This window comes from Corynebacterium lactis RW2-5 (assembly GCF_001274895.1).
Classification (GTDB): domain Bacteria; phylum Actinomycetota; class Actinomycetes; order Mycobacteriales; family Mycobacteriaceae; genus Corynebacterium; species Corynebacterium lactis.
Genome location: NZ_CP006841.1, coordinates 1,210,083 through 1,267,753 on the forward strand (window position 1 = coordinate 1,210,083; position 57,671 = coordinate 1,267,753).

The following is a 57,671-nucleotide window of genomic DNA, read 5'->3' on the forward strand; positions in this document are numbered from 1 at the left end:
GGGTGGCATCCGTACCTGTGCGCGTTGGGCGAGGAGGTCAATGGCTGTAGCCTGACTCTCCCCGTGGACAAGAACCTTCCCCTGGAGCCCATTCGAAATCTTCCGGCCGGCCCGGCTATCGACGCCGACCGTGTTCTGGAGGGCGTCGGGACAGCGGCACCTCTAGCTGGCGTATGGCTCGATCATTGTTTCTTTGATTCCGCAGACGGCGGAGTCCAGGGAGGTGGCCGTCGTGAAGCGAAGCTGACCGGTCCGGATGGCCGAGGGGTAAGGCTTTGGGCGGACGAAAACTTTGCCTGGTTCCAGGTTTATACGGCCGACCCCGCTAGGCGTGAGGGCTTCCCCGGCCACGGGAAGGCAATTGCGGTGGAACCGATGACTTGTCCTCCGGACGCATTGCGTTCAGGTAGGGGGGTAATAACGTTGAATTTCGGAGAGGTAAAACAACTGGTCATGGGGTTGCAAGTACTAAATCGAAAGTAGGGCTCCACCCATTTGGGTTAGGAAACAGTGATGGTCGTTCAGTGTCGGTTAGGTGGAATTTAAACTCGTAAACAGATGTAAAGGTTCTGCGGAACTTTTTTGCAACTGGTTCTGAATCCATTAACTCCAACGCTAGGAGGGCCATTGTGATTTTGGCACAATCGGCACTGAGACTAGACGCGACATGGGTTGACTACTCCCTCGTCGCCCTCTACTTCGTTTTTGTTCTCGGCATTGGCTGGGCCGCGCGCTCCAAGGTGTCGAGCTCTATCGACTTCTTCCTTTCCGGCAGGTCACTTCCTGCATGGGTGACAGGCCTGGCCTTTATCTCGGCTAACCTGGGCGCCGTCGAAATCGTCGGACACTCCGCAAACGGTGTCCAGTACGGCTTCCAGACCATGCACTACTTCTGGATCGGCGCCATCCCGGCGATGGTGTTCCTCGGCATCGTGATGATGCCCTTCTACTACGGCTCGAAGGTGCGTTCTGTCCCGGAGTTCATGCTCCGGCGCTTCGGACCGGGAGCTCACCTGGTCAACGCCCTGTCCTTCGCCATCGCACAGCTGCTCATCGCCGGCGTTAACCTCCTCCTCCTGGCAAAGGTTGTCAACTCTCTGCTGGGCTGGCCTCTGTGGGTGACGCTGATTGTCGCAGCCGTGATTGTGCTTTCCTACATCACTCTCGGCGGATTGTCCGCAGCCATCTACAACGAGGTGCTGCAGTTCTTCGTTATTATCGCGGCACTGCTTCCTCTGACCATGATTGGCCTGCATCAGGTCGGTGGCTGGTCCGGTCTGCAGGAAAAGGTCGCAGCTTCCTCGCACTTCCACACTTGGCCGGGAACGGAAATCTCCGGCTTTGACAACCCCGTGGTATCCGTCATCGGCCTGGTATTCGGCCTCGGCTTCGTGCTCTCCTTCGGTTACTGGACCACCAATTTCGTCGAGGTCCAGCGCTCCATGGCCGCAGACTCGCTTTCCTCGGCGCGCAAGACTCCGATTATTGGTGCCTTCCCGAAGATGTTCATCCCCTTCATCGTGGTGATTCCGGGCATGGTGGCAGGCGCTACGGTAACGCCAATTATGGACAAGTCCGCCCAGCCGAACGACGCAATCCTGTACCTCATGCGCGACCTTCTGCCCAACGGCCTTCTCGGCATCGCCATCGCTGGTCTGCTTGCGGCATTCATGGCGGGCATGGCCGCAAATATCTCCGCGTTCAACACGGTGTTTAGCTACGACATCTGGCAGACCTACGTCGTCAAGGACCGCAAGGATGACTACTACCTGACCGTCGGGCGCGTGGCGACGATCGCCGCGACCGCCATCGCGGTATTCACGGCTTTGATTGCCAATAACTTCGGCAACGTTATGGACTACCTGCAGACGCTGTTCGGATTCTTCAACGCACCTCTGTTCGCAACATTCCTCATCGGCATGTTCTGGAAGCGCATGACCCCGACCGCAGGTTGGGCATCCCTCGTCTCAGGTACCGGCGCAGCGATCATCTACTGGTACGTGGCGGAATTTACGTCGGCAAGCAGCACTCTGTTCAACCTGCCGGGGCAGGGCACCGCGTTTGTGGCGGCATCGATTGCCTTCGTCGTCGACGTAATCGTGGCGGTTGCCGTGTCGCTGGTAACCCAGCCGAAGCCGGACGAGGAGCTGGTGGGCTTCGTCAAGTCCGTCACCCCGAAGGCGCACCTGACCGATGCCGCGGAAGCCTCGCTGCCGTGGTACCAGCGCACCGTTCCGCTGGGAATCTTGTGCCTTGTCCTCGTCATCGTTTTGAACGTCGTATTCGCATAGGAGGCAAACGACAATGTCGAGTATCACGAACTCTTCTAAGAAATCCGCCGGTGCCTTCGACGTTCGAAACGTCATTGGTGCGCTAATGGGTATCTACGGCCTCGTACTGTTGGTCGCGTACCTGGCGCTGGACCCGGGCATTAACCCTGACACGGGTGCTGCGAAGGAGCCAATGTACAACCTCTACACAGGCATCGCACTGGTCGTCGTTGCAGCAGTGTTCTTCGTCTGGGCAAAGATTCGCCCGACCGTAGTGGAGGAGGCTGACCCGGAGTAATGGCTGCAAAAGGTAACGGGACCCACGAATTTCGGATTACCCGGACCACGCTTTCCGACGGGCGCGAGCTGCTCTACTTCGACGATGAGCCGGACTACGTCGCGGGTAAAAAGACCCGCAAACTAGACGATGAGCGCGACCTTCCGCTGGCAATTACCGACTCGGAGCTGCGGCAGGATCCTCTCACCGGCGAGTGGAACTGCTATGCGGCGCACCGCATGAACCGCACTTTTATGCCGCCGGCCAACGAGAATCCTCTCGCGCCGACCGTCGCCGGGCAACCGCCGACCGAGGTCCCCGCAGACGACTACGACGTAGTCGTCTTCGAAAACCGTTTCCCATCGCTGTCGATGCACATGGAAGTGCCGGAGGATTTCGCCCGGACTGTCGACGGAAACGAGCTCTACCCGCGCCGTCCGGCGCTGGCGCGCTGCGAAGTCGTCTGCTTTACCCCGCACGTGAAGGATTCGTTCCGAGACTTGAGCTTCTCGAGGGCCCGCACTGTTGTGGAAGCTTGGGCGAACCGAACTGCGGAGCTAAGCGCCATCGATGGTGTCAGGCTGGTGTTTCCGTTCGAAAACCGCGGCGAGGAAATCGGCGTGACGCTACAGCACCCGCACGGCCAGATTTACTCCTACCCGTACCTGCCCAGCCGCGCGGCCTCTATCGCAGCCCGGGCCAAGGCACACCGAGAGGCCACCGGGAGGGACCTCTTTGACGATGTCCTCGCCGCGGAGCAAGCCTCCGGAAAGCGGATCATCAGCGAGGGCGAGCACTTCACCGCTTTTGTCCCGGCCGCTGCAAAGTGGCCTGTCGAGGTGATGCTGATGGCCAACCGCGCAATCGGCGACTTCAGCGAGCTCAATGACGCGGAGAAGGACGAGCTCACCGCGATGTACCTCGACCTGCTGCGTCGGATCGACCGATTCTTCCCGGGCATTGACAAGACCCCGTACATTGCGGCGTGGAATCAGGCGCCGGTAGGCAAGGATCACGAATACGGCCGATTCCACTTGCAGCTCTACTCGATGATGCGCTCTGCAGGGCGGATAAAGTTCCTTGCGGGGTCGGAATCCGGCCAGGGCGCGTGGATCTCCGACACCACGCCGGAGGCAATTGCCCGACGTTTCCGGGAGGTAGGCGTAGCCCAATGGGCGCCGACGCGTAACGCGGAGCAGGGCGCTGCCGACGTCGTAAAGCTCTTCGAGAACTCCTACGGCTACGCACCCGCGGGCACGTTCGCGGCGCCTGGCCGCGTCAATCTAATTGGCGAGCACGTCGACTACGCCGATGGCATCTGTCTTCCGTTTGCTCTGTCGCAGAACACCTTCGCGGCTGTCAGCTCGCGTGACGACGATACATTGCGGGTCATCTCGGACCTGAGCCCGACCGGCGAGCCCTTCTCCATCCGGTTCGGCGAAATCGGGCCGCTGAGCCCGGCCAACTGGGCCGGCTACGCAGTGGGCACTATCTGGGCGATGCGGGAATCGGGGCTACTGCCAAAGGATGCTCCCGGATTCGATATTGCCTTGACCTCGGACGTCCCGATTGGCGGTGGCCTATCCAGCTCCGCCGCGCTCGAGTGCTCGGTCGGTATCGCGGCGTTCGAGCTCTCCCACGGCCGGGGGCCGACCGATAAGGAGGTGGCGGGAATCATCGCCGCCGCGATTCGCGCGGAAAACGAGGTTGTCGGCGCTTCCACGGGCGGCCTGGATCAGCGCATCGCCATGAAGGGCAGGGGAGACCACGCCCTCGCAATTGATTTTCTCGACAACACGGACCGCCAGGTTTCGGCATCCTTCTCGGCGGTGGGCCTGCAGGTTCTCGTAATCAACACCAATGTTCGGCATGCCCTGGTCGACGGCAAATACGCTTCCCGGCGCGGAGTCATCGACGAGGTTACTGCTGGGCTGGGTGTGGAGAACCTGCGCGAGCTCGATGACGCGATTGGGGCCGCGAAGCAGTGGGCAGCTGAGAACGTGGCCGAGGGATACGCCACGGACGAATGGGTGGATATCGTCGCCCGGCGCGTGCGCCATGTCGTAACCGAGATCGATCGGACCGCGCAGGCTATCGAGCGCCTGGAGGCGGGGGATTTCGATGCCTTTGGCACGCTCATGATTGCCAGCCATCTATCGCTTCGCGACGACTATGAGGTCTCCTGCCCGGAGCTGGATCTGGCCGTCGATGTGGCTTTGGAAAATGGCGCAGTGGGAGCGCGGATGACCGGCGGCGGCTTCGGCGGAAGCGCGATTGCGCTGCTGCCGGAGGACCGCATCGCGATTGCGGCGAAGGAGATTGCGGCGCGTGCGCGCAAGCTGGGAATGCCTGAGCCCGAATTTCTTATCGCGAATCCCTCGGTGGGGGCGCGGTGCCTGCCGGATTAGCGTAGCTGGACTTTCTCCCGGCTGCGCTTGATGCGGAAAGTCAGCGCGACAACGCCAAGCCCAATCGCCGCTGCGACGAACATTGCGGCACTGTAGCCCCGGACAACCTCCGGGGCTGCAGCGGTTTCTGCGCCGGACGGAGCCATGATGGCCGTAGCCACCGAGGACAGTGCGACGAACAGCGCAGTCCCCACCGCGCCAAAGACTTGCTGCAACGTGTTGGTGATTGCAGAACCATCGGGGTAAAGGTTGCGGGGCAAGTCCCCGAGACCGAATGTGAACAGGGGCGTGAATAGAAAGCCCAGGCCGATCTCGAAGACGATATGGCACGCCACAATCCACCACAGAGGCGTGGACATGGTGATGAATCCGAGCCCAAAGACTCCGAGCGTCAGAGCGATGGCGCCTGGTACCGCGAGCGGACGAGCGCCGTACTTGTCGAAGAGGCGTCCGACCGCAGGCCCCATTAGCCCCATAATCAGTGGCCCCGGCATCAGCATGAGGCCAATCGTCTTAATTTCTACTCCGCGAAGACTCAGGTAGAGCGGCAAAATTATGATGACGCCGAACATCATCATGAAGCTGACGGACAAAATAATCGAGGAAACTCGGAAGCTGGGCGTTTTAAACGTCCGAAGATCCAGCAATGCACGGTCAGTTTTCGCTAGCTCCACCTGGCGCAGGGTAAACCACACCAGCAGAACCGTGCCGACGACAGCCATAGTTGCCGCCATCGCGCCGAAGTTGGCGCCGATGCGGCTAAGCGCGTAGACCAGCGGTCCGAAACTGCCCGCACTCAACAAGACGGAGAGGATGTCCACATGCTTGTGGGATTTCTCGCCGGATCTTGGAAGCAGGAACATGCCGCCGATTAATACTGCCAGCCCGAGGGGCAGCATAGTTTCGAACAGTGCGTGCCAGTCTCTGTTTGATAGCTCCAGGATGAGGCCGGAGATAGTGGGGCCGATGGCCGGCGCTACGGCGATTACCACGGTGAGCCTGCCCATCATTCGGCCGCGCTCGTTTTCCGGAACTAGATTGAGCACCGTCGTCATCAGCAGCGGCAGCAGCACGGCGGTGCCGGACGCCTGCACGATGCGGGCGGCGATTACGACTGGGAAGTTCGTCGCGAAGATACCAATTGCCGTACCTACCACGAACAGTCCCTGGCACACGGCAAAAAGAGTGCGGAGCCGGAACGCCCCGACGAGGTAACCTGTCGTGGGGATGATGACGGCCATTGTCAGCAGGAATGAAGTGGTCAACCAGCCGGCGGTGGCGGCGCTGATGCCCAGGTCCGCCTTGACGACGGGGATAGCCACGCTCATGACAGTCTCGTTCAGGATCGCCATGAACGCCGCCGCGAGGAGGACGTAGATTGCCATGTAAGGGGTGCGGGATCGGGGATTGCCGGAATCTTTTTGCACCGTTTCCTGGGGTTCGCCAGTCAAATGAGGACCACTTTCCGTCAGTTACTAAATAAGAATTATTGGGCCGATACCGGGGCTGGTGACACAAAAATGTCCGCTTTCGACCTATGGTTAGGAATTAAAGATTAAACCCTAACGGAAGGATTTGCTGCAGTGAGCAACATCAAGGTTGGCGTTCTCGGTGCCAAAGGCAAGGTAGGAAGCACCATTTGCGAGGCTGTTAGCGCCGCCGACGATCTCGAGCTGGCTGCAGGCCTAGACCACGAAGATGAGTTGCAGGCGCTGGTCGATGCCGGCGTCGAAACTGTTGTCGACTTCACTCAGCCCGATGCAGTGATGGCAAACCTGGAGTTCTGCATCGCCAACGGCATCAACGCCGTCATCGGCACCACCGGCTTTACCAAGGAGCGACTGGAGCAGGTAGGCAAGTGGCTTGCCGACGCCGATAACGGCGCCAACGTGCTCATCGCACCGAACTTCGCCATTTCCGCGGTGCTCACCATGAAGATGGCGGAGCTTGCGGCACCGTACTTCGACTCCGCCGAAGTCATTGAGATGCATCATCCGTTTAAGAAGGATGCGCCGTCCGGTACCGCCATTCACACTGCGGAGGCGATTGCGCGTGCGCGTCGTGAAGCGGGGATGGGGGGCCAGCCCGATGCCACAGAGCAAACACTTCAGGGGGCACGCGGCGCGGAGGTTGAGGGTGTTCCGGTGCACGCGGTGCGCATGACCGGCTCGGTCGCACACGAGACCGTGATTTTCGGCGCCGAGGGACAGTCTCTGACGATTAAGCAGGATTCCTACTCCCGGACGAGTTTCGTGCCGGGCGTGCTTCTCGGCGTGCGCAAGATCGGCGAATTCCCGGGCCTGACTGTCGGCCTCGAGCCTTTCCTGGGGCTGTAGATTTACCGGTTTGCAAGAAAATGTCTGAAAACGTACACCTCAAGGCGCAGCTGATTGCTGCCACGAGCTTTTTCCCGCCGGAAGGCATCGAGTTCGAGACCGATGCTTCGGGTGGCGAATCCCTCATCGAGTTTTCCGGTCGCGCCTGCTACGAGACCTGGGATAAGCCGAATCCTCGCACCGCAACTAACGAGGGCTATCTCCGGCATGTGCTCGAGGTAGGGCATACCTCGCTATTTGAGCACGCCAACGCGAGTATCTACGTCACGGGCCTGTCCCGGTCGTGCTCCCACGAGCTAACGCGGCATCGGCACTTCTCTTTTTCCCAACTGTCCCAGCGGTTCGTGCCGGCGAGCTCCAATAACGTTGTGGTTCCCGCCGCGATTGCTGCGGACGAGGAGTTGCTTCGGCTTTTCGAGAAGTCGGTGGATGAGGCGCGCTTCGCCTACGGGGAGCTTCTCGACGCGCTGGAGGAGAAGTGGGCAGACGAGCCAAACGCCCTGCTGCGACGAAAGCAGGCTCGCCAGGCGGCTAGGGCGGTGTTGCCGAACGCAACGGAGACGCGCATCGTTGTGACCGGAAACTATCGCTCGTGGAGGCACTTCATCTCCATGCGAGCCACTGAGCACGCGGACGCAGAGATTCGGGCACTTGCTGTCGCTTGCTTGAAAGAGCTGCGCCGGGTTGCTCCGATTGCTTTCGGGGATTTTGAGATTACGCAGTTGCGGGACGGATCCGTGGTTGCGTCGAGTCCTTACGCGTTTGAAGGGTAATGCCACGTAGAGTGGTGGAGAAAAGATCGAACGTAAAGAAGATCACACGTAATAGATCTAGGAATAGGTAGCCAAAAATGAGCACTGGATACGCTTCTACACGCGGCGCTGATGTTTTCGGCACCGTGGCCGTAGCTATGGTCACTCCGTTTGACAAGGACGGAAATCTCGACGTAGATGCTGGAGTGAAGCTCGCCGGCCACCTGGTCGATGGTGGCTGCGACGGCCTGATTCTGGCCGGCACCACGGGCGAGTCGCCCACGACTACGACCGAGGAAAAGTTGCAGTTGCTGCGTGCAGTCCGCGCTGAGCTGGGCGAGAAGGTCAAGCTGATGGCCGGTGCGGGCACTAATAATACTGCGGGGTCGGTCGAATTGGCCAAGGCCTCTGTTGAGGCGGGCGCGGATTCGCTGCTCGTGGTCACGCCGTACTACTCGAAGCCGAATCAGGAGGGCCTGTTCCGGCACTTCACTGCGGTGGCGGACGCTACCGATGCCCCCGTATGCTTGTACGATATTCCGCCTCGGTCGGTAATTCCGATTGAAGCTGATACCATTTACCGTCTGTCGGAGCACCCGAACATCCTGGCCGTTAAGGACGCCAAGGGTGATTTGGGTACTGCCGCTGGAATTATCGCTAATACTGATTTGGCGTGGTACTCCGGTGATGATGTTCTGAACCTTCCCTGGCTGTCGATTGGCGCCACTGGTTTCATCTCCGTCATCGGACATGCCGCCCCTAAGCTCCTGGCCGAGGTTCGCTCTTGCTTTGACAAGGGCGATTTGGCGGGCGCGCAGGCGGCCCACGCGAAGATGACTCCGCTTTTCGCTGCTCAGGCAGCTCTCGGTGGAGTGAGTTTTGCAAAATCTGCCCTGCGCCTGCAGGGCATTGAGATAGGAGATCCGCGCTTGCCGCAAATCGCACCGAACGACCAGCAACTTGAGTTGCTCGCAACTGCTATGCGAGAGGCAGGTGTTCTCTAGTGGCTGAAGGACGCTCTCGCGCCCGAAAGGTAACGCGCAAGGCAGGGCCGCCTGCCGACGGCGACAATGCAGTTGAGCAGCAGAAGAAGGAATCGAGGCCACGTAAGAGCTCATCGCAGTCCGCTTCGGCTCGCTCCGAGAAGTCGGATTCCAAGTCGGAGGTGCGGAAGGCCTCGTCCAATTCGTCCAACTCGTCGTCGCGTGGTTCCCGCGGTGGCCGGGGCGGGCGTGGCGGCAACAACAAGAATGGTTCCCGTGGCGGCCGTGGTGGCCGCGGCAATCGTCGTAACGTCGTCCAGTCGATGCAGGGCGCTGACCTGACTCAGCGCCTGCCCTCCCCGCCGAAGGCCCCGAAGGACGGCCTGCGTGTGGTTGCCCTCGGCGGTATTTCCGAGATTGGCCGCAATATGACGGTTCTGGAATACAAGAACCGCCTGATCATCGTCGACTGTGGCGTTCTGTTTCCGAGCTCGGACGAGCCCGGTGTTGACCTGATTCTGCCGGACTTCTCCTACATGGAGGACAAGTGGGACCGTGTCGAGGCCCTGGTCGTCACCCACGGCCATGAGGACCACATTGGTGCTATTCCGTGGCTTCTGAAGCAGCGGGCTGACATCCCGATTATCGCTTCGCGGTTTACGCTGGCTCTGATTCAGGCGAAGACCCAGGAGCACCGCCAGCGCCCGAAGGTCATCGAGGTCAATGACACCAGCCACATTCAGCGTGGCCCGTTCGACCTGCGTTTCTTCAACGTCAACCACTCCATTCCGGAGTGTCTTGGCATCGTCATTAAGACGGGTGCCGGCATGGTCGTGCACACGGGTGACGTCAAGATGGACCAGACTCCGCCGGACGGAAAGCCGACGGATCTGCCGGCGCTGAGCCGCTACGGCGACGAGGGCATCGACCTGTTCCTCTGCGAGTCCACCAACGCCACCATTCCGGGTTTCTCCGGATCGGAGGCGGACCTGGCTCCGACCCTGCGCCGACTGATTATGGACGCCAAGCAGCGCGTCATTGTCGCTGCGTTTGCGTCTAACGTCTACCGTGTCCAGGCCGTTATTGACGCCGCAGTAAAGGCCGGGCGTAAGGTCGCCTTCAACGGCCGTTCCATGATTCGTAACATGCGAATCGCCCAGGAGCTCGGCCTTCTCAACGCACCAGAGGGCACCATCGTCGAGATGAACGATGCCGCCCGCATGGCTCCACACAAGGTTGTCCTGGTTACTACCGGTACTCAGGGCGAGCCGATGGCTGCGCTGTCCCGCATGGCCCGTCGTGAGCACCGTCAGATTACCGTCCGTGACGGTGACCTGATTATCCTGAGCTCTTCGCTCGTCCCTGGCAACGAGGAGGCCGTGTTCGGCGTTATCAATATGCTCTCGCAGATTGGCGCGACCGTGATTACCGGAAAGGACGCGAAGGTTCACACTTCCGGTCACGGTTTCGCTGGCGAGCTACTGTTCCTCTACAACGCCGCACGCCCGTCGAACGTTATGCCGATTCACGGCGAGTGGCGCCACATTCGCGCTAACAAGGAGCTCGCTGTCTCCACTGGCGTCAAGCCGGAGAACGTTGTACTGGCTCAGAATGGCGTCGTTGTCGATCTCGTCGATGGTCGCGCCCGCGTTGTCGGACAGGTTCCGGTCGGTAACCTCTACGTCGATGGCGTCACCATGGGTGATGTTGACGCGGACGTTCTCGGCGAGCGCGCAGAGATGCGTGAAGGCGGCCTGATTACTGTGACCGCAGTCATCGATAACCGCACTGGTCGCCCGTTGGAGAAGCCGAAGGCGCAGGCCCGCGGTTACTCCGACGATGTCAAGGAAGTTCTAGAGGCCGTCGAGCAGATTGTCGACGACACTCTATTCGACCTTGCAGGCAGCGGAGAGGGTAATCCTTACCGTATGGCTCAGGAAGTTCGTCGCCGTACTGAAAGGATGATTAACCAGAAGTGGCGTCGTAGCCCGATGGTTGTTCCGACCATTGTGCCGATGTCCTCTGAATCCGCAGCCGAGGTCACTGACGACGAGGTCCAGGAGTCTCGCGAAAGTCTCTAAACCTAAGTTTCGGCTTTTGCCCGCGTCCGAGCAAGACATTGCCCGGATGCGGGCTTTGCCGTAAGTCGTCTAGGCTGAGGGCATGACTTTTGCAGAGAGAGAACGCGCAGAATTGATGGCTCTATTGCTCAACGTCGGTCCGGATGCTCCAACGCTCTGCGAGGGATGGAAAACCCGCGACCTCGCGACCCACCTCTATATCCGAGAGCACCGTCCGGATGCGGTAGGTGGCGTGTTCGTATCGGCACTCAAGGGAAGACTGGACTCCGTGACCGATGAAGTCAATGAAATTCCCTACGCGAACGTTGTCCAGAAATGGGGCAGTGGTGCTCCGAAGTGGAGTCCGATGAAGTGGGCCGATCGCTATATCAACACCGCCGAAAACTTCATCCACCACGAGGATGTCCGCCGCGCGCGTGAAGGTTGGACTATTCGTCAGCTGCCGCCCTCCGCGACACGGGAGCTGTGGAAGGTTGTCACGACTCTCGGCAAAGTTATGCTGCGCAAGTCTGCGGCGACAATCGTCGTGACGCGTCCCGATGGTGTGGCGGCGACGCTTGTCGACCGGTCCGATAGGGGAGGGGACGTGGTAACCGTCCGTGGCGAAGCCGGGGAACTTTTGCTCTGGCTCTACGGGCGCGATCAGGTAGACGTCGCTATAGAGGGAAATTCAGCGGCAATTGTGCGTGGATCTCTGTAGCCGAGCTGTAGCGATATATTCTTGCCGTTCGGGGCGATCTTGAATGACACGCGTGTTACTGATGTGAAAATAGTGGCGAACTGGCTGTAAGGTGGTGGTCATGCCAGCGACCAGCCGAACGAAAACCGACCACCGTCGTAGTGCGCCGCGCCATACAAGCGATGCCGCTTTTAGTCGATACCCACAGCCTGCTCCCACTGAGGAGTTCAAGCGCACTCCCAGCGCCTTTTCCGCTGTAGGCCGTGGTCTGGCGTCTGCATGGTCTGAAACCGCGCGTGGGGTCGCAGGCCTTGCGCGCTCGGTTGGTTCGCGCAAGAAGAGTTCTGAAGTAGAGGAGAACATGTCCCCGCGCAGCGAAAGCGCAGACAATTCTGGTACCAAAAAAAGGCGGCGCAGGAGCGCTGCCAGCGGTTACGACGATGTGATGCCGGAGCAGGCCTCCTCGTATGAAACAGACGTGGAAATCGCGGAGGGACCCGAGCTGGAAGAGGGGATCCACGCCAACAAAGACGGTGCGGCGCTACTAGTCTTGGCTCTCGCAATCGTCCTCGCGGGCTCGACCTGGTTTCACCTCGCTGGTCCGGTAGGAGACTTCATCGAAACCGGTGTACGCATGCTAATCGGCGTCGGAGCTTTCGTGCTTCCGGTGCTGCTGGGCTTTGTTGCAGTCATGATGATGCTGGGGCAGTCCCCTCATTGGAATCGCGTGCCCGCGGTCGCTACTGGCTCGGCGCTTATCGGTGGTGGCCTCCTCGCAATCGTGCACATCTCTGCTGGTCGGCCCGCTGACTGGGCAGGGCGACGCGCAGCTGGTGGCGCTATCGGCGGTTACATCGGGTCTCCGCTCGCAATCGGATTTACCCCGTGGGTCGCGGTAATCCTGCTGTTGGGCATCGTGTTTTACGGAGCACTGGTGCTCTCCGGTGCGACGGTTCGTCAGCTTATCGACGCGGTTAAGGAATACCTCAACCTCTCCGAGTGGCAGGGACGTGGTAATCAGCGCAATGCAGTCGAAAACGATGATCCCTACGCAGGCGTCGACAGTCTTTTGGACCGAAAGGCTGACGGCTACGGCGAAAACGATAGTTACGACGACTCTGATTTCGATCACCCAACAGAGCTAGTCGAACGGGCACAGCCCAAGCCGCGTGCGCGCACTGCGCGCAGCAGCCGTTCCGCCACGCCACGATCTTCGCGACCGACCTCTGGTTCTGATCGACCATCCAGCCGTGCGTTCGGGAGGACCTCCCGTGGGGCAGGACTGGACGAGCCCGACCACGATTCCTTCGAGGGTGCGCCGTCGCGGTTCGCGCAGGGCGATGACAGCGGAAACCTCTATGACCTGCTCGACGAACCCTCCGTAGCGTCCCGCAATACCGAACTGATCAACCGCAACCCGGAGCCGGCGGCCGTTGATATGGACTATGACTCCGCTCGAACCACTCGATTTGAGGCGGCAGCTGCGGAGGACTACGACCGGTCCGAGTACTCGGAAGAATACGACGGAACGGAAGATTTGCCCTATCCGTCTGCTGAGTATGTGGAAGACAACCACAGCGATGTCGTCCATCGTGACACCGAGGTAACTGACGCGACGATTCCCGCCGTCGGTGCATCTTCCCGTGACGCCATTTCGGAGTCGACCAGACGGACAATGGACGCAATTGCGGCTCGATCCGGCATCGACGCCTCGAAGATTCCCGCTACCACGCCGAAGTCCGAGCTCGAGGCCGCGCAGCCCAGACTCGCCCCGGCGAGGGCGGCGTCGGCAAGCGAGACTGAGATGGACTACCACCTGCCTTCGACAGATTTGTTGATTGCGGGCGAGCGTCCGAAGACCCGTACCGCAACAAACGACCGCATGATCGAAGCGATCACCGATGTGTTCGCGGAGTTCAAGGTCGACGCACAGGTGACCGGCTTCTCGCGTGGGCCGACGGTGACTCGTTACGAGGTTGAGCTTGGCCCCGGCGTGAAGGTTTCGAAAATTACGAACCTGCAGTCCAACATCGCCTACGCGGTAGCCACGGACAACGTTCGCCTGCTCACCCCGATTCCGGGCAAATCCGCCGTAGGTATCGAGGTGCCGAACAACGACCGCGAAATGGTCAGGCTTGCCGACGTCCTCACCGCGCCGAGGACGGTCGCCAGCGACGATCCGATGCTGATCGGCCTAGGTAAGGACATCGAGGGTGAGTTTGTTTCGCACTCCATCCAGAAGATGCCGCACCTGCTGGTGGCGGGTTCGACGGGCTCCGGTAAGTCGGCGTTCGTCAACTCGATGCTGGTGTCGCTTTTGACTCGTGCCAACCCGGAAGAGGTGCGTCTAATCCTGGTCGACCCGAAGATGGTCGAGCTGACGCCCTACGAGGGTATTCCGCACCTGATTACCCCGATTATCACGCAGCCGAAAAAGGCTGCGGCGGCCTTGCAGTGGCTGGTCGAGGAGATGGAGCAGCGCTACATGGACATGAAGTCCGCACGCGTGCGTCACATCAAGGACTTTAACCGCAAGGTCAAGTCCGGCGAGATTACGGCACCGCTGGGTTCCGAGCGTGAATACCGCCCGTACCCGTACATCGTCTGTGTTGTCGACGAGTTGGCCGACCTGATGATGACCGCCCCGCGCGACATCGAGGACGCCATCGTCCGCATCACCCAGAAGGCCCGCGCGGCCGGCATCCACCTGGTGTTGGCGACTCAGCGCCCTTCGGTCGACGTTGTCACCGGCCTGATTAAGACCAACGTGCCTTCTCGCCTGGCGTTCGCGACCTCGTCTCTGACCGACTCCCGCGTCATCCTGGACCAGGGCGGCGCAGAAAAGCTCATCGGTATGGGCGATGGTTTGTTCATCCCGCAGGGCGCTGGCAAGCCCCGACGAATCCAAGGTGCCTTCGTCACCGATGAGGAGATCCAGGCTGTTGTCGATGCCGCTAAGGCGCAGGCAGAGCCGGACTACACTGAGGGAGTTACCGAAGACAAGTCCGCCGAGGCAGAGAAGAACATCGACCCGGATATTGGCGACGATTTAGACGACCTGCTTCAGGCAGTGGAGCTGGTCGTGACCGCACAGCACGGTTCCACCTCGATGCTTCAGCGCAAGATGCGCGTGGGCTTCGCGAAGGCTGGTCGACTCATGGACCTGATGGAAACCCGTGGCGTGGTGGGCCCCTCCGAGGGCTCGAAAGCTCGCGAGGTGCTGGTCAAGCCCGAGGAGCTCGAGACGATCCTGTGGATGATCAAGGGGGCCAACCCCGAGGATGCGCCGAAGGAAGATGTCAACTTTGTCGACGCGGATCCCAACCAGTCCTTGGCATGAGGTTATCTTAAGTCCAGCCCTGACGTGGACTAACTTTGGTTCTACTTATCTTGTCGAGTACGCACCGTGTATAGTCGAGCGTCGTGGAGGGGAGTATCCCCGGGTTGGCGATAATCACAAGTGCCTTGCACTGGTGGCTTCTCGGTAACCCGTGACGGTTATCGTCAACACGGATTGCACACACGTCCTGCCTGCTGGGCATGGCGCGTGGTGCAAATCCCGGTTCCGTCACTTGTCCCCGCGGGCTGAGGCGTTTAATGCGCGACAGCCCAGCGGCAAAAGGCAAGCAGGAGAGACCTCCGGTTCTTATTAGAAACGACCGGAGGTTCAACTATGCATGTGCCCCTATACGTGTGGGCTATCACCGTAGTAATTGTGATTGGCTTCATCGCCTTTGACTTCTTTGCCCACGTTCGCACGCCCCACAATCCGACCCTGAAGGAAGCCGGCATCTGGACGGGTTTCTACGTGGCGCTTGCTCTGCTTTTCGGAGCCTTTACTTGGATATTCTGGGATCACCACCGTGGCGTCGAATTCCTATCCGGCTACATCACCGAAAAGGCACTGAGCGTTGACAACCTGTTCGTCTTCGCCCTGATTATCGGTGCCTTCAAAATTCCGCGGCAATATCAGCAGAAGGTCCTTCTGTTTGGTATCGCAATGGCGCTGTTCTTCCGCGGCATCTTCATCTGGGCTGGCGCCGCTGTAATTAGCGCATGGTCCGATGTTTTCTACCTGTTCGCAATCTTCTTACTCTACACGGCTATCAAGACCGTGTGGGATGAAGCCGTCGATAAGCCCGAGACGGATCCTTCCGACATGAGGCTGATTAAGTGGCTGCGTACAGTCGTCCCGATTTCGGATCACTACAACCGCGATCGCCTTTCGATTAAAGAAAACGGCAAACGGTTCTTAACCCCGCTGGCAATCGCCCTGGTTGCCATCGGTTTCATCGATGTGATGTTCGCCTTTGACTCTATCCCCGCGATCTACGGACTGACAAACGAGGCCTACATCGTGTTTACGGCTAACGCGCTGGCCCTGATGGGTCTGCGACAGATGTACTTCCTCCTCGATGGTCTGCTCGACCGCCTGGTCTACCTCGCGTATGGCCTGGGTATCATCCTCGCCTTCATCGGCGTGAAGCTGCTCCTGCACGCCCTGCACGAGAACAACCTGCCGTTCATCAACGGCGGCCAGAACGTGACGGTCCCCGAAATCTCGACTTGGACCTCGCTCGCCGTCATCGTCGGAGTACTAGTGGTGACCGTTGTCGCCTCGTGGATTAAGAACAAACGCGATGAAAACATGGGCGGCATCGCCCTTCCTCGCGAGCAGTTCGACGACACAAGCTCCTAGGCTGCGCGTCTATCCCGGTCATGCACCCGTCTTTGGGCCTGGCGTAGCCTGCCCGCGAGGGACGTGCCCGGGGACTGTGCGCTAAACTATTCAACCGTGACTGCTACATCCGCTAATACGAATGCGCCTTCTAACTGGAACCTCCCGAACGTTCTCACGGTGCTGCGTATTATCGGTGTCCCGGTTTTCCTGTGGGTGCTGCTCCAAGACGGGGGAGAATCCTCCTACTGGCGTTGGTGGGCCTTCGCCGTTTTCGCTCTGCTGATGGCCACCGACAAACTGGATGGGCACCTAGCGCGCAGCCGTAACCTGATTACGGATTTTGGCAAGATTGCTGATCCAATCGCCGATAAGGCACTCATGCTCGCTGCGCTCGTCGGTTTGAATATCATCGGTCTTTTGCCTTGGTGGATTACCGCGATCATCGTCGTGAGGGAGGGCGGAATCACCATCTGGAGGATGTTGGCCCTGCGCCAGGGGCGTGTGGTCCCGGCATCAAAAGGCGGCAAACTCAAGACCGTCATGCAGTCCCTAGCCGTCGCGCTGTTTTTGGCGCCGCTGCCGTGGCTTTACTGGCCGGCCTGGGCAGTAATGATTGTCGCGGTAGTCATCACCGTGGTAACCGGTATCCAGTACATTCTCGATTCGCGGGAAGCTGGCAAGGTCTCGGATTAGGGGCTAAGTATGTACTCGTCTGGCCTTTCTGAATTGACCGCCCAGGACAAGGCCGGCCGACTGGTCCGGCTCTTGCGCGAGCGTGGCCAGACTCTAGCGGCCGCCGAGTCGCTTACCGCCGGCCTCTTTTGCGCCGCTGTCGCCTCCGTGCCCGGGGCTTCCGCAGTCCTTCGGGGAGGGGTGGTAACCTACGCCACCGACACCAAGAATCTGCTTGCCGAAGTCCCCCTGGACGTCCTTGAACGGTTCGGCCCCGTTGCGGAGCTAACCGCTCGGCATATGGCGCTGGGAGTGGCTCGAAAGACCCAGGCATCGTGGGCTGTCTCACTGACGGGGGTTGCAGGTCCCGATATGCAGGACGGACATCCGGTTGGGGAGGTCTGGTGCGGTATCAAAATGGACACCTCGCATGACCTAGGCGCGGTGGAGGCGGTACGCCTTCCTATCCGCGATGGCCTGGGCCGAAACGAGATTCGCGGTCAGGCTGTGGACCTGGCTATAACGGAGTTGCTTACGAGAATCGTTGGGTAGGGCCCAACTGATTGACTCAAACGGGAACAATAGGGATGCCCGAAGCGTTGGAGGTAGTGATGAGCAATAACACCGCAACTATGACTGTCCCTTACCGCAAGGCCTCAAAGGCTGAGGCGGCGGTTTCTGATGCTTCTCTCTCTGTCAGCACTGTCGAGTCTCGCGAGCCGCTGCTGCGCGAGGCGCTGGGGGAGACTCTGCGGGATATTAGAACTCGCTGTGGTTTGACTCTGCGGGAGCTGTCGGAGGCGGCGGCGATTAGCCCCGGTTACCTCTCGGAGCTGGAGCGCGGTCGTAAGGAAGTCTCCTCCGAGCTTCTGGCATCAGTGTGTGCGGCCTTGGGCATTGCTGTCTCTGATTTGATGGTGGAGGCTGCCAGTGCCATGGCACTACACGCGGCCAGCCCAGAGATGGCCGCGATTTAGAGCTGATTCCGCGCTTTTAATGCGCGTGAATCCTTTAATTATTGACTATTTTTTGGTTGTGCTCATCTAATCGAATGCTGATTCTCATACGGCGTTGTTAAGATGAGTCAGAGCGTTTAGGTGACCTGCTCACTTTCTTGAGAAAGGTGTGGAAAGACACGATGGCTAATCCTTTTGTGAAGCTGTGGAATTACTTGATGGCTGCATTCGATTCTAAGATCGAGGAAAATGCTGATCCGAAGGTGCAGATTCAGCAGGCTATTGAGGACGCACAGCGCCAGCACCAGGAGCTGTCGCAGCAGGCTGCCGCCGTTATCGGTAACCAGCGTCAGCTGGAGATGCGTTTGAACCGCCAGTTGGCGGAAATTGAAAAGTTGCAGGGCAACACTCGGCAGGCTTTGCAGTTGGCGGACAAGGCTCGCGCGGAAGGCGACGGGGCTAAGGCTACCGAGTACGAAAATGCCGCTGAGGCGTTTGCGGCCCAGCTCGTTACCGCTGAGCAGTCGGTTGAGGATCTCAAAGCTCTGCATGATCAGTCGCTGCAGCAGGCAGCTCAGGCCAAGAAGGCCGTCGAGCGCAACTCCATGCAGCTGCAGCAGAAGGTTGCGGAGCGTACCAAGCTCCTGAGCCAGCTGGAGCAGGCCAAGATGCAGGAGAAGGTCTCAGAGTCGCTCCAGTCTATGAACCAGCTCTCTAGCGGCAATACGCCGAACCTTGATCAGGTACGTGACAAGATTGAGCGTCGTTATGCGAATGCTCTGGGGCAGGCGGAGTTGGCACAGAACTCGGTCCAGGGGCGCATGGCCGAGGTCGAGGCCGCTGGCGTTCAGCTCGCCGGTCACTCCCGTCTGGAACAGATTCGTGCAGAGATGGGCTCGGGCAACCAGCTTCCTGGCTCGGCGGCTCCGAAGTCGATTCAATCTGGCGCCTCTCCGGCTGACCCCGCAGTGGCCGAGCGCATGCGTCAGCTGCGTGAGGGCAGCTAATTCAAGTACTTCCCCTCCGGGAGTAAGTGGGCTCTAGGTATAAAGAGGGCCTCCACCGCTTGATTTATTGGGTGGTGGAGGCCCTTTTTTGTGTCTTTTTACTCGCCGACGCCTCGGGCGACCAGTGCGTCCGCCATCGCGCGCGCCCGTCCAATTGTCCGGACGACAACCGGAACACCAAAGGCAACGATGGATGCTGTGGCGCCGCGGGCTTTCCTAGCCTCGAGTACTTCCGCCGCTGCCATTACTTGGAGTGGAATCATTCTCAGTGTGAGTGATAGTGCGAGTGCAATCGTGTCGACTGGAACGCCGAACCTTTCGAACGGTTGCAAGGCGTTTACGAGGAAATCCATGACCTCAGTAACCCGCGTCGTTAGTGTGAAAACTATAGCCATCATGATTGCGGATAGCAAAGTCAAAAATGAAGTCAGTGCGGCTAGGAAGCCACCTCTCCACCAGAGGAAGACGCTGAGAAAAAGTAGCAGGGGAAGAGCCCCAGCGATCTGTTTGAGTGCCACTGCAATCGGGATTCTTGCTGCAACGTAGGCAGCAGCGACGATAAGCATGCAGATCGCGCCACCGATCCACGAATCAACCAAAACGGCACCGGCCAGGATGAATGCGGTCACGGCGAGCATTTTCCAGCCAACCGACAGTCGGTGAACTATCGATGAGTGATTGAGGTAGATGCCGAGCGGAACGTTCGAAGGATGAATCATCGCGGAATCGACCTAACTATTGGTGTCACTATCGGCGCCATCTGCGAAGGCTCTCATATCGGATTCGTACCTGGGAATCACTTCTTCGGGACTGCCGTCGTCGACTATGCGGCCCGCTTGAACTCGAATGATTCGGTCGAAGTCGTCGATGAAGTTCAAATCATGTGTGACCACGACAATTTGCTGGCTCAACTGAGCAAATACCTTGCGAATGTGCAGGCGGTTTCGTAAGTCCAGTAGTGTGGTCGGCTCATCCGCGATGATTGTCGTTGGCTCAAGCACCAGAACCGAGGCCAGGGCGAGCAGTTGCTTTTGACCGCCAGAGAGAAGGTGAGGGGAGTCGTCGGCATGGTTGTGTAGTCCGAAGCGGCTCAGGACTTCCATGACTCGACGTTCGCGTTCCTGCTTGGGAAGCTTCTGTTTACGTAGAGAAAATGCGATGTCTTCGGCGACGGTCGGCATAACAATCTGGTTGTCGGCATCGGAGAAGATGAAACCGACATCTTTGCGGACCTCCTTTGCGTGCCGGGCAACGTTGGTCCCGTTGTAATAGACCTTGCCTTCGGTCGCAGTTCCCAGTCCGTTAATCAAGCGGGCAAGGGTCGACTTTCCGCCGCCATTTTCCCCGATAATTCCGATTCGTGGTTCAGTGAGCTCCAAAGATATCGAGCGGAGAATTTCTCGTCCCGAGTATGTCGCACCTACGTTGTCGAAGGTAATAGTGGGCATGTGTCGACCCGTAGCCCTTTCGAGATTGTGGGAAATCGGTGCTGCTTAGTCCTGGGCGGTCTTGGCCTGGGCGCGAAGCTGCTGGCGGTCGATTCGGTCGGGTAGGAGGTCGGGGAACGCCTGCAGCACAGCGGTCGCAATAAGCGCAGCGACAACGACCTTGATGACATCTCCGACAATGAAGGGCAGGTTTGCGGCGAAAGCATCTGCCGACGCCATGTCCAGCCGCCACATCAGTCCGAGCGAACCAAAGAAGTACTGAATTGCTACACCGACGAGTCCTGCGCAGACGAACACTCCGAAGCGCGCCGACTTAGCCCGCGGTGCGGCTTGCGCGATTGCTCCGACTACGAAGCCCGTGACCAGGTATCCGAAGATGTAGCCAATCGTCGGGCCGGGTAGAGCGGCGAGCAGAGGCTTCCAACCGGCCATATTGGGGATATTAACGAGACCGACGGCGAGGAACAGAGTCGTAGCGAGACCTCCGCGTTTGACGCCGAGAATCATGCCTGCGAGCGCGATGCCCATGTTCTGCAAAACGATGGGAACACCGAAACCGCCGACGGGGATGGCAATGCCACCCAGCACAATAATCAGTGCAGCAAAAGCGGCAATGAGCGTGAGATCGAGGACCTTTGAATTATTCACACCGTTATCTTAGTCCTCTATCTTGAGCGTTGTTCAGTTCGGGTGCATGGTCGGTGCCTTAGAGTTAGCGAAGATGACGTGTTCATGCGCACTCCCTGGTCGCTCGTTGCGAGGTCTAGTAGTTTGGTGGGCATGCGTTTGGCTGATTTTTATTCTTTTGTGGACCATGAGTTTGGTAAAGAACACGGTCCTTGGCTGCTGCATTCGCATGTGTTGTTGGAGTTTGGCAAGACTCCGGTGGAACTCCTGGAGGACGGCGTCGAACCGCGCGATATCTGGTGGGCTCTCTGCCGGGAGCATGATGTCCCCGAGACCCGCTGGTGCGGTCCGGATGAATAGGATTTTGCTGCAATCGCGTTGTCGTCTCTTCCCAAAATTTTTCGCTTACCGACGTGTCTTGCTTTTATTCGAACAGAAATTCGCATATTATTTGATGTGTGACGCTCGAGAGTCCGGGTTTGCCTTTATAACTGTCACAGGCTCAACCTCCTAGGGCTTTGTCTGCGTAGCGCCTCGTTGAGAAATCTGGCGTGATGCTCTGCGCGTGGGTGTAACCGGATACGTGGTCTTAAAGTCTGAATATGGAACCGAAAGGGTATTTCCCGCGCCTATACAGATGTGAGTGAAATTCTTGAGGCTGAGATTAATGAGGAGACTCTTGCTGACGACGTCGGTGGGGAGGTCCTGCAGGGCGTACAAGCTAACAATGAAAAGGATGAAGAACTAATTATGGCTCGTAAGAAGTCGGCGGCTTCCAGTCAGGGTAATGATCGTTTGAAGGCTCTCGATGTTGCTTTGGCAAGTATTGAGAAGGACTTCGGTAAGGGCGCTGTCATGCGCTTGGGGGATGACAATCGTCCTCCGATTCAGGTAATTCCCTCCGGAAATATTGCAATTGATGTGGCCTTGGGTCTGGGAGGCTTTCCCCGTGGCCGCGTCGTGGAGATCTATGGCCCGGAGTCATCGGGTAAGACCACTGTTGCTCTGCACGCTATTGCAGAGGCGCAGCGGCAGGGTGGCATCGCGGCGTTCATCGATGCGGAGCACGCGCTGGATCCCGATTACGCTCGCAAGCTCGGAGTTGACACAGATAATCTGCTTGTTTCACAGCCGGATACGGGGGAACAGGCACTGGAAATCGCTGACATGCTGATTCGCTCGGGTGCAATCGACATTATCGTTGTGGACTCCGTTGCTGCTCTTACTCCGAAGGCGGAAATCGACGGCGAAATGGGCGATTCCCATGTGGGTCTGCAGGCACGTTTGATGAGCCAGGCATTGCGTAAGATGACGGGCGCACTTTCGCACGCTGGAACGACCGCTATCTTCATCAACCAGCTGCGTGAAAAGATTGGTGTCATGTTTGGTTCGCCGGAGACGACCACTGGCGGTAAGGCCCTGAAATTCTACGCCTCGGTGCGGTGTGACGTCCGTCGTATCCAGACTTTGAAGGACGGTCAGGATGCTGTTGGTAACCGCACTCGCTTGAAGGTCGTAAAGAATAAGGTTTCTCCTCCGTTCAAGATTGCAGAATTCGACATTATCTACGGCGAGGGAATTTCCCGTGAGGGTTCTCTGATTGACATGGGTGTCGATAACGGGATTGTGAAGAAGTCTGGTTCGTGGTTTACCTATGAGGGGGATCAGCTCGGCCAGGGCAAGGAGAAGGCGCGTTTGCATCTTCGCGAGAATCCGGAGCTTGCCAAGGAAATCGAAATCAAGATTAAGAAGAAGCTCGGTGTCGGCGAATATGCGAACGCTGAGGAAGAAACTGATATCGATGCACCAGTAGATGTCGTGCCCGATATTGATTTCGACGACCTCGATGATGAATAAAACTGCCGATTAATGTCGACAGGAAGCGTTTTGCAGTTAAGGAGTGCGGGGTAGAGGTGTTGGCAGAGTCGGAGTCGGACAAGGTCAGGAAAATTGAACAGCTCGCGCAGCAGATTGCGCAGGCCGATGGTTCAACTTTGTTCGATTCCGGGCATGAGGCGGCTAAGGCTCCTGTCCGTGCCAAGGCGCTGAGGCTTTTGGATCAGCGGATGAGGTCTCGTAAGGAACTTCTCGATCGTCTCCTGGCCGTTGAGGAGTTTCTACCGGCCATTGTTGAAGAGGTGGTCGATGACCTTGCCCGTGGTGGCCTCGTCAACGACAAGCTCTTCGCTAGTGAATGGGTTAGGCAGAGATTTTCGCTACGGGGTAAGTCTCGAACCGTTTTGGACCGGGAGCTTCGTGAAAAGGGCATTTCCTCCGCTGATCGGTCGGATGCTTTAGAACAAGTTACTCGTGTCGATGAGGAAATGGTCGCGCGCAAACTTGCTACCAAAAAGGCGGGGACGCTTCGCTGCGTCCCAGAAAACTATGCCGACAAACAGAAAGATCTTCGAAAAATCGTCGGGGTATTGGCGCGCAGGGGCTTTCCATCCGATATGTCGATGACGGTGGCCCGCGAAGCTCTCGACGCGCGATATGAGGAACTCGGCTAGTTTCATTTTCTGCGTTAGTCAACCAGCTGCTAGGTAGGCCTAAAACCTCTAGCGTCGAACAGTTCTATGCAGCGTTTGGAAATTGGGAAATGCCTTCATAGCGGCTAACCTAAAATGCCGTGACTACCCCTTCTCTGAACTCTGTTGAACAGCAGTCTGCGCCGCGCACCTATGAGGTGCGGACATTTGGCTGCCAGATGAACGTCCACGACTCCGAAAGACTATCGGGTCTGCTTGAGGAAAACGGTTATCAGGCGGTGGCAGAGGGCGACCAGCCCGACCTGGTTGTGTTCAATACCTGTGCTGTCCGTGAGAATGCGGATAACCGTCTTTATGGAACCCTTGGACAGCTCAAGCCGGTGAAGGATGCGCACCCTGGCATGCAGATTGCCGTCGGCGGCTGCCTCGCTCAAAAGGACAAACAGGTCGTGGTGGAGAAAGCGCCATGGGTGGACGTTGTCTTTGGTACCCACAACATTGGGTCGCTTCCTGCGCTGCTCGAGAGGGCTGCCCATAATCAGCGAGCCGAGGTAGAGATTAAGGACGCTCTGGAAGAGTTCCCTTCGGTCCTCCCTGCGAAGCGAGAGTCTACCTACGCGGGTTGGGTAAGTATTTCGGTCGGCTGCAATAACACGTGTACTTTCTGTATCGTTCCGAGCCTGCGCGGTAAAGAGCGGGATCGTCGTCCTGGCGATATTCTCGCCGAAGTTGAGGCACTCGTGCAGCAGGGAGTTACAGACATCACCCTTCTGGGCCAGAATGTCAACGCTTATGGCGTCCATTTCGCCGATCCGGAATTGGAGCGCGATAAGTCCGCCTTTTCGAAGTTGCTCCGTGCTTGTGGTGCCATTGAAGGCCTTGAGCGGCTACGTTTTACCTCGCCTCACCCGGCGGAGTTTACCGACGATGTCATCGACGCCATGGCGGAGACGCCTAATGTCGTCCACCAACTGCACATGCCGTTGCAGTCCGGCTCCGACCGCATTCTCAAGGCTATGCGCCGCTCTTACCGCACGAAGAAGTTCCTAGGCATCCTAGACAAAGTCAGAGAAAAGATGCCTGATGCTGCGATTACGACCGACATCATCGTAGGATTCCCCGGCGAGACCGAAGAAGATTTCCAAGCGACCCTGGATGTCGTCGAGAAGGCTCGTTTCAGCTCTGCGTTTACGTTCCAGTACTCTCCACGTCCGGGAACCCCGGCTGCAACGATGGACGAGCAGGTGCCGCCTGAGGTAGTGAAAGATCGCTATGGCCGCCTTATCGCGCTGCAGGAGCGTATTTCCGAGGAAGAAAATGCAAAGCTCGTTGGACGCGAGGTAGAACTGTTGGTCACCCAGTCGGACGGGCGTAAGAACTCCGAGACTCACCGTATGTCCGGACGCAGCCGTGATGGCCGGCTTGTCCACTTTGCGAAGAACGAGGCCTCCGCTGGCGTTATTGATCGTTCAATCCGGCCAGGCGATTACGTTACGGTTCGGGTTACCGACTCCGCGCCGCACTTCCTCATCGCTGACTCCGGTGTGCTGTCTCATAGACGCACAAAGGCGGGCGATAACGTGGAAATCGGGCAGATTCCAACTACTGCTCCGATTGGTGTCGGACTAGGATTGCCAAAGATAGGCAAGCCGTCGGTTGAGAACAAGAATGAGGGATGTGGCTGTGACTAGCGGGGAAAAAACCGCGGAATCGCTTCAAGGCCGGGATTTGCGCGCCGAAGAGCGCAAAGCTGCAGCGGAGCTGCAGCTAGGGCGTGCGGCTATTCCGATGCTAATTGCGGCGATTGGCCTCATAGTTAGCTTCTTCCTGCCGCATTCTGGTGTGGTCCTGGGCTTTGATGTTCTACTGGACACCGATGTTGCCCGTAAGTTTTTCACTACGGCTCCGGAGCGGATTTATTCCGTGCTTGTGGTTGTCGGTGTGCTTCTGGCTTTCGCAACGCTGCTGACCAGGACCACGACTGTCGCTTTCGTAGCCTGGGCTGTCTCTTCCGTGCAGGCGGTGTATTCGGTTTTTGCCGGTTGGATGCGTCAATCGCGGCCACAGGAGCTGGCCGGTGAGGGCATCGCGTGGGGGTTGGCTTTGAGCATCGTATGCAGCTTCCTTTTGGCTATCACGTTGAGCATTATTGCTTTCCGACGCACCCGTCGCCAGCACGAACTCGCTAATGAACGCCGCGTCCACGCCGACTCCGACCCGGTTCTGCGCGCGCAGCAGGCGTATTTGCGCTCTGGTCTCACCCCGAACACGACCACGGATGTCGAGATGGTCGACGATCGTCGGCAGCGGGCTAAGCGCCGCCACCGCGACTGATTTGACGGCTGATGAAAAAGAGCCCGGGCACATTCCTTAAATAGGAATCGTGCCCGGGCTGATTTCTTATTCTCTAAAGCTCCTTGAGTGTGTCAGCTGCCTGCTCGGCCCACTGACGCCACTGCTGGGCCTGTTCGCGAGCCTTGCCTGCCTGAGAGCTCTTCCCCTTAGCTTCGAGTTCTTTGGCCTTGGCTTCGAACTCCGCTGCGCGATCTGCGAACTGCTGGACGCGAGCCTGCGCCTCCGGGTCGGTGCGACGCCATTGAGAATCCGCGGCCTCCGAGACTCGCTTTTCCAGGGCTGCGATGCGATCTTCGTATTCTCGGACACGGCCGCGCGGCACAAAGCCGATTTCCTCCCACTTTTCCTGCAGCTGCCTGAGCTCGGCTCGTGCGTGATCCAAATCCTTTGAAGGATCGATGCGAGAATCATACTCGGCGAGGAGGGCGTCCTTTGCCGCAGCGTTTTCCTCGTACTCCTTGTCACGGGCTTCGTTGACCGCGTTTCGGGCACTGAAGAATTCATCCTGGGCAGCTTTGAATCGTGCCCAAAGCTTGTCATCAATCTCGCGAGGGGCGCGTCCTGCGGCTTTCCATTCCTTCATCAAATCCCGGAATGCAGCTGCCGTTGACGACCACTCCGTGGAGGTCTTGAGGGCCTCCGCACGCTCGATGATGTCCTCCTTTGTGCGGCGTGCCGCGGCGCGGTTGCGATCTAGCTCAGCAAAATGCGATCCACGGCGACGGTTGAAGGAATCGCGGGCGCGGGAGTAGCGGCGCCAGAGTAAATCGTCAGTCTTGCGGTCGATGCCGCGGATACTCTTCCATTCGGTGAGAATCTCTCGAATTCGGTCGCCTGCAACCTTCCACTCGGTGGAGTTTTCGGCCAAATCCTCCGCCTCTGCGGCGAGTTCTTCCTTGCGGGCGATTGCCTTTTTGCGTCGCTCTTCCTTGTCGAGCTGAGCCTTCTCAGCGGCCTGAGCAGAGGCCTCAATGACATGAACCAATCGAGCATCGAGAGCATCGACATCGCCGAGGACCGCGGCCGTCGGCAAGCCGTCCTTCAGCTCCTGCGCAGTATGTGCGATCGTCTGCGCCTCCTCCGGGTGGCTGACGACACGTGATTCGAGAAGTTCGACCTCAGTCGCAAGATCGTCGTAGCGCTTGCCGTAATGGGCGTAGCCCTCCGCTGCCGTGCCGGCCTGCCACGAGCCGATTTCCCTCTCTCCATCTTTGGTGGCAAGCCAGACAGTCCCGGATTCGTCGATGCGACCGAATTTTGTCGGATCGGTTGCTCGCGAATGAGTCGCAGGCGAGGCAGCAGCGCCGGATGCAGTTCCTGAGCGAGGAGTTGGGCGCGGATGTGGTTGTGGGGTCGACGCAACGCCTGCGCCGGGGCGAGGGCCCGGACGCGGTCCGGGGCGTGGGCCTGGCTTCGGGGAGTTGTTGGTACCGGCCATTGGGGAAACCTCTTCCAATCTTGTCAAAACATGCCGCGCGACACGGCTGCCATGAAACACATTCCTTTCATTGAGTATCCCAGAAATTCGCGCGCGACGTTTGTAGTGCCACCGGATATGGGAAGACTCCCTGTATTCTTCGGCTGTCTTTCTGCGCATACTTGAGTCACGGTAGCGTTATTGTCGTGACCTACCGTTTAACAATTGTTCCGAGGGCACTTGTTACCGTCGACGAATTCGGCGGTGCCGCCGAGCCTGCGGTGGCACTTCGTCGCGCCTGCCTTAGCGCAGTACGCGAATGCGCCGCCGGCCGTCGACGTGTGGGACTAATTATCACGCCTTGCGAGCGCGCCTTGCGCGTATCACCACAGTTAGAAGGTAGCTTTCGGCCGTGGGGTGCCGATCTTTCGGTATCCGCCGGCGCCAGTATTTCAGAATTGCTCGGGCGCTGGCTCCTGGAGAGTGTGAGTGAGCGCAGCACTGAAAGCAGAGATGAAGTCATCATCTACTCCTCGATCGAGGAAGCGCTCTCCGCAGGTGAAACCGCGCTGGTCGTGCTTATCGACGGCGCTTTCGGCCTCGGCGATCAGTCGCCGACCGGCGCAATCAACGGTGCCGATGAGCTGGATGAGCTGTGCCGTCGCATTGCGGGGGGCGGTGTAGAGATACCGGAAAGTATTCTCGCCGGATTCCAGTTGCCGGACCCCGGCGCCGATTGCTCGACGCTTTGGCGTGAGCTAGCGCGTCTTCCCCGGCTTGTGGCAGGAAACGACGGGGGCGCCCAGGTGGGCGTCGGAAAGCGATTGCACTATTCGGCGAGCCCATATGGAATCGGATACCACGTGGCGAGTTGGCAGGTTGAAAAAGAGGGCAGTGAAGATGAATGAGCAGCCGGATACGACGCCGATTGCGGTGGTAGGTCCGACGGCGTCGGGAAAGTCGGACTTAGGGCTGGCACTTGCTGAGGAATTCGGCGGGGAAGTGGTCAACGTCGATTCGATGCAGCTCTACCGGGGTATGGATATCGGCACGGCGAAGCTGACGGTGGAACAGCGGCGGGGGATTCCGCATCACCAATTGGATGTCCTGGACGTGACTGAACCGGCGAGTGTTGCTAGCTACCAGAGGCACGCGGTGGCGGACGTTGAGGAGATTCGGTCGAGGGGTAAAGTGCCAATCCTTGTCGGCGGCTCGATGATGTATGTTCAGGCGCTTGTGGATGATTGGCAGTTTCCGCCGACCGATGCTGCCGTGCGTGCAAAGTGGGAGGCGCTGCAGGACGAGATCGGCCCCGTGGCGCTACACGCGAAATTGGCGCAGATCGATCCGGAGGCGGCGTCGATAATTGAGACGAATGATCCGCGCAGGACGGTCAGGGCTCTCGAAGTGATTGAACTTACGGGCAAGCCGTTTGCGGCATCTAAGCCGTCGGTAGACGCCCCGCCGCGATGGTCGACGCGAATTCTGGGACTGCGTACACGGTCGGAATGGCTGAATCCACGAATCGAACTTCGTACCAGGAACATGTTTGAGTCTGGACTGCTCTGCGAGGTGGAGGAACTTGTAGGCCAGGGGCTGAGAGAGGGCGTGACCGCCAGTCGTGCGATTGGCTACGCCCAGATCTTGTCGTACTTCGATGGAGAGTACGACCTTGAAACGGCGCTTGATCGCACGATTACGGGCACCCGGCGGTATGTGCGGCGACAGCGGTCGTGGTTCAACCGCGACCCCAGGATTTGTTGGCTAGACGCGAGCGGGGACGTACGGACGCAAGCCTTGAACGCGCTAGCGGCTTGGGAAGCTGCGGGAGCATAGCGCCCAGGCCGGCGGAATTATTACGATGGGGTGCATGGTTTCATTCGCGAAGGGCCACGGCACCCAAAACGACTTCATCATTTTCCCCGACGACTCTGTCTCCGTTGATTTGAGTGAGGACGTCGTCGCGGCAGTATGCGACCGGCAGCGGGGTCTCGGCGCGGACGGTGTCTTGCGCGTTGCAAGGGCGGGTGAGCTGGTCTCAGCGGGAGTTTTGAAATCCATTCCCGATGGTGTTGCCCCGGAGGATTGGTTCATGGACTACCGCAATGGTGACGGTTCGATTGCGGAGATGTGCGGAAATGGCGTGCGAGTGTTTGCCCACTATGTGGCGGCCATTCACAGTCCGGAAAGCGTCGTCGACGGCCAGCTGCGTGTCGGTACGCGCGCCGGACTGCGGTCTGTTCGAATTGACTCGCTGAGCCGTGAGCGGGCAGTCGTGGGAGTCGACATGGGGCTGCCGCAGGTGCTCGGCCTCGGGACGGGCTTTGTTGAGGGGCGCTCGGCGACCTGGAAATTCGCCGGAGTCGGAGTTGACGTGGGCAACCCGCACCTGGCATGTGTGATGCCGGCACTGGACGTAGATGGTCTTAAGAGCATGCAGCTCGGCGACAACGTTAGCGTCTCGGAGGAGATGTTTCCCGCCGGTGTGAACCTAGAGATTCTCACACCGCTGGATAGCGATGACACGATTTCCATGCGTGTCATCGAACGGGGCGTAGGGGAGACGCGTTCCTGCGGTACTGGAACCGTGGCAGCTGCAATTGCGGCGCTAACCGATGCGCAGCGCACAACGGGCTCGGTCCGCGTGCTGGTCCCCGGCGGTGAAGTCCGCGTGGATGTGAGCGAAGCCGGCGATGGGCGGTTTGGAGCCACCCTTACCGGCCCTAGCATCATTCACACCCATGGCGAAATCAACCTGGATTTGCTCTAGGGGATAGGGGCGCGAGCCGGGTTAGTGCCCGCCGCAGCCTCCGTCACCGCAGCCGCAGCCTCCGTCACCGCAGCCTCCTCCGCAGCCCTGGGGTGCGATGATGTCGCCGGTCAGCAGGAAGGTGCCGGAGACGACCATTCCTGGCTGCGGCGCGATGTCACCGCCGGGAACTAGGACCTCCATCGGGGTCGGCAGCGCCAGGTTGAGAGCCCAGAATTTCTGTCCGGTCAGCTCGTTGACTCGCTTACGGGAGTTATTGACCACTCCGGCAAGCTCAACAATTGCGGATGGCGCGGCCTTGCCTGCTTGGTCACCTACTACAGCGCGTGCTCCGACGAAATCCTGCTTGGCAGGTTTCTCATCGCTGCCGGTGCGCTCGGAATAAGCCTGCTCGGATTCGTCGATGGTGAAGTCCGTAGCTAGGGCGGAGAGTGCAACATGCTCGAAGGTCTGCGTGCCCTCGTCGACAATCAGTGGCCCCTGTGCGAGGACGCAGCAGGCATTCTCAATGACCTGGTCGAACGTATCCTGAGAAGGGTCGTCTCCGACAATCTCCACCAGCGCGAGTACGTCATCGACGCTTGAGACGTGCGCGGTGACGGTCGGCTCGCCGGCGAAACCGGCATAGGTGGAATAAGGTTCCACGCCAAGAATGTGCAGGCGGGCGCCCGAGGGGTCTTCGAAGCGGACTAGCTGGCCGCCCCGCACCTCGCCGATTACGGAGAGGTGGTTGGTGGCGATCGCCGCTTCAATCGCGTCCTGCCACTGAGGGTAATCCAGTCCAATGCTTCGCAAGTCGGTAGTCATAGCTGCACATAATACTGCTGATATCACAACAAGCGAAGAACTCTAGGAACGAATCGGGGCCAGCTGGCTTGGTTAGGCCAGTTTCGAGGAGATTGTTTTCACTTGGCGTTCAGTTATTGAATTAAGCAATTCCATTATTTAGTGAATAAGCGTAGGATAGCCTTTGTTAATAAGCGTCAAGTCGAAACGCGCTGGTAAACCGCAAAAGAACCAGCATAATTCGGCATCGTACGGAAGGATATCCATGTTCGGTTTGCGGTCTCGTACCGAAACTTCCACCACTGCCTCCGATGCGCAAAGGCTTTCGCTTGCCGACGTCACCACGGGCCAGCGAGCAATCCTATCGGTCCCAGAAGTGGACGTTCAGCTGTGCCGACGGCTCGCCCAGCTGGGCCTGCGCCCAGGGATGACCGTGACCGCTGGGCACTTCACCGCAGGGGGCGGGCGCGTCATCCGTTCCGGTGGTTCCCGCTATGCGATTGATGCCGCAACACTGCGCTACATGTACGTGAGCTAGATCTCGCCCCATTTTTGTCCGTCTCAATACTGTTGAGGAATTAACCTTCAAATGGCACTACGCACATTTGCGGCTACTCCTAGCTGCCACGCCTGTAGCGCGGGCGCACCTGCAATGCAGGGCTCGCCGGTTATCGCATTCGTCGGCGCCCCGAACTCCGGAAAGTCGACTCTCTTCAACGCCCTAACTGGCGCCAAGGCCCAGATGGGCAACTGGCCGGGCACCACCGTAGAGGTTAGCCGGGGCGCGTGGCGTGACGACGAACGGGAATACGACGTCATCGACTTCCCCGGAGCTTACTCGCTCGACGCGCTGAGCCCTGACGAGGAACTCACCCGCGAGATGCTCATCGAAAAGCCGCTGGAGGAACGTCCAAACCTGGTGGTGGTCGTCGTTGATGCCACCTCGCTTGGTCGCGGCCTCTACATCGCAACGGAGCTGGCCGAACACCCTCAGCGCATCCTGCTGGCGCTGACCAAGCTCGACGTTGCAGAGGCAAAGGGCATTTCGGTAAACCCTGAGGCCCTTCAAGACTCCATGGGCATGCCCGTTGTCGCCCTGGACCCCCGTCGTAAAGCGGGCCTGGCCAAGCTCGGCGAGGCTGTTGAGGCAGCACTGGGCGGGTGCGCCACTGTGCTGCGCCCGGTGGGGCTCGAGGCTTCGGCCAGCCCAGAGTTACGAGATGAAGCGCGATTTGCGGCCATCGATGCCGCGGTCGCGGCGGCCACGGGTGAGGTCGAAGACCGTCAAACCCTGACAGACCGCATCGACCGGTTCGTCCTCAACCCAATCCTCGGCCCTCTGCTTTTCCTCGCTGTCATGTGGGGCGTGTTCCAGGTCGCCACCACTGTGGCTGCACCTCTGCAGGACGGCCTCGAGGGGCTCATCACCGGAAACTTCGCGGACCTGGTCCGCAGCGGATTAGAATCCGCGGGGCTCGATCATCCGATTGTCACGGGACTGCTGATCAACGGACTGATTGAGGGCGTCGGTATGGTCCTGACCTTTGCCCCGCTGATGGCGCTGATGTTCCTCTGTCTCGCAATTCTCGAGGACTCGGGCTACATGGCCCGAGCGGCCGTCGTGGCCGACCGGGTGATGCGGGCGATTGGCCTTCCCGGTAAGGCTTTCATCCCCCTGATTGTCGGATTCGGTTGCAACGTGCCAGCGATTTCCGCGACCCGCGTACTCGGCAACCCGCGTCATAGGATTCTCACCGCGCTACTGGTGCCATTCACTTCCTGCTCGGCGCGACTGACCGTCTACGTCATGATGGGCGCGGTGTTCTTCCCCGATAACGCGGGCACCGTGGTCTTTGTTATGTACGTCATCTCGATTTTCCTAATCGTGCTAGTCGGCCTGATTTTGCGAAACACTCTGTGGCGCACCATTCCGTCCGATCCTCTGGTAATCGACCTGCCGACCTACCAGCTTCCGACCGCACGCCTCGCACTGTCGGTCATGTGGCTGCGGCTTAAGGGATTTTTGAAGACCGCTAGCGGCATTATCGTCGCGACGGTCGTCGTCGTCTGGCTCCTGCTGAGCATCCCCACCGTTCCGGGCCATTCGTTCGCTCAGGAGGACCTCACTCCACGCGACTCCGCTTACGGCGCAATTAGCGAAGCAGTCTCGCCAGTGTTCGATCCCGCCGGTTTCGGAACCTGGTCGCTCACAGGACCTCTGGTAACCGGCTTCGTCGCTAAGGAAGCAGTGATTTCTACCTGGGCACAGACCTACGCGGTCGAAGACGTCACCGACGCGGAGGCTAGCGAGCAGGCTCACAGCAAGCTTGCGGCGAATATCCGTGCGGACTTTGACAAGGCTTCCGGCGGGCACATGCTTGCCGCGGTCTGGGCCTATATGGTTTTCATGCTCGCGTACACCCCATGTGTCGCCACACTTGCGGCACAGCGAAGAGAAGTTGGCTGGAAGTGGACCATATTCGGCCTTGCGACCCAGCTGGTTGGTGCGTGGGCCCTGGCCGTCGCAGTGTTCCAGGTGCTCAAGCTGTTTATTTAACCGTCAGGACTCTTGGAGGGAGGACCACAGGATGAGCTCACTAATCTCTAAGTTCCGCAGCTCAAACGCGCCTGCAGCACCATCCCCGACGCAGAAGCCCGCCGAAGCGGTGAAGGGCGCCATCGCCGCAGGTATCAGCTCCCGTCGGAAAATCGCCGAGGTGACGGGTCTGCGAGCAACCACGGTCGATTTAATTCTGGAGCGTCTTGAGGCCAACGGATCGCTGCGCCGCGAAAATCTCGGTGGCATGTGTCCAGGCGGAGGATGCTCGAGATGCGGAATGTCGGAAGCAGGGACGTGCGCCAGCGGCGATAGTGGTGCCGCCAATGGGCCGGTAGCTCTGGTACTCACGCGACGGCCTGGAATAGGGCAGTAGCCCGGCGCGAAAAGCCGACTCATCTTCGGGTCGTACAACGGCGGTACTAAATTTCCCGCCTCGGCATGCGACAATAGAGCCCAGTATGACTAATCTTTCCAACGAATATCACGACGGCGGCGACAACGTAGGCGCCTACAATCCGTCGGAGTCCATCGCAGGTGCAGACTTTTCCGGCCCCACGGTTCACCAAGAACCTGTCGTCGGAAAGCGAGAGGAACCCACCACGGGTGACTTGGATTTGGAGGCTCGTTCCTCTCTGCGCCGCCTTACCCGATCGGTCGCCCACACGGACTCGGAAGAGGTCACCGTTGAGTACCGGCAGCTGCGCCTCGAAAGAGTGATCCTTCTCGGGGTATGGACGAGCGGAAGCCTGCGCGAGGCAGAGGCAGCTATGGACGAGCTGGCAGCGTTGGCCGAAACCGCGGGCTCCGAGGTACTGGAGTCGGTCCTTCAGCGAAGGGATAAGCCGGACCCGGGCACCTACGTGGGGTCGGGAAAGCTCAGCGAGCTCCGCGATATTGTGGCTTCTACCGGCGCGGATACCGTGATCTGCGATGGTGAGCTCTCCCCGGGCCAACTGGTCGCTCTAGAAGACCGGCTGGACGCGAAGGTCATCGACCGCACGATGCTGATTCTGGATATTTTCGCTCAGCACGCCAAGTCCAAGGAGGGCAAGGCACAGGTCTCGCTGGCGCAAATGCAGTATCTCTACACGCGTCTTCGCGGTTGGGGCGGAAACTTGTCCCGTCAGGCGGGCGGTCGCGCCGGTTCCAACGGCGGTGTTGGCCTGCGCGGACCAGGCGAGACGAAGATTGAGACCGACCGACGACGCCTGCGCCAGGAGATGGCGAGAATCCGCAAAGACCTCGCCGGGATGAAGACTGCCCGCGAGATCAAGCGTGCGCGGAGAAAGGCCGGGCACCTTCCGCGAATCGCCATCGTCGGTTACACAAATGCTGGTAAATCCTCATTGCTTAACGCGCTGACCGGAGCCGGCGTGCTGGTGGAAGATGCGCTTTTCGCCACCTTGGATCCGACTACTCGCCGCGCCCAGCTTCGCGACGGGCGTACCGTAATCATGACCGATACGGTCGGATTCGTCCGTCACCTGCCCACCCAGTTGATTGAGGCGTTCCGCTCGACGCTCGAGGAGGTACTCGAGTCGGATATCATTCTGCATGTCGTCGATGGCTCGGATCCGTTCCCGTTGGAGCAAATCAAGGCGGTCAATGAGGTCGTCGGCGAGATTGCGGCCGAGCAAAAGGCCGAGGTACCGCCGGAGCTGCTCATCGTCAACAAGATTGACCAGGCTGATGGAATCACGCTTGCACAGCTGCGGAACACCCTGGACGACGTCGTGTTCACCTCTGCGAAGACCGGGGAGGGTATCTCTGAGTTGGAGACCCGACTCGAGTTGGCTCTCAACGCCCTCGACGCTCACGTCAGACTCCTAATCCCTTACGACAAGGGCAACATCGTGTCGATGCTCCACGAAGATGCAACGGTTTTGGAGGAAATTTGGGGCGAAAAGGGAACCGAAGTCGAGGTCCGGCTTCCTGCGACGCTAGCGCGAGAATTATCTATCTACCAGGTGGAACCCGGAGAGTAGAAAGGCCCTGTGCTAGTTACGCAACGGCTAGACCCATCAACTAGCATTACGGGCATGGATTCTGAACTTAATAACGGGGATAGCGCTTCTTCGAAGCTTGCCCCCAGCGTCGACTCAGACGCTGATAAAGGCCGTTTCTTTGGCTGGGACCTCCACGGCGATGGGCGCAAGATTGCGCCGGGCGCTGTCGTAGCTCCTAATGAACGCCTCGACTGGCCGCGGACTATCGGGATTGGCGCGCAGCACGTTATTGCCATGTTCGGCGCGACACTGCTCGTACCGCTGCTGACTGGTTTCCCAATCAACACAACCCTGTTGTTCTCGGGTATCGGAACCATTTTGTTCCTGCTGATCACCCGCAACCGCCTGCCTTCCTATCTCGGCTCCTCCTTCGCATTTATTGCACCGTTGACTGCCACTCAGGCCAGCGGCATTGGAGCACAGCTGGGCGTTGTCATCACAGCTGGTGTCGTCTTGGCCATCATCGGGGTGGTCGTGAAGATTTCCGGCCGTAGGGTCCTCGATGCAGTAATGCCTCCTGCGGTTACTGGCGCAATCGTTGCCTTAATCGGATTGAATCTGGCGCCGGCAGCGACTGAGAACTTCACTTCTCAGCCTTTAATCGCGTGCGTCACTACTGCCACTATTTTGCTCGCGACCGTCGCCGGCCGCGGGATGGTCGCTCGTCTGGGCGTTCTCATCGGTGTGCTGGTGGGCTGGTTTTTCGCCGCCGTCAGCGGTGGGCTGTCCCCAGAATCGACCGAAACTGTGGCAAAAGCCGCCTGGTTTGGCTTGCCGACGTTCCACGCTCCCGAGTTCCACGTGAACGCGATGCTCATTGGCCTTCCAGTGATTGTCGTGCTAATCGCCGAAAATGTGGGCCATGTCAAGGCTGTCGCCGCGATGACGGGTAAGAATCTGGACGATATTGCAGGCGACGCGCTCATCGCGGACGGCCTGGCTACCACGCTTGCCGGCGCCGCCGGCGGTTCGGGTACCACAACATACGCGGAGAACATTGGTGTTATGGCGGCGACCCGAGTCTATTCCACCGCGGCGTATTGGGTTGCCGCACTCACGGCGATTGCGCTCGCTTTCATCCCGAAGTTTGGTGCCCTTATACTCACGATTCCGACCGGCGTACTCGGCGGAGCGACGCTCGTGCTCTATGGCCTGATCGGCATGCTGGGTGTGCGAATTTGGATGGATGAGAAAGTCGACTTTAACAACCCGGTCAACCTCACTGCAGCAGCTACCGCTCTCATCGCCGGTATCGGCAACCTGACCCTGAACGTGGGCTCAATTACGCTCGAGGGAATTGCTTGGGGTTCCGTGGGGATTATTGTCGGATACCCGATTCTGAACTGGCTATATCGGAAAATCGGTGAAGGCCGGAACTAGTCGTCTAGTTCGACGCTGATTAGTTCGGCAATGCGCTCGACCGCGGTGGCGTTGGAACTCGTGACAGAGACCTCGTCACCGAATTCCGCGCCAAGCGCCATCAGCATCAACGAAGATGCGGCGTCGGCAGGCTCATTGTCGGGGTCTGCCGGGTTGACCAGCTCGATGAGAATCTCCTCGCTGAAATGGGACGCAGCTTCAGCAATCGCAGTTGCTGGGCGTGCGTGTAACCCGACTTTCGAGCCGACAGTGACCCTGCGAGTAACCATAATCGGTTCGGTTCCTTTCAGATGTACGGTGAATTCGCGTTTGACACCCCGAGCATAGTTGGGAGCCGTTCGGGCCGAAGCGACTTCGGCGTCTTTGGCCAAAACTTTCTTTTCCAACTTCAAGCCGCGTTTTAGGATTCTGGCTGGGCAATGACTTCATCCGTCGTAGCTTCTGGCTTTCGCCGGTAGAACAGACTTTTCAGCGTGAGGATTAGTGCCGCTGCGACCACACTGCCCGCTGCGATCGATCCGAGCCAAGCAAGTGGATGATCGATAGCGAACAAAACGAATACGCCGCCGTGCGGAACTCGTGTAGCAGCACCGAGTGCCATTGACATGCCACCCGTGACGGCACCTCCCACAACGATTGAGGGGATAATCCTTAAAGGATCGTTTGCGGCAAAGGGGATCGCACCTTCGGAAACAAATGCGGCGCCTAGCATCCAGCCGGCTTTACCATTTTGATGCTCCGCAGAGGTAAATAGCCTTGGGCGAAGGAACGAGGCGATAGACGTCGCCAGTGGCGGGACCATACCTGCCGCCATCACTGCGGCCATAATCTTCCACGAGGCGGGATCCGGCGAGGAAACACTCGCAGTGGCGAAAAGATAGGCGGACTTGTTAATCATTCCGCCCATATCGACGCACATCATTGCGCCCAGGATTCCGCCGAAGACCAGCGCGTGAGCGGTATCCATACCGGACAACCAACCCTGCAGGTTCATCATTAGCCACGACAGCGGTGCGCCGAGGAAGAGATACATCAACAAACCGACGGCCATGGACCCTAGAAGCGGAATTACCACGACAGGCATGAGGGCCTCGAGCCACGCAGGGACCCGAATCTTCAGAAGCCCCATGACGATTAAACCAGCCGCGATACCCGTGACCAGTCCACCAAGAAAACCAGCGCCGACCGTAACCGCAATAGCTCCGCCAATGAATCCCGGGGCAATTCCGGGCCTACCGGAGAGACCGAAGGCGATGAACGCACTCAAGACTGCAACTATGACCTGCATTCCGTGGACCCCGATAGCGAACAGCACCGAACCGAGGTACATCCACAGGCCATCTCGGTCGAAGAGAACGGTCGAGCCGTCGTCAGTCGGAACCGGAATTGGCGCTTGGAAGTCAATAGCCTCGAAAAGTGTGAGGTTTTTCGACACTACATCTGATACTTGTGCCGTTTGATGGCCGCCGACAAGGAAGCCCAGCGCGATGAGCAGGCCCGAAGCAGCGACGAAAGGAATCATAAAACTGACACCCGTCATCACTGCGTTGCGCACGCGTACCCACAGCCCCACTCCTCTTACCGACGATTCTTCCGTCTCCGAGGCAGCCGCATCGCCGTTTGGCATAAAGGCTTGATGATTAGCTCGCGAATGTTTAGGTCTGGCGGCGAGGGAAAGAGCTTCGCTAATAACCTCGTTTGCCGAGTTGACCGCTTTTTTAATTGGAACTTTGAGTATTGGCAGGTCGCCAAAACGTTCGAGCCCGGACACCTGTATATCAGCTGCGATAACGACGACATCGGCGCGTTGAATCGCTTGGGCGCTTACAGCCCGTGTTCCTGCTGAGCCCTGCGTTTCCACAGAGATTCTGGTATTTTCTATTGACTTCGCCGCTGCTGTGAGGGCATCGGCCGCTAGGTAAGTGTGTGCGATACCAGTGGGACAGGCTGTGACCGCGACAATGCGTGTGGGTTGTACGCTCAACTCCGGTTTTTTGTCCTGGCTGTCGGAAGAAACGCGGTTGGCTAACTCCTTTTGAGACTTTTTTCGCGGCGCGTTGAGCAAATGCTCGGTAATAATCCGCACAGCTTCCTCGTTTGATTCAGTTCCTCGGAGTTCGGCGCGAAAGGCTTTGGAGCGAATGGATTTTGCGAGTGCTGAGAGAATATCGATATGTATAGCTCCGGCATCCTCGGGGACACCGATGAAAAACAAGAGGTCCGCAGGGCCGTCGGGAGTGGAAAACTGCGTCTCACGGGGAAGCCGGGCAAAGAGAAGCGTGGGTTTGAGCCAATCAGTATGCCTGCAGTGTGGAACGGCTACGCCCCCCGGGAGCCCCGTCGGGGCTTGTTCTTCGCGGCGCAGCGCGGCCTGCACAATGTCTTTATCGTCCGCAGCGCGGCCTGCAGCAACTGCCGCGCCGATGAGGCGTTTCAGTATAGATTCTTTTGACTCGCCCAAATCGATGTCGAGGAACACCACTGAATCCTCGACCAACGTGGTTGCAATGGAGGAAAACTCAGCGGAGGCAGCCATCGTTTCTATTGCTCCTAATCTAGTTCCCAGGCATGAGCGAATTCGGGGTGCACTTGCTCTGGATAAGGAATAGTAGTGCCAGGCAAACTCGTCGCGGCAGCGCCGTAGGCTACCGCATTGCTCAATGCCTGTGGGAAGGATTCTCCACGTTGGCGAGATAGAACGTAGCCGGCGAGAGCACAGTCCCCAGCGCCTACGGTCGATTGGGGAATGATTTTCGGTGAAGTCGCTGCGAAGCAAGGACCGTCCTTGATGGCAAGTATCGCTCCGGCCTCGCCGAGTGTTGCTAGAACCTCTGTGACCCCTAGTTGATTGAGAGCCCTTGCCGCCTTGGCTGCAGGCTGAAAGTCTCCTGCCAAGGCTGAGCGTTCCATCTGTTCGCCGTCTTCACCCACGATCTGGCCAAGTTCGAAGGCATTAGGCTTCATTAGGTATGGAGCCGTGCGAGGAAAAGCGCGTATTACGGAGGTCAGAGGTCCGTCGCTGGTATCAAGCGCAATGTGCGCTTCGGGATTAAAAGCTTGGACTGCCTCGGTGCAGTTGACGTAGAAATCGCGAGGAACGCCCGGCGGCAGTGACCCTGCGAAAATAACCCAGGAGGCTTTCTTGGCGTGATGCAGCAGCTTTTCTAGGACACGACGGCGATGCGCCTTCGTTAACGTCATACCAGGAGAGTTGAGTTTTGTGGTTGTACCGTCTGCTTCTGCGAGTGTGAGGTTTACACGCGCCTCATTCATTGTGTTGATTGCCTCATGAGGAATACCAGAGACCTCGAGTAGACGGGTGAACTTACCGTGCTCGGCCGCAGGGTAGAGAGCGAGTGTCTCTTCTCCTGCAAAGTGGACGGCCTTAGAAACATTAATTCCCTTGCCGCCGGCGATATCTTCCGACATGGGCAAGCGGAAAACTCCGCCCCGAACCAGTTCAGTATCGAGGCGTGCGAGACGGTCGATTGAGGGGTTGACCGTGAGCGTGAGAATCATGAGGCGACCATGACCTCGACGCCATGATCTTTCAGGTCAGCAACGAACTGTTCAGGAGCAGACTCGTCAGTAATAACCACGTCAATATCCTCGAGAGAGGCAAAACTGACGAGGAAGTCTCGGCCAAGCTTTGTCGAGTCAGCCATTACTACCACTTTGCGTGCGTTGGTAATCATTGCGCGTTTTACAGCAGCTTCCTGAGGATCTGCAGTGGATAAGCCGTGATCAATCGTGAGCGCATTAGAACCGATGAAAGCCACATCTGCGCGCATCACGGCAAGGGTACGTAGAGCAGCGTCCCCGACGACTGCTTGAGTAATCACTCGGACTTGCCCGCCAAGCAGTTGAAGTTCAATCCGATTGGACGCAGCAAGCGTCATTGCGTTCGGTAAGGAGTTGGTCACGACAGTCCAACGGCGACTATCAGGGGAGTGGACCATCAAATCGGCTAGGGCCTCAGTGGTAGTGCCTGCATCGAGGAATACACCGCCACCGTCTTCTGGCAGACATTCTGCGGCAAGCCGGGCGATGGACAATTTTGCGTCCTTCTGCGCATTTTTACGCGCGGCGACAGTGAATTCCACCGTCTGGAAGGAACGGGTGGCGACAGCACCACCATGTACTCGGTGAACTGCACCTTCAGCATCTAGCTGAGCAAGATCTCGGCGGATTGTCTCCGCTGTAACGTCGAACGCCTCTGCCAAATCGGCTACGGTGACTCGACCTTCCACCGCAGTCAGCGATGCAATCTTCCTACGTCGTTCCTCTGCATACATAGCGACGCCTCCAAAAATAGCTACAGCTAGAATTATGCCCGTTTTGTGTGGTTACGGGCAAAGAAATGTTGTTTTTAGGGGTGGGATACAGCAGGCAATACGCGGATTCGGAAGGCTCGTCTGGGGGTGGGCAAGCGCGCCTACTTGGATGCCGACGTCAGACGACACGATGTGGGGCCCGTTTAACTCGAGAACTTTGGGTCCGGAGCGTAATCAGAGACTGCGTAGAACGCTTACGACCTTGCCCAGGATCCGAGCGCGCTCTGCAGGGAGGGGATCGAATGCCCTATTGTGTGGCATTAGCCATTTTCCGGCAGCGTCTTCATGCCACTCTTTCACAGTTGCTTCGTCTTCGAAGAGAGCAGCGACAAAATCACCTTGCTCCACGACATTCTGGGAGCGGACAACAACCCAATCTCCATCGAGGATTCCCGCGTCAATCATCGAATCACCGACAACCTTCAGGAGGTAGAGCTGGCCGCTGCCGGTAATTTCCATAGGGAGGGCCATGTGGGCCTCGACGTGTTGTTCGGCGAGGATCGGATTTCCTGCCGCGATCTGTCCCACAATAGGAACGTAAATCGGTTCGGGCATATCCTCTGGAAGCTCAGGGGTCCCTGAGTCCTGCTGGGGCTTTGGTCCGGGCTTCACTGGAGTGAAGCTACCTGCGGAAGACTTAGAGTCGCGTACGTTCACGGCGCGCGGCTTGTGGGGGTCGCGTCGGAGGAAACCTTTCTTCTCCAGCTCCTTTAACTGGTAAGCAACCGATGACGTGGAGTTGAGGCCAACGGCATCTCCGATTTCTCGAATGCTTGGCGGATAACCGCGCAAAACGACGGCATCAGAAATAACATCGAGAATTCGGCGCTGCCGCTCAGTAAGGGTTTTCAGGCTTCCCTTTTTCTTAGGAGTCATGGTCATATCCCCTCAATTTCGATTAATCGGGCGGTGTGGGTGGGCGTTCGAACCTCAATAAAAGAATGGTAGCGAGCAGCCCTTCGTGTGCATGCGTTCGAAAATTAGTTTACCCCAAAGCGTTCGAAAGTTCCCGTACGTGGGGGAGATCTCTTAAGATTTTCGAACCCGATGGATGGGGTTGGGCTGAGTGACCTGCGTTTCAACCAATATATTCGAAAATAATTACGCCCGTCGCTGGACATCTTTCGAACATGGTGTTATAAATCGAACATAGCATGCAATCGAACAGCTGTTTGTATCTAGTGTTATTTTCGAAAAATCAGCCCGGAAGTCACCCTAGAGTTCAGAGCGTCCTTGATTCCTGGGCAAGCGTATGTCGGGGGTCTGTTGAAGGGACTCGAATCCTAAACACCGCACAGTGCTTAGGGGCTTTAGAAGATTTACAACGAACCGGCCAGAAAGGGGCACCAACTTATGTCGATCGAAACGCTTAATGCTCTAGATTCCAGCACCAATTCGCACGTTGCTTTCGCGTCGGTTGACACGCCAGTTAAGTTCATTGGTCCGCGCAGCAGCCCTCGCACTGTCGTGTGGGGCGAAAGGTCTATGAAATCTCAGCGTAGGACTTCTGTTGCGGAGGACCGGAGGAAACCAGCTCGTCGTACAGCAATTCAGTGTCGGGTCGCTAGATCCAGTTTTGATCGCTCCCGTCCGGATAAGACTGAAATGTCCTACGGGCGCCCCGGTGTTGCAGTTAGTCGCGCTACTTCGCAGGTTCCGGCGATGGTTCCCGACGGCAGGTTGTCTAAGGCGCTCGTTGGTTGGACTATTGTGCTTGGCACTGGTTTTGGTCTGTTTGGCTCCATGCTTGCGAATTCGGGTGAGTCTTTGAATCAACCTCCAGCTCCAGCATTTGCTTCATACTCGACGCAGTAGACTAGATGCCGTGCATTGCCAGTTTTGCCACCATGAACAGACTCGTGTCCTTGACTCACGCCTGATTGACAATGGAATGGGGATTCGCAGGAGGCGGGAGTGTTTGAACTGTCATCGGCGTTTTTCAACTATCGAACGGTCACAATTGATGGTGGTTAAACGGGACGGGGTTCCAGAGGAATTTGACCGGGAAAAGGTCATTCGTGGTGTCCGTCGTGCCTGTCAGGGACGTGAAGTCTCTGAATCTCAATTGAAAAAACTCGCGCAAAAGGTCGAAGAGCGTTTGCGGGAAAAAGGTACTCCTCGCATCGATTCGAACGATATCGGCCTTGCAATTCTGGAGCCACTGCGTGAGCTCGATGAGGTTGGTTATCTGCGATTTGCGTCGGTCTACAAATCCTTCACCTCAGCCGATGACTTCGCTCGCGAAATTGCGAGCTTACGCAGAGAAATTAGTGCAGAGGAACCGCCGGCGGGATAGCCCAAAATACGGGCTTTCCGTCAGCCGACCGGTAGAGTGGGGCAGCACTGCATTGCGCCACTTTTTATCGCAACTTGTCTATCTTCTTCTTAATTCGGGTTAGGGAGACAGTCTGTGCAGTTCCGAGACGCTGCGCGAATAGGCTTACGCGTAGTTCTTGAATGAGCCACTGTATCTCTCGGACTTCGGTTGAGTTCATCTTTGCCTTTGGTAATTTTTTCAACTTTTCTTCGAGATATACTCGCGCCTCCGTGACTTCGTCTTCGCGATCAGCATCGCGATCCGGCGAAACGTTCATCTCCTCAAGCCTGATTTGCATTGCTTCGAGATACCGCGGGAGGTGGCGTAAATGCGTCCACCCATGTTTAGCTACCGCGCCCTTGGGCAACATGAAGTCTAATTGGCGCCTCATGTCATCGATTGCATCGCCGTCCCAGCGCTCTAGTTGCTGCTCAACTGTGACGAAAGCTGGCATTGCCTTAGCGATACCGACAACCAATTGCCGCACCCCCGAAGCGACGCTGCCTTGCACTGCGTCGGTCAAAACACGGAATTCGTCCGGGTCTCGGACAGGGCCTCCATGCTCCATCATCAGGTCGCGAACGACTGTGATTCGGCAATCTTCGACTAGCCCAGCTGCGCCACCATGCGGCCACGCATCGATACCGACGCGTTGCTGGAGAGGCAAACCCTTAACCATTTGGGAAACGTTTACGGCGCATTCTCGCAGCAGCATGGTGAGGTTCGTAGTCACTAGCGTCGACTCGGCTTGAGCCTTGGTTGGGACTACCTCAACCGAAACGCCATCGGCAGTCGCAATCAAAGTCGGATACATTGTGACGGTTTGGCCATCGACAGTGCTACGAACCGTCTCCGACACCGTGCCTAGATTTTCGTTAGTCCACTTCTTGACGACCTCGTGTGCTGCCGCCTGCCCACGTTTTGATACTGCAGTCGTAACAGCTTTAGCATGCTTTTGCTGCAACACTGCTAGCTCGCGCGACTGGTCGATGACATCACCGTGACGATTAACTACGGCAAAGTTGAAACGAAGATGAGGAGGTAGCTTCGAAGGCTCGAAGTCATCGCCATTGATTCCTGAGCCACCCAGGGTACGCAGGCTATCTGCGAAGACATCTGCAAATCGCCCCGAGTATGGGGTCATCCGTGCCAGCGCCAGCCGCGCAAAATCGGGTGCTGGGACTACAGACTTGCGCAGGGTTTTCGGCAGAGTCCGTATAAGTGCTTCTGCAAGTTCGGTGCGCAGTCCGGGAATAAGCCAATCGAAACCTTCCTCCTTTAATCCTGCGAGCAACGGGACAGGAACGCGCAGAGTAACACCGTCGTCGTCGGCGCCAGGCTCGAACTTGTAAGTCAAGTTGAAATCGAGTGAGCCTTGCTGCCACATCTCTGGGAACGCATTGGCGTCGATATCGCCCGCGTCGGGGTTGAGAAGTCGTGCCGGGTTGAAGTCGAGTAGTTCAGGATTCTTTTTTTTGGACGTTTTCCACCACCTGTCGAAATGGGCGGCGGTGGTAACCGAGGCAGGAATCTTTGAGTCGTAGAAGGCGTAGAGGACATCGTCGTCGACGACGATACCGCGAGAGCGCTGCTTCTCCTCAATCTGTGCGGCTTCAGTCAACTTCTGTTGATTATCGTGGAAGAACTTGTGGTGGGTTGTCCATTGCCCCTCGACGAGCGCCGAACGAATAAAGATGGCACGCGCGGCATCGGCGTCGATGCGGTGATAGGGCACTAACCGATCTGACACTACGGTCACACCATAGAGCGTCGACTTTTGATAGGCCATAGCGGCACCACGCTTGCTCGACCAGTGCGGTTCTGAATACTGGTGTTTCAGCAGGTGCGACGCTGCGTTTTCCACCCACCCTGGTTCGATGCGACCAATGTTTCGAGCGAAGGTCCGCGAAGTTTCGACAATCTCCGCTGCCATTACCCACCGAGGGGGCTTCTTTGCCAATGGGGAAGAGGGATGAATTAGGAATTTGGTGTTTCTAGTGCCCGTAAATTCCTTGCCCTCGCCCTCGCGTGTACCAGTGAAAGACAGCAATCCGGGCAGCAATGATTTTGAAACTTCATCCGAAAAGCCTGAATAGTCCGAGGAGTCAGTGGATCGACCCGAAAGCGACCAACCTAACTCGGCAGTGGATTGGTGAAGCTGCCGGACTAGATCTTGCCATTCGCGAATACGCATGTAGTGCAGGTATTCGCGACGGCATAGCTTCCTAAACTGGTTCCCGCTCAGCCGACGGCGACTATCTTCGAGGTACTTCCAGAGCTTCAGCAGCGACGCGAAGTCGCTTGTTGGGTCCTTAAAACGTGCATGCAGCTGATCGGCCTGAGCCTGGAATTCGAGGGGGCGCTCACGTACGTCTTGTAGTGACAACGCGGCCACGATGACGGTGACTGCGCCGAGCGCCGAGTTGTTATTGGCCTCAACCAGCATTCGAGCGAATCTCGGATCGACGGGGATTCGGGCCAGCTGACGGCCAATTTCCGTTAACTCGGGCGCGTCCTTCTTTTGTTCGATCGCCTGTAGTTCGGTCAGCAGGTTTATGCCGTCCCGAATCGCCTTATGCTCCGGGGGCTGAACGAAGGGGAAGTTCTCGATTGCGCCGAGGCGCAGAGAAATCATCTGTAGCACGACCGAAGCAAGGTTAGTTCGCAAAATCTCCGGATCAGTAAACTCCGGTCGAGACTCGAAGTCTTCCTCGCTGTAGAGCCGAATTGCCACACCGTCTGCGACTCGGCCACAGCGGCCTGATCTCTGGTTTGCCGATGCTTGGCTTATGTTCTCAATCGGTAGGCGCTGAACCTTGGTTCGCGCGGAGTACCTGGAAATACGCGCGGTTCCAGTGTCCACGACGTATTCGATGCCAGGCACTGTTAGAGAGGTCTCGGCTATGTTAGTAGCCAGCACGATGCGGCGGCCACGATGTGGCGAGAAAATCCGGTGCTGCTCCGCATTAGAGAGCCGACCGAATAGTGGTACAGCCTCGACGCCGCGCCACTTTTTGCCCTCGATTGCCTCCGCTGCCTCGCGGATGTCGCGCTCACCGGGAAAGAAAACGAGGATATCGCCATCCCCAATGCGCATCAATTCCTCGCAGGCCTCAATCACACCGTCGATTTGGTCGATTGCGACTTCTTTCGTCTGTCCGTTCTTCGCAGTGATGGTCTGAACCAGCGGCCTATACCGAATTTCAACCGGGTAGGTCCTGCCCGAAACCTCGATGATGGGGGCCGGCGTACCGTCGGTAAGCGCGAAGTGAGCAGCGAAACTCTCTGGATTAATGGTCGCGGAGGTGATGATGACCTTGAGGTCTGGACGCTTGGGCAAAATATGTTTGAGGTAGCCCAGGAGGAAATCGATGTTGAGGCTGCGTTCGTGGGCCTCATCGATGATGATGGTGTCGTAATCGCGTAGAAGCCGGTCGCGCCCAATTTCTGCGAGCAGGATGCCGTCGGTCATCAGCTTGATGCAGGTATCGCGGCCGACTCGGTCGTCGAAGCGCACGGCATAGCCGACGTGGTCACCGATGGATTCGCCCAATTCCTCGGCAATACGCTCCGCGACAGAGCGAGCGGCAATCCTGCGCGGCTGGGTGTGACCAATCTTCCCGCGCACGCCGCGGCCCAACTCGAGGCAGATTTTCGGAATCTGAGTGGTCTTACCCGAGCCCGTCTCACCAGCAATAATAACTACCTGGTTGCGTTCAATTGCATCGGCGATGTCATTACGTCGCGCTGACACAGGCAGCTGCTGTGGATACTCAATTTTCGGAATCGCTTGCCGACGCCGCTCCAAACGGTCCAGCGACAATTTGAGGTCCTTGCCTATAGCGGACAACGCCTTCGGCGCGGATGCTCGGCGCAAACGGCGACGAAACGACTGCTCCTCGCGGATGGGAAGCAGCTCTGCGAGTTGGTAGAGCTCGCCCTTGCTCGGGGTGTTGTCCCGAGCTTTACCGTCTTTCGAACGGTTGCGGTGGGAAGGGGCGGAAGAGTCTGGGATTGGGCTGCGATTAGTCATGGCTACCTTACAGATTAGTGACTAGCGCACGCTCTGGGGCAATCCAACGAAGAAGGCGAGGTTCTAAACCTTGATTAGGCGGTGGCCATCTTCAGTGCGATCTCAGCACAGTCCTGTCGTCCGCAGTGCTGGGTTTCAGTATTCTCCCAGCAGGTGTCGCAGATGAGCACTTGCTTTCGGCAGTTGTCTTCGTTGATGCAGTTTCGGAAAACATTGGTAGGCGCACCGCAGTGCACACAGTGGCCTAGCTGGACATAGTCCTCGTCGGCTGTACCACCGCCGAACTCCATGTGCATACGCTTATCGAAGACGTACAGCGAGCCCTCCCACAGGCCCTTGTTGCCGAATTTTTCACCATATCGGACGATACCGCCGTCAATCTGGTAGACCTCTTCGAAGCCGCGATTTTTCATTAACGCGGAGAGAATCTCGCAACGAATGCCGCCCGTACAGTACGAAATGACAGGCTTGTCCTTCATCCAGTCGTACTTGCCGGACTCGAGCTCGGCGATGAAATCATGAGTCGTCTGTACATCGGGTACAACCGCGTTTTTGAACTTGCCAATTTCGGCTTCCATCGCGTTGCGTCCATCGAAGAACACGACCTCGTCACCTCGCTTGGCGACCAGCTCATTGACCTCCTCTGGTTTGAGATGGACACCACCGCCCATGACTCCGTGATCGTCGACCTTCAACTCTGCTGGAGCACCAAAAGCTACGATCTCATCGCGGACCTTTACTGAGAGCTTCGGGAAATCATCGGCGCCACCCTCACTCCATTTGAATTGCATCGAGTGGAAGGGTGGGTACTGCTTGGTCTTCTTAATGTACTTCTTGCACGCATCCAGGTCGCCTCCAACTGTGCCGTTGATACCGTGCTCGGACACCAGTATTCGGCCCTTAAGCCCGAGCGACTCACAAAGGTCGCGCTGCCACAACATGATCGCTTTCGGATCGGATAGGGGCGCGAACTGGTAATACAGAAGAATCTTGCTGATGCTCACGCATCTCAGTCTAGCCCCCAGGCATCTACGGGCTAAAACCGCGAATCTGCTGGAGAAAAGTGCGTTTAGCGCTTCCGGTACAGTGCCTTCTTCTGATATTTGGGCTCGGAGGTAACCAGGACGCCCAGGTTGCGGAAGATGGTTTCATCGACGGTTCCCAGAATGGTCGTGGTGTGGACGTCGCAGTCTTTCAGATTCTTTAGCTCGGCCAGTGCCTTGCGCGCATCTTCGTTCGTAGCAGCGGAAACCGAAAGCGCAATGAGGACCTCGTCGGTGTGCAGGCGAGGATTACGGCTTCCCAGGTGATGTGTCTTCAGTGTCTGAATCGGTTCGATGGAAGCAGGGGATAGTAGGTGCCGTTCGGGATCGATTCCCGCCAATTGTTTGAGGGCGTTGAGCAGCATAGCCGCGGAGCAGCCCAACAGCGGCGAAGTTTTGCCGGTAATGATGGTGCCGTCGTGAAGCTCAATGGCACTACCCGGCGCCTGTGTCTCGGCCTCAACTTCTAGAGCTGCGGCGATTACGCGGCGGTCGTCGGCGGTGACGTTGGCCTTGCTCATCACCATGGCGATGCGCTGGGAGATGATGTCGTCGTCGCCGTTGCGGTGTTCCTCGACGAGCGCCTTGTAGTACCGGCGGACGATTTCTTTGCTAGATGCGCGACGGCAGACCTCGTCGTCGATGATGCAGTGGCCGGCCATGTTGACGCCCATATCAGTGGGGGAATTGTAAGGTGACGAGCCGGAGAGTTTTTCCAGGAGGGTACGCAGGAGAGGGAAGACCTCTACATCGCGGTTATAACTGGTCGCCTTCTTGTCGTACGCAGCTAGGTGAAATGGGTCGATGAGGTTGATGTCATCCAAATCGGCAGTAGCTGCTTCATAGGCGAGATTTACCGGGTGCTCTAGGGCGAGGTTCCAGATGGGGAACGTTTCGAACTTCGCGTAACCCGCAGCGATACCCCTCTTGTGATCGTGGTACATCTGCGAAAGGCAGGTCGCTAACTTGCCAGAACCTGGGCCAGGCGCTGTCACGACGATAAGGTCCCGCGTGGTCTCGACCCATTCGTTGACACCGAAGCCCTCTTCGCTAACGATCTTCGCGGTGTTGGTCGGGTAACCATCAATGGTGCGGTGCCTACTGACTGTGAGGCCCAGTCGCTCCAGACGCGCGATAAATGTCTGCGCCATTGCGTTGTCGTCCGACAGCTGGGTGACCACAACGTTGTTGACAAGGAACCCGCGCTCGCGGAAAACGTCAATCAGGCGCAGGACATCGTCTTCGTACGTTATGTCGAGGTCCGCGCGGACCTTGTGCCGTTCCAAATCCTTTGCGTTGATGCACACGAGAATCTCGACATCGCCTTTGAGGCGGTCGAGCATCGCAATCTTGTTGTCGGGCGTAAAACCGGGAAGAACACGGGAGGCGTGCATATCGTCGAAAAGCTTGCCGCCCATCTCGAGATAGAGTTTGCCGCCTTTTCCTGCAATCTCCTCGCGACGACGCTTAATGTGCGCCGATTGCATTTCAATGTACTTTTCGCGACTGAACCCTACGGACTGAGGCATCGGTACTCTTTCCCTGAAAACTACGGATGAACACTTTGCTCGGTACTGACACCGACTCTCGATTAATCGTAGTGGTCTGAGAGTGCGGAAGTGGCAAGCTGGCCGTGCGTGGGGGAATACGCGGCAGCGCGGAGCTACGGCAGGGGTTCCAGCGGAGGCCAACGGAGGTATGGTCAAACCGAATTAGTAATTGGTTTAAACTTTTTTATCAAAAACGACCACGTGATGCTCGTCACTTCGACTACGGTTCCAACGTAAGTATGACAGTCGATTTGAACGGAGCATAGAGCGCATGCATGAATCGAGTTTCCAACGGGTGTCATTGACCCCGAATCGCCGGCAGTTTCTCACCGCGGCGGCAGTGGCTGCCTCGGCAACGGCACTGCCGGCAGGGCTGGGGACATGGAAAGCAGGGGCGCAACCGTCGGGAAGCTCGCAGGGGAGCGCGGCCGGTAGTGTCGCAAACGTAACTCTTAATGTCGGTCGCGGTATGGCGGATATGACGGGCGAGCCACTGGGCGCTGGTGAGAACGGGTACGCAGTGCTCAAGCAGAACACGACGGGCTTGCGACTGAGGCAGTTCGCGCGTGCTTTCATTTTCGGCGACGATGCCGATAATCGCGTTGTGCACGTCACCGCCGACATGGGCCTGATGTTTCAATCAATTCATCTGGAAGTTCTAAAGCGACTCAAGGCAATCTTCGGAGACCTCTACAACGAATCCAATGTTCTGATTGGTGCGTCTCACACGCACGTCGCACCGGGCGGAACCTCGGGGCACCTGATGGTCGACCTGACTACCCTCGGCTTCAGGCCGGTGACTTTCGAAGCTGTGGTAACAGGTGTGGTCAAGGCCATCGAGCGTGCCCATGCGGACTATGTGCCGTCCAATGTTCATCTGACTAAGGGAATTGCTCAAGATTGCGGTGTGAACCGTTCTCATGAAGCCTTCGAGCTTAATCCCGAAGAGGAAAAAGCATTGTTCCCCGGTGGAGTAAACCCGGAGAGCACTACGCTACACATCACCCGCGGTGGAACCGAAGTTGGATTCATCAATTGGTACGGAATTCACCCGACAACATTTGGTGCGGAACACACCATCATCGACGGCGACAACAAGGGCTACGCAGCATGGAAGACCGAAGTTGATAATGGTGTCAATCACCGCGAGCCTGCTGGAGCTCCTTTTGTTGCAGCCTTCGCAATGTCCGCGCCGGGTGATATCAGCCCCAATATGGGCCTAGTGCCCAAGTCTGGTCCTGCAGGCGAGGATGAGGCAGAGTCTGCTCGTATTCTCGGGAAGCGACAGATGGATGCTACAAACGGGGAGGCTGTCGCTTTGCCGGGAGGTGGAGTCGAGACTCTCCACAAGTGGGTTGATCTCTCGAATGTTCAAATCGACGGACAGTTCACGCCCGACGGGCAGGAGCACCGTACGGGACCGGCAATCTTGGGTGCTGCGTTTGCGGCATCAAGTCAGGAAGACGGTGGCGGAGAGCCCGCTCTCGGATTCAATGAAGGCCAGCGTGGTGGTACCCCATGGGTTCAGCAGATGAACAAGGTGCTAGTCCCCGATAGTGCACGTGAAATCCAGGGAGAGAAGGAAATGCTACTCCCGGTTGGTTACATCGATGGGCTACTACAGCAAACGCACATGTTCTCCATCACTCGAATCGGCGGCTTCACACTTGTCACGAATGGCCTGGAACCGACGACGGTCTCCGGATACCGTATGCGCCGTCACGTTGCAGAAGTGTTGGGAGTTCCGCTCGACACAGTGATCTGCCAGGGCTACACCAACAGCTACGGTCACTACGTGACAACTCCGGAAGAGTACGCCCAGCAGGATTACGAGGGTGGTGCCACTGCTTTCGGTAAGTACACTCTGTGCGCGATGATTTCCATTTACGATGAAATCGCACACGCAATCAAGGACGGCATCAAGCTGGATTCAGGGGCTGCGGCGGGTGACCTCACCGGCAAGATTCCGCCATCGCCGTCGGGGGCTCGAGTAATCGACTCCGCGCCGATTGGCAAGCAGTTCGGTGATGTCATTGAGGTGACGGACACCGTGACAATTGGTAGCGCGGCGATTGCCTCGTTTGTCTCCGCAAATCCGAACAATGACCTGCGCCTTGAAGACGGCTACATGCTCGTGAAGAATTCCGCCGGCGAAGTGGTATCGAGTGACTACGATCAGGGAACTGTTGTCGAATTTGCTAAGGATGGCGTCTACACGACATCAAAGGTGACATGGGATACCACTGGCTTCGCCCCGGGAACGTACGAAATCCTCATGCGGGGTTCCTCGCTGAAGATTGATGGGCAGCTACAGCCCTACGAAGGAAAAGCAACCGTCAACCTAGTCCGTTAGTATTCCCGTATAGTTTTGTTCGAAAGACACAAACGTCAATCCAGGCAGGAGAATTCGGCGTATGACCGATTCACGTGACCACTTTGGTAATTTCGAACAAAACTCAGACGATGGCCGTTACCAGCGCGACGGTTGGTCATCCGGTGAGTCCCAATCTAAAAACTCCAATCATGACGCGAGTGCTAATGACGGTGCTGCTGGCGGAAACGGAAACCAACCTGGGTACGACCCGTTTCAATATGGCCGCTCCGGCGAAGACCAATATTCTGTGGGGCGATCTGGGATGTCTGGCACTGGACAGGACGGATGGGCAGATCGAAGCCATCCGAATTCACACGGAGAATTTCAGCCCTGGGATGTAACGGGTTTTGCTGCGGGGAGCAATAGCAGCGCGGCACCCGGCGTTGCAATGCCCGGTGGAGAGGAGCCTCCGGTTAATCCTGTAACCCAGGGAAGCGCCAAAATTAACATCGGAGAAGCCCTGTCGGTAGCAGTCACCTACTTGAATAGGTCCCTCGGTTCATGGATTGGCATGACCCTCCTGTTGTTTGTGGCGATGGTAATCGTCACAGTGGGAGGAGGCGTTCTAGCGGTTACGTCCCTCGGTCCCGAGAATCTAGAAGGCCTTAATTCTAATGCGGTCCCGACAGCAGAAGAGGTCGGCACGCTGTTCTCAGTGATTGGCTTCCTGCTTGTTGGAAATCTGATTGTGTCCTTCTTTATGCAGGTGCTGCTTCTCCGAGGCGGTTTCGAGGTGGTCGACGGACGCAGCGTAGCTTTCGGCTCGTTCTTCAAGATTAACCGGTGGGGAAGCCTCGTCGGAGTCTACTTGGTGTCCGCAATCTTGTCAGCGCTGGCTGTCCTCCCGGGCTTCGTGCTCGTGATCATCGGAGCGACGATGGTCGGCAACGAAAGTGCAGCCGGTGTTGCGGTGCTCGTCTTTGGCTACGTTGTGCTGCTGGCTTTGGCAATCTTCGTCCAGCCCCTTGTGAGCGTCATGCCGATGACGGTAATGGACGGAAGGGCCACTGCGCTGGAATCTCCAGTTGTATCCTGGCGACTGATTAAGCCACAGTTCTGGATGATGCTTCTGGCGACCATCGTGGTCTCGATCATCTCAGCAGCGGGCGCCCTTCTCTTTTACGTCGGCATGATTTATACTATTCCGCTGGCCATGATTATGCAGGTCCATATCTACCGCCAGATTCTCGGTGGGCGACGCGTTGTCCAGGCTCCGCCGGTACAGCAAGCACCACCGCAGTTCTAGGTGGTGCCTAGACTTCCTCAGCTAAATTCCGGTTTTGAAGTAAGCGACGATTTACTAAACCGCCCCGAGCGAATCTCCACGATGGTGGACAGCGCTCGGGGCGGCAGTATACATGGCGGAAACTTAGGTTGAGGTAAACAACCGCCAGTGGGAAGAAGCCTTAGCGGCTAGCCTCAGTGAAAACAGCCTGTGCGACACCGGAAACGGTACCTGCGACCTTTACGGCTTCCCAGACCTGTTCCTTGGTCAACCCAGCATCGCGGACAACCTTTGCGTGAGAAGTTACGCAGGCTTCACAGCCGTTGATGGACGAGACAGCCATGGACCACAGCTCGAAGTCCTCCTTTTCCACTCCCGGCTTCGAGATGATGTTCATACGGAGACCGAACTTGATCTGCGCGTAGTCATCACCAAGCATGTGTCGGGTGCGGTATGCAACATTGTTCATACCCATAATCGAAGCGGCACCGAGCGCGGCCTCGAAAGCCTCATCCGAAAGGTGCTCCTTGGCCTCTTCAGCGATTTCCGAGAAGACAGTCTCGTTGCGGGTTGCTGCGGCAGATGCCAGCAGCGTGCCCCAGAGCTGCTGTTCCGAAAGCTCGGTGGAACGAGTTAGCGTGCCGAGGTTGAGCTTCAAATCCTTGGCGTACTCCGGCAGGCCAGAGCGAAGATTATCGATGCTCATAGACTTACTTCAGCTCCTGCTTCAGAACGTCCATCTTGTCAATGTTCTTGGTCGGGTCATTCTTCTGCCAGTTGCAGGCGCAAACCTCTTCGGACTGCAGAGCGTCGAGAACGCGCAAAACCTCGTCGACGTTACGGCCAACTGCATCCGGGGTGACAGAGACGAACTGGATGATGCCGTCCGGGTCGATGATGAAGGTCGCGCGATCAGCGACACCGTCAGCGTTCTCGACGCCCAGAGCGCGCATTAGGTCGTGGCGGATGTCAGAGAACATGGGGAACGGAATGTCTAGCAGTTCCTCGTGGGTGGCACGCCAGTTGAAGTGGGAGAACTCGTTGTCGCCCGAACCGCCGAGAACCTGGGTGTCGCGGTCCTCGAACTCCTCGTTCAGCTTGCCGAAGGCAGCAATCTCGGTCGGGCAGACAAAGGTGAAGTCCTTCGGGTAGAAGAAGACAATCTTCCACTTGCCCTCGTAGGACTCGTTAGTCACCTGCTCGAAGTAGTCATCCGGGGAAGAGGCGTTTGCGTCGCGCAGGTTGCCGCCCTTCAGCGCGGTGAGGGAAAACTCCGGGAACTTGTCGCCGACAGTCAAAATGGCCATGTGAATCCTCCTGATTGAATTCTTTCGGGGTCATGGCCATTATGCCTATGTATCCGGAAAGCGTCAAGAGGAAAAAGTTAATAAGCTCGTGTACGCTAATAGGTATGCGTAATAGAGATTATCGCCCCACCCTTCCTCAATTGCGTGCTTTTGTCGCCATTGCCGATACCGGCCACTTCGGCCAAGCTGCCGCGCGATTAGGTATTTCGCAGCCGAGCTTGTCTCAGGCGTTATCGACCCTAGAACAGGGACTCGGAGTCCAGCTAGTAGAGCGTTCTACTCGTCGAGTTTTAGTTACCCCGCTAGGGCGGGGGTTGATTCCGTATGCTCGTCAGGCGTCAGAGATTGTGGACGAAATTGTCGCCAGAGCAGCCGGCCGCACCGACGATCTATCTGGTCCGCTTTCAATAGGTGTTATCCCGACGGTCGCCCCGTACGTCCTGCCGAGCTTCCTTCGGCTGGTTCGCAGCGAACTTCCCGATTTACAGCCACGAATTATCGAAGAGCCAACCGAACGCCTCGTCGAGGCACTGCGATCCGGAACTATAGATGCGGCAATTATGGCGTTGCCGTCGGAGGTCTCGGCCTTTGAAGAGATTCCCCTGTATCACGAAGAGTTCTACATCGTAGTACCCGAAGCGCACCCCCTAGCCGGTCATGACGACGTCAAGCTCGAGTCGCTCAAGGACATGGAACTTTTGCTTCTCGACGATGGTCACTGCCTGCGCGACCAAGTCCTCGATTTGTGTCGTGCCGTGGACGCTCGGCAAGGGGAGTCAACGGGGTTGGAAACGCGCGCAGCGTCGTTGTCGACCGTTGTGCAGTGCGTTGCGGGTGGCCTGGGCGAGTCTCTCGTACCGGAGTCCGCTGTAAAAGTAGAGTCGCACCGCCCCGGTCTCGCAACTGCTCGGTTTGAGGGGCCGAACCGCCCCGGTCGAACCATCGGCCTAGTGCACCGTGCTTCGTCCGTCCGTGGCGGAGAATTCACCAGGGTCGCAGAGCTTGTGCGCCAGGCATATAAAGAGGCCGTGTCTTGATGTCGCCTAGCTTGCAACGACACGCAAATAATTAAGTCGTACCTCGCCGTGCTCATCAGAGGCGGCGAGGTTTACTTCTGCCTCGAACCGCCAACCATGGTCTTTCTCCGGGTCGTCGATTATCTGGACAACTCGCCAAACTCCTTCGCCCGCTGATTGATCGATGCTAATCATGTCACCTCCGCGAGCGCCTGAGTCAATGCTGACGTCATCATATTCGTCGAAATATTCGTCCATCAGCGAAGGCCAGTCAGGCACATCCTCGAGATAGTTGTCTAAAGCTGCAAGCTCATCTTCCTTTTCGAACGCGAAAAGTTGGACATGGCGGAACAAAAGATTTCGTACCATGCGGGTGAATGCGCGCACGTTGCCTGTCAGCGGTCGTGCTTCGTCCCCGCCGAACGCGGCTTCCTGCAATGTCTTTTGGTCGATAGGCTTATCCGGGTCTGCGAGCTGAGCCCACTCGTCCACTAGAGAGTTATCCACTTGTTGGATTAGCTCTCCGAGCCATTCCACGATATCCAGCAGCTCATCCGTAGCTGACTCCGGAGGTAGAGTATGACGCAAAGTGCGCCAAGCATCGGTTAGATAGCGCAGGAATACTCCCTCGGCACGCGCAATGCCGTATTCGGAAACTACATCGGAAAAGGTCATTGCCTTCTCGACCATCTCGCGGACAACTGACTTCGGTGAAAGCGAAAATTCGCGAACCCACGGGTGGCCTTGCGAATAGGTATCGAAAGCGACCTCAAGCTCATCGGCAAGCGGCATCGGCCAGGTGATGTCCTCGACGATGTTCATTCGTTCGGTGTAATCGACACCTTCGGCTTTCAGCGCAGCAATTTCTTCGCCGCGGGCTTTCTTCTGCTGTGCGACAAGTAACGGACGCGGGTCTTCGAGAATTGATTCAAAGACACTGATGACATCGAGGGCATAGTCAGGTTTATCGGGGTCGAGAAGCTCTAGAGCAGCCAGTGCAAACGGAGAAAGCGGTTGGTTCAGGGCGAAATCGCGCTGCAGTTCCATGGTAAGGGCTGGCCGGCATTTGCCCTCGTGTGAGTTTTCGACGACAATTCCCGCGTTGACCAAACCGCGATAGAGTTCGATTGCCGAAAGAATGGCCTCGTTTTGCTGGTGCCGAGTGTCATGGTTCGTGCGCAGGAGGTGCCGCATGTGTTCATAGGTGTTTCCACCGCGGGCGATAACGTTTAGGAGCATTCCGTTAGTCACCGCGAATCGGCTAGTGAGAGCCTCCGGTGGCTGAGCGACTATCTTGTCAAAGGTTTTCTCTGACCAGGTCACTTCACCCTTGGGGACTGATTTGAGGCGAAGTTTTTTCAGCTTGGCCTCATCTTGACCAGCTCGTTTGCGCAGGCGTACGTTCTCAATTTCGTGTTCGGGCGCTTCGACAATGACTGTGCCTTCGGTGTCGTAGCCTGCCCGGCCCGCCCGGCCCGCGATCTGATGAAATTCGCGGGACTTCAGGATGCGACTCTTGCGGCCATCGAACT

Annotated in this window: 50 protein-coding genes (2 of these 50 cut by a window edge); 33 read left to right on the forward strand and 17 right to left on the reverse strand. The window is 57.8% G+C overall.

What is annotated here, in order from left to right; genetic code table 11:
• From CLAC_RS05295 to galK, 4 genes are all read left to right on the forward strand, one after another.
• Positions 1-483, forward strand: the 3' portion of a protein-coding gene (locus CLAC_RS05295; RefSeq protein ID WP_053412010.1) for an aldose 1-epimerase family protein. The gene continues 468 nt to the left of window position 1, outside the view; the window shows 483 of its 951 coding nt (coding positions 469-951); the start codon falls outside the window, past its left edge; it ends in the stop codon at positions 481-483.
• Positions 484-629: 146 nt separating this feature from the next.
• Entirely contained in the window at positions 630-2,291 is a 1,662-nt protein-coding gene (locus tag CLAC_RS05300) for a sodium:solute symporter family protein (protein WP_211255379.1), read from the forward strand.
• 13 nt (positions 2,292-2,304) lie between these two features.
• Positions 2,305-2,568: a hypothetical protein gene (locus CLAC_RS05305; RefSeq protein ID WP_053412011.1), complete on the forward strand. Its 264-nt coding sequence runs from the start codon at positions 2,305-2,307 to the stop codon at positions 2,566-2,568.
• Positions 2,568-4,955 (forward strand): galactokinase, encoded by a 2,388-nt coding sequence (galK, locus tag CLAC_RS13135; protein WP_156324778.1) that lies wholly within the window; start codon positions 2,568-2,570, stop codon positions 4,953-4,955. The genes CLAC_RS05305 and galK overlap by 1 nt, the downstream gene beginning before the upstream one ends.
• On the opposite strand, the gene CLAC_RS05315 is transcribed toward galK, so the two are convergent.
• Positions 4,952-6,382: an MDR family MFS transporter gene (locus CLAC_RS05315; RefSeq protein ID WP_245621990.1), complete on the reverse strand. Its 1,431-nt coding sequence runs from the start codon at positions 6,380-6,382 to the stop codon at positions 4,952-4,954. The two genes, galK and CLAC_RS05315, sit on opposite strands and share 4 nt — an antisense overlap.
• Positions 6,383-6,538: 156 nt before the next feature.
• On the opposite strand from CLAC_RS05315, the gene dapB reads away from it, so the two are divergent.
• From dapB to CLAC_RS05370, 11 genes are all read left to right on the forward strand, one after another.
• Positions 6,539-7,291 (forward strand): 4-hydroxy-tetrahydrodipicolinate reductase, encoded by a 753-nt coding sequence (dapB, locus tag CLAC_RS05320; protein ID WP_053412013.1) that lies wholly within the window; start codon positions 6,539-6,541, stop codon positions 7,289-7,291.
• Positions 7,292-7,311: 20 nt separating this feature from the next.
• A complete protein-coding gene (gene thyX, locus CLAC_RS05325; RefSeq protein WP_053412014.1) occupies positions 7,312-8,064 on the forward strand; it encodes an FAD-dependent thymidylate synthase in 753 nt (250 codons plus the stop codon).
• Positions 8,065-8,141: 77 nt separating this feature from the next.
• Positions 8,142-9,047 carry a 4-hydroxy-tetrahydrodipicolinate synthase gene (dapA, locus tag CLAC_RS05330; protein WP_053412015.1) on the forward strand — a complete coding sequence of 302 codons (906 nt, stop codon included), beginning with the start codon at positions 8,142-8,144 and terminating at the stop codon, positions 9,045-9,047.
• Complete coding sequence (locus tag CLAC_RS05335; protein ID WP_053412016.1) at positions 9,047-11,107, forward strand: ribonuclease J; 2,061 nt, start codon at positions 9,047-9,049, stop codon at positions 11,105-11,107. The genes dapA and CLAC_RS05335 overlap by 1 nt, the downstream gene beginning before the upstream one ends.
• A gap of 82 nt (positions 11,108-11,189) precedes the next feature.
• On the forward strand, positions 11,190-11,807 hold the full coding sequence (locus CLAC_RS05340; protein WP_053412017.1) for a TIGR03085 family metal-binding protein: 618 nt from the start codon (positions 11,190-11,192) through the stop codon (positions 11,805-11,807).
• Positions 11,808-11,907: 100 nt separating this feature from the next.
• Positions 11,908-15,126, forward strand: coding sequence for a DNA translocase FtsK (locus tag CLAC_RS05345; RefSeq protein WP_053412018.1), 3,219 nt, complete (start codon positions 11,908-11,910; stop codon positions 15,124-15,126).
• 333 nt (positions 15,127-15,459) lie between these two features.
• A complete protein-coding gene (locus CLAC_RS05350) occupies positions 15,460-16,485 on the forward strand; it encodes a TerC family protein (protein ID WP_053412019.1) in 1,026 nt (341 codons plus the stop codon).
• Positions 16,486-16,581: 96 nt separating this feature from the next.
• A complete protein-coding gene (gene pgsA / locus CLAC_RS05355) occupies positions 16,582-17,160 on the forward strand; it encodes a CDP-diacylglycerol--glycerol-3-phosphate 3-phosphatidyltransferase (RefSeq protein WP_053412020.1) in 579 nt (192 codons plus the stop codon).
• A gap of 9 nt (positions 17,161-17,169) precedes the next feature.
• Positions 17,170-17,691 carry a CinA family protein gene (locus CLAC_RS05360; protein WP_053412021.1) on the forward strand — a complete coding sequence of 174 codons (522 nt, stop codon included), beginning with the start codon at positions 17,170-17,172 and terminating at the stop codon, positions 17,689-17,691.
• A 59-nt stretch (positions 17,692-17,750) separates the two neighbouring features.
• Positions 17,751-18,116, forward strand: coding sequence for a helix-turn-helix domain-containing protein (locus CLAC_RS05365; RefSeq protein ID WP_053412022.1), 366 nt, complete (start codon positions 17,751-17,753; stop codon positions 18,114-18,116).
• 161 nt (positions 18,117-18,277) lie between these two features.
• A complete protein-coding gene (locus CLAC_RS05370; RefSeq protein ID WP_053412023.1) occupies positions 18,278-19,102 on the forward strand; it encodes a PspA/IM30 family protein in 825 nt (274 codons plus the stop codon).
• A 98-nt stretch (positions 19,103-19,200) separates the two neighbouring features.
• Here CLAC_RS05370 and CLAC_RS05375 read toward each other — a convergent pair whose 3' ends face one another.
• The 3 genes from CLAC_RS05375 to CLAC_RS05385 are packed head-to-tail and all read right to left on the reverse strand — an operon-like array spanning position 19,201 to position 21,198.
• Entirely contained in the window at positions 19,201-19,821 is a 621-nt protein-coding gene (locus tag CLAC_RS05375; RefSeq protein WP_053412024.1) for an energy-coupling factor transporter transmembrane component T family protein, read from the reverse strand.
• A 12-nt stretch (positions 19,822-19,833) separates the two neighbouring features.
• Positions 19,834-20,550 (reverse strand): energy-coupling factor ABC transporter ATP-binding protein, encoded by a 717-nt coding sequence (locus CLAC_RS05380; protein WP_053412025.1) that lies wholly within the window; start codon positions 20,548-20,550, stop codon positions 19,834-19,836.
• A 45-nt stretch (positions 20,551-20,595) separates the two neighbouring features.
• On the reverse strand, positions 20,596-21,198 hold the full coding sequence (locus CLAC_RS05385) for a biotin transporter BioY (RefSeq protein WP_053412026.1): 603 nt from the start codon (positions 21,196-21,198) through the stop codon (positions 20,596-20,598).
• A gap of 132 nt (positions 21,199-21,330) precedes the next feature.
• Here CLAC_RS05385 and CLAC_RS05390 point away from each other — a divergent pair, with 132 nt between their 5' ends.
• The 5 genes from CLAC_RS05390 to CLAC_RS05410 all read left to right on the forward strand — a co-directional run bounded on the left by CLAC_RS05390 (position 21,331) and on the right by CLAC_RS05410 (position 26,000).
• Positions 21,331-21,537: a DUF3046 domain-containing protein gene (locus CLAC_RS05390; RefSeq protein ID WP_053412027.1), complete on the forward strand. Its 207-nt coding sequence runs from the start codon at positions 21,331-21,333 to the stop codon at positions 21,535-21,537.
• A 390-nt stretch (positions 21,538-21,927) separates the two neighbouring features.
• Positions 21,928-23,034 (forward strand): recombinase RecA, encoded by a 1,107-nt coding sequence (gene recA / locus CLAC_RS05395; protein ID WP_053413293.1) that lies wholly within the window; start codon positions 21,928-21,930, stop codon positions 23,032-23,034.
• A 59-nt stretch (positions 23,035-23,093) separates the two neighbouring features.
• Positions 23,094-23,687, forward strand: coding sequence for a regulatory protein RecX (locus tag CLAC_RS05400; RefSeq protein WP_053413294.1), 594 nt, complete (start codon positions 23,094-23,096; stop codon positions 23,685-23,687).
• Between the two features lie 119 nt (positions 23,688-23,806).
• The gene (gene miaB, locus CLAC_RS05405) at positions 23,807-25,357 is read left to right on the forward strand and encodes a tRNA (N6-isopentenyl adenosine(37)-C2)-methylthiotransferase MiaB (RefSeq protein WP_082313134.1); all 1,551 of its coding nucleotides are present in this window, start codon (positions 23,807-23,809) and stop codon (positions 25,355-25,357) included.
• A complete protein-coding gene (locus CLAC_RS05410; RefSeq protein WP_425388807.1) occupies positions 25,344-26,000 on the forward strand; it encodes an Rv2732c family membrane protein in 657 nt (218 codons plus the stop codon). The genes miaB and CLAC_RS05410 overlap by 14 nt, the downstream gene beginning before the upstream one ends.
• A gap of 73 nt (positions 26,001-26,073) precedes the next feature.
• Here CLAC_RS05410 and CLAC_RS05415 read toward each other — a convergent pair whose 3' ends face one another.
• A complete protein-coding gene (locus tag CLAC_RS05415) occupies positions 26,074-27,459 on the reverse strand; it encodes a DUF349 domain-containing protein (RefSeq protein ID WP_053412029.1) in 1,386 nt (461 codons plus the stop codon).
• A 185-nt stretch (positions 27,460-27,644) separates the two neighbouring features.
• Between CLAC_RS05415 and CLAC_RS12625 the strand changes: the two genes are divergently transcribed.
• The 3 genes from CLAC_RS12625 to dapF are packed head-to-tail and all read left to right on the forward strand — an operon-like array spanning position 27,645 to position 30,208.
• Positions 27,645-28,346: a hypothetical protein gene (locus CLAC_RS12625; RefSeq protein WP_156324779.1), complete on the forward strand. Its 702-nt coding sequence runs from the start codon at positions 27,645-27,647 to the stop codon at positions 28,344-28,346.
• A complete protein-coding gene (gene miaA, locus CLAC_RS05425) occupies positions 28,339-29,274 on the forward strand; it encodes a tRNA (adenosine(37)-N6)-dimethylallyltransferase MiaA (protein WP_053412031.1) in 936 nt (311 codons plus the stop codon). Before CLAC_RS12625 ends, miaA begins: the two co-directional genes overlap by 8 nt.
• 34 nt (positions 29,275-29,308) lie before the next feature.
• Positions 29,309-30,208: a diaminopimelate epimerase gene (gene dapF / locus CLAC_RS05430; RefSeq protein WP_053412032.1), complete on the forward strand. Its 900-nt coding sequence runs from the start codon at positions 29,309-29,311 to the stop codon at positions 30,206-30,208.
• Between the two features lie 21 nt (positions 30,209-30,229).
• Here the strand turns inward: dapF and CLAC_RS05435 are convergent, their stop codons facing one another.
• The gene (locus tag CLAC_RS05435; protein ID WP_053412033.1) at positions 30,230-31,015 is read right to left on the reverse strand and encodes a hypothetical protein; all 786 of its coding nucleotides are present in this window, start codon (positions 31,013-31,015) and stop codon (positions 30,230-30,232) included.
• Between the two features lie 244 nt (positions 31,016-31,259).
• Between CLAC_RS05435 and CLAC_RS05440 the strand changes: the two genes are divergently transcribed.
• From CLAC_RS05440 to CLAC_RS05455, 5 genes are all read left to right on the forward strand, one after another.
• Positions 31,260-31,532 carry a FeoA family protein gene (locus CLAC_RS05440; RefSeq protein WP_082313136.1) on the forward strand — a complete coding sequence of 91 codons (273 nt, stop codon included), beginning with the start codon at positions 31,260-31,262 and terminating at the stop codon, positions 31,530-31,532.
• 51 nt (positions 31,533-31,583) lie between these two features.
• The gene (gene feoB, locus CLAC_RS05445; RefSeq protein ID WP_082313138.1) at positions 31,584-33,551 is read left to right on the forward strand and encodes a ferrous iron transport protein B; all 1,968 of its coding nucleotides are present in this window, start codon (positions 31,584-31,586) and stop codon (positions 33,549-33,551) included.
• Between the two features lie 31 nt (positions 33,552-33,582).
• Positions 33,583-33,927: a hypothetical protein gene (locus CLAC_RS12285; protein WP_156324780.1), complete on the forward strand. Its 345-nt coding sequence runs from the start codon at positions 33,583-33,585 to the stop codon at positions 33,925-33,927.
• 85 nt (positions 33,928-34,012) lie between these two features.
• Entirely contained in the window at positions 34,013-35,539 is a 1,527-nt protein-coding gene (hflX, locus tag CLAC_RS05450) for a GTPase HflX (protein ID WP_082313140.1), read from the forward strand.
• A gap of 54 nt (positions 35,540-35,593) precedes the next feature.
• Positions 35,594-36,940 carry a uracil-xanthine permease family protein gene (locus tag CLAC_RS05455; RefSeq protein WP_082313142.1) on the forward strand — a complete coding sequence of 449 codons (1,347 nt, stop codon included), beginning with the start codon at positions 35,594-35,596 and terminating at the stop codon, positions 36,938-36,940.
• Here the strand turns inward: CLAC_RS05455 and CLAC_RS05460 are convergent.
• The 5 genes from CLAC_RS05460 to lexA all read right to left on the reverse strand — a co-directional run bounded on the left by CLAC_RS05460 (position 36,937) and on the right by lexA (position 42,156).
• The gene (locus tag CLAC_RS05460) at positions 36,937-37,209 is read right to left on the reverse strand and encodes an HPr family phosphocarrier protein (RefSeq protein WP_053412035.1); all 273 of its coding nucleotides are present in this window, start codon (positions 37,207-37,209) and stop codon (positions 36,937-36,939) included. The two genes, CLAC_RS05455 and CLAC_RS05460, sit on opposite strands and share 4 nt — an antisense overlap.
• Before the next feature lie 131 nt (positions 37,210-37,340).
• Positions 37,341-39,476, reverse strand: a complete 2,136-nt coding sequence (locus CLAC_RS05465; protein WP_053412036.1) for a PTS fructose transporter subunit IIABC — start codon at positions 39,474-39,476, stop codon at positions 37,341-37,343.
• 14 nt (positions 39,477-39,490) lie between these two features.
• A complete protein-coding gene (locus tag CLAC_RS05470) occupies positions 39,491-40,459 on the reverse strand; it encodes a 1-phosphofructokinase family hexose kinase (protein WP_053412037.1) in 969 nt (322 codons plus the stop codon).
• A complete protein-coding gene (locus tag CLAC_RS05475) occupies positions 40,456-41,235 on the reverse strand; it encodes a DeoR/GlpR family DNA-binding transcription regulator (RefSeq protein ID WP_053412038.1) in 780 nt (259 codons plus the stop codon). The genes CLAC_RS05470 and CLAC_RS05475 overlap by 4 nt, the downstream gene beginning before the upstream one ends.
• A 213-nt stretch (positions 41,236-41,448) precedes the next feature.
• Complete coding sequence (gene lexA, locus CLAC_RS05480) at positions 41,449-42,156, reverse strand: transcriptional repressor LexA (RefSeq protein WP_053412039.1); 708 nt, start codon at positions 42,154-42,156, stop codon at positions 41,449-41,451.
• Positions 42,157-43,099: 943 nt separating this feature from the next.
• Here lexA and nrdR point away from each other — a divergent pair.
• Positions 43,100-43,570: a transcriptional regulator NrdR gene (nrdR, locus tag CLAC_RS05485; protein ID WP_053412040.1), complete on the forward strand. Its 471-nt coding sequence runs from the start codon at positions 43,100-43,102 to the stop codon at positions 43,568-43,570.
• A 64-nt stretch (positions 43,571-43,634) separates the two neighbouring features.
• On the opposite strand, the gene hrpA is transcribed toward nrdR, so the two are convergent.
• From hrpA to CLAC_RS05500, 3 genes are all read right to left on the reverse strand, one after another.
• A complete protein-coding gene (hrpA, locus tag CLAC_RS05490) occupies positions 43,635-47,624 on the reverse strand; it encodes an ATP-dependent RNA helicase HrpA (protein WP_082313144.1) in 3,990 nt (1,329 codons plus the stop codon).
• A gap of 74 nt (positions 47,625-47,698) precedes the next feature.
• The gene (gene trhO / locus CLAC_RS05495; RefSeq protein WP_053412041.1) at positions 47,699-48,628 is read right to left on the reverse strand and encodes an oxygen-dependent tRNA uridine(34) hydroxylase TrhO; all 930 of its coding nucleotides are present in this window, start codon (positions 48,626-48,628) and stop codon (positions 47,699-47,701) included.
• Positions 48,629-48,693: 65 nt separating this feature from the next.
• The gene (locus tag CLAC_RS05500; RefSeq protein ID WP_053412042.1) at positions 48,694-50,196 is read right to left on the reverse strand and encodes a DUF1846 domain-containing protein; all 1,503 of its coding nucleotides are present in this window, start codon (positions 50,194-50,196) and stop codon (positions 48,694-48,696) included.
• Positions 50,197-50,488: 292 nt separating this feature from the next.
• Between CLAC_RS05500 and CLAC_RS05505 the strand changes: the two genes are divergently transcribed.
• The 3 genes from CLAC_RS05505 (at position 50,489) to CLAC_RS05515 (ending at position 53,837) form a co-directional block, all read left to right on the forward strand.
• Positions 50,489-52,570, forward strand: coding sequence for a neutral/alkaline non-lysosomal ceramidase N-terminal domain-containing protein (locus CLAC_RS05505; protein WP_053412043.1), 2,082 nt, complete (start codon positions 50,489-50,491; stop codon positions 52,568-52,570).
• Positions 52,571-52,680: 110 nt separating this feature from the next.
• Positions 52,681-52,932: a hypothetical protein gene (locus tag CLAC_RS05510; RefSeq protein WP_156324781.1), complete on the forward strand. Its 252-nt coding sequence runs from the start codon at positions 52,681-52,683 to the stop codon at positions 52,930-52,932.
• 47 nt (positions 52,933-52,979) lie between these two features.
• Positions 52,980-53,837 carry a hypothetical protein gene (locus CLAC_RS05515; RefSeq protein WP_053412045.1) on the forward strand — a complete coding sequence of 286 codons (858 nt, stop codon included), beginning with the start codon at positions 52,980-52,982 and terminating at the stop codon, positions 53,835-53,837.
• A 160-nt stretch (positions 53,838-53,997) separates the two neighbouring features.
• Here the strand turns inward: CLAC_RS05515 and ahpD are convergent, their stop codons facing one another.
• Complete coding sequence (ahpD, locus tag CLAC_RS05520) at positions 53,998-54,522, reverse strand: alkylhydroperoxidase, AhpD family (protein ID WP_053412046.1); 525 nt, start codon at positions 54,520-54,522, stop codon at positions 53,998-54,000.
• A 4-nt stretch (positions 54,523-54,526) separates the two neighbouring features.
• Positions 54,527-55,123: a peroxiredoxin gene (locus CLAC_RS05525; protein WP_053412047.1), complete on the reverse strand. Its 597-nt coding sequence runs from the start codon at positions 55,121-55,123 to the stop codon at positions 54,527-54,529.
• Between the two features lie 104 nt (positions 55,124-55,227).
• Here CLAC_RS05525 and CLAC_RS05530 point away from each other — a divergent pair, with 104 nt between their 5' ends.
• Complete coding sequence (locus CLAC_RS05530; protein WP_053412048.1) at positions 55,228-56,160, forward strand: hydrogen peroxide-inducible genes activator; 933 nt, start codon at positions 55,228-55,230, stop codon at positions 56,158-56,160.
• A 6-nt stretch (positions 56,161-56,166) separates the two neighbouring features.
• Here CLAC_RS05530 and CLAC_RS05535 read toward each other — a convergent pair whose 3' ends face one another.
• Positions 56,167-57,671, reverse strand: partial view of a DEAD/DEAH box helicase gene (locus tag CLAC_RS05535; RefSeq protein WP_053412049.1) — the 3' portion only. 1,015 nt of this gene lie beyond the right edge of the window; 1,505 of the gene's 2,520 nt are visible here — the last part of the coding sequence; the start codon falls outside the window, past its right edge; its stop codon occupies positions 56,167-56,169.

Bases quoted from the DNA above. Each gene is read 5' to 3' on its own strand.
- CLAC_RS05305 (WP_053412011.1), top strand. From the start codon at position 2,305: ATGTCGAGTATCACGAACTCTTCTAAGAAATCCGCCGGTGCCTTCGAC.
- galK (WP_156324778.1), top strand. From the start codon at position 2,568: ATGGCTGCAAAAGGTAACGGGACCCACGAATTTCGGATTACCCGGACC.
- thyX (WP_053412014.1), top strand. From the start codon at position 7,312: ATGTCTGAAAACGTACACCTCAAGGCGCAGCTGATTGCTGCCACGAGC.
- dapA (WP_053412015.1), top strand. From the start codon at position 8,142: ATGAGCACTGGATACGCTTCTACACGCGGCGCTGATGTTTTCGGCACC.
- CLAC_RS05340 (WP_053412017.1), top strand. From the start codon at position 11,190: ATGACTTTTGCAGAGAGAGAACGCGCAGAATTGATGGCTCTATTGCTC.
- CLAC_RS05345 (WP_053412018.1), top strand. From the start codon at position 11,908: ATGCCAGCGACCAGCCGAACGAAAACCGACCACCGTCGTAGTGCGCCG.
- CLAC_RS05350 (WP_053412019.1), top strand. From the start codon at position 15,460: ATGCATGTGCCCCTATACGTGTGGGCTATCACCGTAGTAATTGTGATT.
- CLAC_RS05360 (WP_053412021.1), top strand. From the start codon at position 17,170: ATGTACTCGTCTGGCCTTTCTGAATTGACCGCCCAGGACAAGGCCGGC.
- CLAC_RS05365 (WP_053412022.1), top strand. From the start codon at position 17,751: ATGAGCAATAACACCGCAACTATGACTGTCCCTTACCGCAAGGCCTCA.
- CLAC_RS05370 (WP_053412023.1), top strand. From the start codon at position 18,278: ATGGCTAATCCTTTTGTGAAGCTGTGGAATTACTTGATGGCTGCATTC.
- CLAC_RS05375 (WP_053412024.1), bottom strand. From the start codon at position 19,821: ATGATTCATCCTTCGAACGTTCCGCTCGGCATCTACCTCAATCACTCA.
- CLAC_RS05380 (WP_053412025.1), bottom strand. From the start codon at position 20,550: ATGCCCACTATTACCTTCGACAACGTAGGTGCGACATACTCGGGACGA.
- CLAC_RS05390 (WP_053412027.1), top strand. From the start codon at position 21,331: ATGCGTTTGGCTGATTTTTATTCTTTTGTGGACCATGAGTTTGGTAAA.
- recA (WP_053413293.1), top strand. From the start codon at position 21,928: ATGGCTCGTAAGAAGTCGGCGGCTTCCAGTCAGGGTAATGATCGTTTG.
- CLAC_RS05415 (WP_053412029.1), bottom strand. From the start codon at position 27,459: ATGGCCGGTACCAACAACTCCCCGAAGCCAGGCCCACGCCCCGGACCG.
- miaA (WP_053412031.1), top strand. From the start codon at position 28,339: ATGAATGAGCAGCCGGATACGACGCCGATTGCGGTGGTAGGTCCGACG.
- dapF (WP_053412032.1), top strand. From the start codon at position 29,309: ATGGTTTCATTCGCGAAGGGCCACGGCACCCAAAACGACTTCATCATT.
- CLAC_RS05435 (WP_053412033.1), bottom strand. From the start codon at position 31,015: ATGACTACCGACTTGCGAAGCATTGGACTGGATTACCCTCAGTGGCAG.
- CLAC_RS05440 (WP_082313136.1), top strand. From the start codon at position 31,260: ATGTTCGGTTTGCGGTCTCGTACCGAAACTTCCACCACTGCCTCCGAT.
- feoB (WP_082313138.1), top strand. From the start codon at position 31,584: ATGGCACTACGCACATTTGCGGCTACTCCTAGCTGCCACGCCTGTAGC.
- CLAC_RS12285 (WP_156324780.1), top strand. From the start codon at position 33,583: ATGAGCTCACTAATCTCTAAGTTCCGCAGCTCAAACGCGCCTGCAGCA.
- hflX (WP_082313140.1), top strand. From the start codon at position 34,013: ATGACTAATCTTTCCAACGAATATCACGACGGCGGCGACAACGTAGGC.
- CLAC_RS05455 (WP_082313142.1), top strand. From the start codon at position 35,594: ATGGATTCTGAACTTAATAACGGGGATAGCGCTTCTTCGAAGCTTGCC.
- CLAC_RS05460 (WP_053412035.1), bottom strand. From the start codon at position 37,209: ATGGTTACTCGCAGGGTCACTGTCGGCTCGAAAGTCGGGTTACACGCA.
- CLAC_RS05465 (WP_053412036.1), bottom strand. From the start codon at position 39,476: ATGGCTGCCTCCGCTGAGTTTTCCTCCATTGCAACCACGTTGGTCGAG.
- CLAC_RS05470 (WP_053412037.1), bottom strand. From the start codon at position 40,459: ATGATTCTCACGCTCACGGTCAACCCCTCAATCGACCGTCTCGCACGC.
- CLAC_RS05475 (WP_053412038.1), bottom strand. From the start codon at position 41,235: ATGTATGCAGAGGAACGACGTAGGAAGATTGCATCGCTGACTGCGGTG.
- lexA (WP_053412039.1), bottom strand. From the start codon at position 42,156: ATGACCATGACTCCTAAGAAAAAGGGAAGCCTGAAAACCCTTACTGAG.
- hrpA (WP_082313144.1), bottom strand. From the start codon at position 47,624: ATGACTAATCGCAGCCCAATCCCAGACTCTTCCGCCCCTTCCCACCGC.
- CLAC_RS05500 (WP_053412042.1), bottom strand. From the start codon at position 50,196: ATGCCTCAGTCCGTAGGGTTCAGTCGCGAAAAGTACATTGAAATGCAA.
- CLAC_RS05505 (WP_053412043.1), top strand. From the start codon at position 50,489: ATGCATGAATCGAGTTTCCAACGGGTGTCATTGACCCCGAATCGCCGG.
- CLAC_RS05510 (WP_156324781.1), top strand. From the start codon at position 52,681: ATGGCCGTTACCAGCGCGACGGTTGGTCATCCGGTGAGTCCCAATCTA.
- CLAC_RS05515 (WP_053412045.1), top strand. From the start codon at position 52,980: ATGCCCGGTGGAGAGGAGCCTCCGGTTAATCCTGTAACCCAGGGAAGC.
- ahpD (WP_053412046.1), bottom strand. From the start codon at position 54,522: ATGAGCATCGATAATCTTCGCTCTGGCCTGCCGGAGTACGCCAAGGAT.
- CLAC_RS05525 (WP_053412047.1), bottom strand. From the start codon at position 55,123: ATGGCCATTTTGACTGTCGGCGACAAGTTCCCGGAGTTTTCCCTCACC.
- CLAC_RS05530 (WP_053412048.1), top strand. From the start codon at position 55,228: ATGCGTAATAGAGATTATCGCCCCACCCTTCCTCAATTGCGTGCTTTT.